58 protein-coding genes (2 of these 58 only partly in view) are annotated in these 57,671 nt (G+C 35.3%); 21 read left to right on the top strand and 37 right to left on the bottom strand.

Features of this window, described 5'->3' with window-relative positions:
* The 5 genes in view from hypF to JST55_12365 are tightly spaced (at most 23 nt apart) and all read left to right on the top strand, a layout consistent with a single transcriptional unit that may run on beyond the window.
* Nucleotides 1–1,232: the 3' portion of a carbamoyltransferase HypF gene (gene hypF, locus JST55_12385; protein ID MBS1494306.1), read on the top strand. The gene continues 1,027 nt to the left of window position 1, outside the view; only the last 1,232 of its 2,259 coding nucleotides appear in the window; its start codon lies off the left edge, out of view; its stop codon occupies nt 1,230–1,232.
* A gap of 3 nt (nt 1,233–1,235) precedes the next feature.
* Nucleotides 1,236–1,493 (top strand): HypC/HybG/HupF family hydrogenase formation chaperone, encoded by a 258-nt coding sequence (locus JST55_12380; GenBank protein ID MBS1494305.1) that lies wholly within the window; start codon nt 1,236–1,238, stop codon nt 1,491–1,493.
* A complete protein-coding gene (hypD, locus tag JST55_12375) occupies nt 1,490–2,584 on the top strand; it encodes a hydrogenase formation protein HypD (protein MBS1494304.1) in 1,095 nt (364 codons plus the stop codon). The genes JST55_12380 and hypD overlap by 4 nt, the downstream gene beginning before the upstream one ends.
* Before the next feature lies 1 nt (nt 2,585).
* Nucleotides 2,586–3,629, top strand: a complete 1,044-nt coding sequence (gene hypE, locus JST55_12370) for a hydrogenase expression/formation protein HypE (GenBank protein ID MBS1494303.1) — start codon at nt 2,586–2,588, stop codon at nt 3,627–3,629.
* A 23-nt stretch (nt 3,630–3,652) separates the two neighbouring features.
* Nucleotides 3,653–4,195, top strand: coding sequence for an RNA methyltransferase (locus tag JST55_12365; GenBank protein ID MBS1494302.1), 543 nt, complete (start codon nt 3,653–3,655; stop codon nt 4,193–4,195).
* 142 nt (nt 4,196–4,337) lie between these two features.
* Here the strand turns inward: JST55_12365 and JST55_12360 are convergent, their stop codons facing one another.
* Together JST55_12360 and JST55_12355 are read right to left on the bottom strand one after the other, a co-directional pair.
* Nucleotides 4,338–6,032 carry a M3 family oligoendopeptidase gene (locus JST55_12360; GenBank protein MBS1494301.1) on the bottom strand — a complete coding sequence of 565 codons (1,695 nt, stop codon included), beginning with the start codon at nt 6,030–6,032 and terminating at the stop codon, nt 4,338–4,340.
* Between the two features lie 30 nt (nt 6,033–6,062).
* Nucleotides 6,063–7,754, bottom strand: coding sequence for a M3 family oligoendopeptidase (locus JST55_12355; protein MBS1494300.1), 1,692 nt, complete (start codon nt 7,752–7,754; stop codon nt 6,063–6,065).
* Nucleotides 7,755–7,879: 125 nt separating this feature from the next.
* Between JST55_12355 and JST55_12350 the strand changes: the two genes are divergently transcribed.
* The 4 genes from JST55_12350 to JST55_12335 are packed head-to-tail and all read left to right on the top strand — an operon-like array spanning nt 7,880 to nt 9,017.
* Complete coding sequence (locus JST55_12350; protein MBS1494299.1) at nt 7,880–8,188, top strand: winged helix-turn-helix transcriptional regulator; 309 nt, start codon at nt 7,880–7,882, stop codon at nt 8,186–8,188.
* Nucleotides 8,189–8,198: 10 nt separating this feature from the next.
* Nucleotides 8,199–8,426, top strand: a complete 228-nt coding sequence (locus JST55_12345; GenBank protein MBS1494298.1) for a hypothetical protein — start codon at nt 8,199–8,201, stop codon at nt 8,424–8,426.
* Nucleotides 8,404–8,817, top strand: coding sequence for an OsmC family protein (locus JST55_12340; protein MBS1494297.1), 414 nt, complete (start codon nt 8,404–8,406; stop codon nt 8,815–8,817). Before JST55_12345 ends, JST55_12340 begins: the two co-directional genes overlap by 23 nt.
* An 11-nt stretch (nt 8,818–8,828) precedes the next feature.
* Nucleotides 8,829–9,017 (top strand): DUF2892 domain-containing protein, encoded by a 189-nt coding sequence (locus tag JST55_12335; protein ID MBS1494296.1) that lies wholly within the window; start codon nt 8,829–8,831, stop codon nt 9,015–9,017.
* A gap of 1 nt (nt 9,018) precedes the next feature.
* Here JST55_12335 and JST55_12330 read toward each other — a convergent pair whose 3' ends face one another.
* From JST55_12330 to JST55_12310, 5 genes are read right to left on the bottom strand one after another with little or no spacing between them, the layout of a single operon-like run.
* On the bottom strand, nt 9,019–9,744 hold the full coding sequence (locus JST55_12330; protein ID MBS1494295.1) for a DUF72 domain-containing protein: 726 nt from the start codon (nt 9,742–9,744) through the stop codon (nt 9,019–9,021).
* A 3-nt stretch (nt 9,745–9,747) separates the two neighbouring features.
* Entirely contained in the window at nt 9,748–10,503 is a 756-nt protein-coding gene (locus tag JST55_12325; GenBank protein MBS1494294.1) for an endonuclease, read from the bottom strand.
* Nucleotides 10,496–10,831 carry a hypothetical protein gene (locus JST55_12320; protein ID MBS1494293.1) on the bottom strand — a complete coding sequence of 112 codons (336 nt, stop codon included), beginning with the start codon at nt 10,829–10,831 and terminating at the stop codon, nt 10,496–10,498. Before JST55_12320 ends, JST55_12325 begins: the two co-directional genes overlap by 8 nt.
* 35 nt (nt 10,832–10,866) lie before the next feature.
* Nucleotides 10,867–11,199 carry a hypothetical protein gene (locus JST55_12315; protein MBS1494292.1) on the bottom strand — a complete coding sequence of 111 codons (333 nt, stop codon included), beginning with the start codon at nt 11,197–11,199 and terminating at the stop codon, nt 10,867–10,869.
* A 29-nt stretch (nt 11,200–11,228) separates the two neighbouring features.
* Nucleotides 11,229–12,359 carry an AI-2E family transporter gene (locus JST55_12310; GenBank protein MBS1494291.1) on the bottom strand — a complete coding sequence of 377 codons (1,131 nt, stop codon included), beginning with the start codon at nt 12,357–12,359 and terminating at the stop codon, nt 11,229–11,231.
* A 152-nt stretch (nt 12,360–12,511) separates the two neighbouring features.
* Between JST55_12310 and JST55_12305 the strand changes: the two genes are divergently transcribed.
* A complete protein-coding gene (locus tag JST55_12305; GenBank protein ID MBS1494290.1) occupies nt 12,512–13,180 on the top strand; it encodes an RNA polymerase sigma factor in 669 nt (222 codons plus the stop codon).
* Between the two features lie 37 nt (nt 13,181–13,217).
* On the top strand, nt 13,218–14,054 hold the full coding sequence (locus tag JST55_12300; protein MBS1494289.1) for a hypothetical protein: 837 nt from the start codon (nt 13,218–13,220) through the stop codon (nt 14,052–14,054).
* A 101-nt stretch (nt 14,055–14,155) separates the two neighbouring features.
* Here JST55_12300 and JST55_12295 read toward each other — a convergent pair whose 3' ends face one another.
* Nucleotides 14,156–16,369 carry a T9SS type A sorting domain-containing protein gene (locus JST55_12295; GenBank protein MBS1494288.1) on the bottom strand — a complete coding sequence of 738 codons (2,214 nt, stop codon included), beginning with the start codon at nt 16,367–16,369 and terminating at the stop codon, nt 14,156–14,158.
* A gap of 261 nt (nt 16,370–16,630) precedes the next feature.
* On the opposite strand from JST55_12295, the gene rsmB reads away from it, so the two are divergent.
* Nucleotides 16,631–18,187, top strand: a complete 1,557-nt coding sequence (rsmB, locus tag JST55_12290) for a 16S rRNA (cytosine(967)-C(5))-methyltransferase RsmB (GenBank protein ID MBS1494287.1) — start codon at nt 16,631–16,633, stop codon at nt 18,185–18,187.
* Between the two features lie 137 nt (nt 18,188–18,324).
* Here the strand turns inward: rsmB and JST55_12285 are convergent, their stop codons facing one another.
* From JST55_12285 to JST55_12240, 10 genes are all read right to left on the bottom strand, one after another.
* The gene (locus JST55_12285; GenBank protein MBS1494286.1) at nt 18,325–19,296 is read right to left on the bottom strand and encodes a PhoH family protein; all 972 of its coding nucleotides are present in this window, start codon (nt 19,294–19,296) and stop codon (nt 18,325–18,327) included.
* Between the two features lie 103 nt (nt 19,297–19,399).
* A complete protein-coding gene (locus JST55_12280) occupies nt 19,400–20,347 on the bottom strand; it encodes a LysM peptidoglycan-binding domain-containing protein (protein MBS1494285.1) in 948 nt (315 codons plus the stop codon).
* A 67-nt stretch (nt 20,348–20,414) separates the two neighbouring features.
* Complete coding sequence (locus JST55_12275) at nt 20,415–20,681, bottom strand: hypothetical protein (GenBank protein ID MBS1494284.1); 267 nt, start codon at nt 20,679–20,681, stop codon at nt 20,415–20,417.
* Nucleotides 20,682–20,920: 239 nt separating this feature from the next.
* Entirely contained in the window at nt 20,921–21,898 is a 978-nt protein-coding gene (locus JST55_12270) for a LysM peptidoglycan-binding domain-containing protein (GenBank protein MBS1494283.1), read from the bottom strand.
* A 48-nt stretch (nt 21,899–21,946) separates the two neighbouring features.
* Nucleotides 21,947–22,195, bottom strand: coding sequence for a hypothetical protein (locus JST55_12265; protein ID MBS1494282.1), 249 nt, complete (start codon nt 22,193–22,195; stop codon nt 21,947–21,949).
* A 221-nt stretch (nt 22,196–22,416) separates the two neighbouring features.
* Complete coding sequence (locus tag JST55_12260) at nt 22,417–23,661, bottom strand: hypothetical protein (protein MBS1494281.1); 1,245 nt, start codon at nt 23,659–23,661, stop codon at nt 22,417–22,419.
* Between the two features lie 90 nt (nt 23,662–23,751).
* Nucleotides 23,752–24,675 (bottom strand): hypothetical protein, encoded by a 924-nt coding sequence (locus tag JST55_12255; protein MBS1494280.1) that lies wholly within the window; start codon nt 24,673–24,675, stop codon nt 23,752–23,754.
* Between the two features lie 30 nt (nt 24,676–24,705).
* Nucleotides 24,706–25,728, bottom strand: a complete 1,023-nt coding sequence (locus JST55_12250) for a hypothetical protein (GenBank protein MBS1494279.1) — start codon at nt 25,726–25,728, stop codon at nt 24,706–24,708.
* Nucleotides 25,729–25,935: 207 nt separating this feature from the next.
* Nucleotides 25,936–27,483: a glutamine-hydrolyzing GMP synthase gene (guaA, locus tag JST55_12245; GenBank protein ID MBS1494278.1), complete on the bottom strand. Its 1,548-nt coding sequence runs from the start codon at nt 27,481–27,483 to the stop codon at nt 25,936–25,938.
* Nucleotides 27,484–27,494: 11 nt separating this feature from the next.
* Nucleotides 27,495–28,418, bottom strand: a complete 924-nt coding sequence (locus JST55_12240; protein ID MBS1494277.1) for a hypothetical protein — start codon at nt 28,416–28,418, stop codon at nt 27,495–27,497.
* A gap of 337 nt (nt 28,419–28,755) precedes the next feature.
* On the opposite strand from JST55_12240, the gene thyX reads away from it, so the two are divergent.
* Complete coding sequence (gene thyX / locus JST55_12235) at nt 28,756–29,451, top strand: FAD-dependent thymidylate synthase (GenBank protein ID MBS1494276.1); 696 nt, start codon at nt 28,756–28,758, stop codon at nt 29,449–29,451.
* An 84-nt stretch (nt 29,452–29,535) separates the two neighbouring features.
* Here the strand turns inward: thyX and JST55_12230 are convergent, their stop codons facing one another.
* From JST55_12230 to JST55_12220, 3 genes are all read right to left on the bottom strand, one after another.
* Nucleotides 29,536–30,432, bottom strand: coding sequence for a proline dehydrogenase family protein (locus tag JST55_12230; GenBank protein MBS1494275.1), 897 nt, complete (start codon nt 30,430–30,432; stop codon nt 29,536–29,538).
* Nucleotides 30,433–31,337: 905 nt separating this feature from the next.
* Entirely contained in the window at nt 31,338–32,144 is an 807-nt protein-coding gene (locus tag JST55_12225) for a T9SS type A sorting domain-containing protein (GenBank protein ID MBS1494274.1), read from the bottom strand.
* A 65-nt stretch (nt 32,145–32,209) separates the two neighbouring features.
* Nucleotides 32,210–33,109 carry a TrmB family transcriptional regulator gene (locus tag JST55_12220; protein MBS1494273.1) on the bottom strand — a complete coding sequence of 300 codons (900 nt, stop codon included), beginning with the start codon at nt 33,107–33,109 and terminating at the stop codon, nt 32,210–32,212.
* Nucleotides 33,110–33,361: 252 nt separating this feature from the next.
* Between JST55_12220 and JST55_12215 the strand changes: the two genes are divergently transcribed.
* Nucleotides 33,362–34,498: a T9SS type A sorting domain-containing protein gene (locus JST55_12215; GenBank protein ID MBS1494272.1), complete on the top strand. Its 1,137-nt coding sequence runs from the start codon at nt 33,362–33,364 to the stop codon at nt 34,496–34,498.
* Between the two features lie 2 nt (nt 34,499–34,500).
* Here JST55_12215 and JST55_12210 read toward each other — a convergent pair whose 3' ends face one another.
* The 13 genes from JST55_12210 to JST55_12150 all read right to left on the bottom strand — a co-directional run bounded on the left by JST55_12210 (nt 34,501) and on the right by JST55_12150 (nt 46,432).
* The gene (locus JST55_12210; protein MBS1494271.1) at nt 34,501–35,328 is read right to left on the bottom strand and encodes a diaminopimelate epimerase; all 828 of its coding nucleotides are present in this window, start codon (nt 35,326–35,328) and stop codon (nt 34,501–34,503) included.
* The gene (locus tag JST55_12205) at nt 35,318–37,819 is read right to left on the bottom strand and encodes an LPS-assembly protein LptD (GenBank protein MBS1494270.1); all 2,502 of its coding nucleotides are present in this window, start codon (nt 37,817–37,819) and stop codon (nt 35,318–35,320) included. Before JST55_12205 ends, JST55_12210 begins: the two co-directional genes overlap by 11 nt.
* Nucleotides 37,820–37,945: 126 nt before the next feature.
* Complete coding sequence (locus JST55_12200) at nt 37,946–38,404, bottom strand: TPM domain-containing protein (GenBank protein ID MBS1494269.1); 459 nt, start codon at nt 38,402–38,404, stop codon at nt 37,946–37,948.
* Nucleotides 38,405–38,474: 70 nt separating this feature from the next.
* Nucleotides 38,475–39,299 carry a TPM domain-containing protein gene (locus tag JST55_12195; protein MBS1494268.1) on the bottom strand — a complete coding sequence of 275 codons (825 nt, stop codon included), beginning with the start codon at nt 39,297–39,299 and terminating at the stop codon, nt 38,475–38,477.
* 83 nt (nt 39,300–39,382) lie between these two features.
* Entirely contained in the window at nt 39,383–39,754 is a 372-nt protein-coding gene (locus JST55_12190) for a hypothetical protein (protein MBS1494267.1), read from the bottom strand.
* Nucleotides 39,755–39,927: 173 nt separating this feature from the next.
* The gene (locus JST55_12185; protein ID MBS1494266.1) at nt 39,928–40,458 is read right to left on the bottom strand and encodes a biopolymer transporter ExbD; all 531 of its coding nucleotides are present in this window, start codon (nt 40,456–40,458) and stop codon (nt 39,928–39,930) included.
* A 265-nt stretch (nt 40,459–40,723) separates the two neighbouring features.
* Nucleotides 40,724–41,251 (bottom strand): biopolymer transporter ExbD, encoded by a 528-nt coding sequence (locus JST55_12180; GenBank protein MBS1494265.1) that lies wholly within the window; start codon nt 41,249–41,251, stop codon nt 40,724–40,726.
* Nucleotides 41,252–41,290: 39 nt separating this feature from the next.
* Nucleotides 41,291–41,881 (bottom strand): biopolymer transporter ExbD, encoded by a 591-nt coding sequence (locus JST55_12175; protein ID MBS1494264.1) that lies wholly within the window; start codon nt 41,879–41,881, stop codon nt 41,291–41,293.
* Between the two features lie 32 nt (nt 41,882–41,913).
* Nucleotides 41,914–42,690 carry a MotA/TolQ/ExbB proton channel family protein gene (locus tag JST55_12170; protein MBS1494263.1) on the bottom strand — a complete coding sequence of 259 codons (777 nt, stop codon included), beginning with the start codon at nt 42,688–42,690 and terminating at the stop codon, nt 41,914–41,916.
* 81 nt (nt 42,691–42,771) lie between these two features.
* Nucleotides 42,772–43,119, bottom strand: coding sequence for an STAS domain-containing protein (locus tag JST55_12165; protein MBS1494262.1), 348 nt, complete (start codon nt 43,117–43,119; stop codon nt 42,772–42,774).
* 168 nt (nt 43,120–43,287) lie between these two features.
* Entirely contained in the window at nt 43,288–43,839 is a 552-nt protein-coding gene (locus JST55_12160) for an adenylate kinase (GenBank protein ID MBS1494261.1), read from the bottom strand.
* 25 nt (nt 43,840–43,864) lie between these two features.
* Entirely contained in the window at nt 43,865–44,989 is a 1,125-nt protein-coding gene (rlmN, locus tag JST55_12155) for a 23S rRNA (adenine(2503)-C(2))-methyltransferase RlmN (GenBank protein ID MBS1494260.1), read from the bottom strand.
* Between the two features lie 102 nt (nt 44,990–45,091).
* Entirely contained in the window at nt 45,092–46,432 is a 1,341-nt protein-coding gene (locus JST55_12150) for a T9SS type A sorting domain-containing protein (GenBank protein ID MBS1494259.1), read from the bottom strand.
* Between the two features lie 530 nt (nt 46,433–46,962).
* Between JST55_12150 and JST55_12145 the strand changes: the two genes are divergently transcribed.
* Complete coding sequence (locus JST55_12145; protein ID MBS1494258.1) at nt 46,963–47,586, top strand: YdeI/OmpD-associated family protein; 624 nt, start codon at nt 46,963–46,965, stop codon at nt 47,584–47,586.
* 967 nt (nt 47,587–48,553) lie between these two features.
* Here JST55_12145 and JST55_12140 read toward each other — a convergent pair.
* Together JST55_12140 and JST55_12135 are read right to left on the bottom strand one after the other, a co-directional pair.
* Complete coding sequence (locus JST55_12140) at nt 48,554–51,361, bottom strand: hypothetical protein (GenBank protein ID MBS1494257.1); 2,808 nt, start codon at nt 51,359–51,361, stop codon at nt 48,554–48,556.
* Nucleotides 51,362–51,372: 11 nt separating this feature from the next.
* Nucleotides 51,373–52,986 (bottom strand): hypothetical protein, encoded by a 1,614-nt coding sequence (locus tag JST55_12135; GenBank protein ID MBS1494256.1) that lies wholly within the window; start codon nt 52,984–52,986, stop codon nt 51,373–51,375.
* A 286-nt stretch (nt 52,987–53,272) separates the two neighbouring features.
* Here JST55_12135 and JST55_12130 point away from each other — a divergent pair, with 286 nt between their 5' ends.
* The 6 genes from JST55_12130 (at nt 53,273) to JST55_12105 (ending at nt 57,560) form a co-directional block, all read left to right on the top strand.
* On the top strand, nt 53,273–54,184 hold the full coding sequence (locus JST55_12130) for a polysaccharide deacetylase family protein (protein ID MBS1494255.1): 912 nt from the start codon (nt 53,273–53,275) through the stop codon (nt 54,182–54,184).
* Nucleotides 54,185–54,192: 8 nt separating this feature from the next.
* A complete protein-coding gene (locus tag JST55_12125) occupies nt 54,193–54,597 on the top strand; it encodes an ester cyclase (GenBank protein ID MBS1494254.1) in 405 nt (134 codons plus the stop codon).
* Nucleotides 54,594–55,769, top strand: coding sequence for a YcaQ family DNA glycosylase (locus JST55_12120; GenBank protein MBS1494253.1), 1,176 nt, complete (start codon nt 54,594–54,596; stop codon nt 55,767–55,769). The genes JST55_12125 and JST55_12120 overlap by 4 nt, the downstream gene beginning before the upstream one ends.
* A complete protein-coding gene (locus JST55_12115) occupies nt 55,766–56,344 on the top strand; it encodes a Crp/Fnr family transcriptional regulator (protein MBS1494252.1) in 579 nt (192 codons plus the stop codon). The genes JST55_12120 and JST55_12115 overlap by 4 nt, the downstream gene beginning before the upstream one ends.
* Nucleotides 56,345–56,456: 112 nt before the next feature.
* Entirely contained in the window at nt 56,457–56,933 is a 477-nt protein-coding gene (locus tag JST55_12110; protein MBS1494251.1) for a DoxX family protein, read from the top strand.
* A 141-nt stretch (nt 56,934–57,074) separates the two neighbouring features.
* Nucleotides 57,075–57,560 (top strand): DoxX family protein, encoded by a 486-nt coding sequence (locus JST55_12105; GenBank protein MBS1494250.1) that lies wholly within the window; start codon nt 57,075–57,077, stop codon nt 57,558–57,560.
* Between the two features lie 78 nt (nt 57,561–57,638).
* Here the strand turns inward: JST55_12105 and JST55_12100 are convergent, their stop codons facing one another.
* Nucleotides 57,639–57,671, bottom strand: the 3' end of a protein-coding gene (locus tag JST55_12100; protein MBS1494249.1) for a hypothetical protein. Its footprint extends 795 nt past the window's final position; the window shows 33 of its 828 coding nt (coding positions 796–828); its start codon lies beyond the right edge, outside the window — the gene reads right to left on this strand; the stop codon is at nt 57,639–57,641.

Below are 57,671 nucleotides of genomic sequence, written 5' to 3'. Positions count from 1 at the left end.
TGGCGTTTGAAAAGCTAAACGGTATAGCTGATTACTTTCTAATTCATAACAGAAAAATAGTAAGGCAGGTTGATGATTCTGTTGTCAGGGTTATAAAAAACAAACCTTTTATGATAAGAAGGGCGCGAGGTTATGCTCCTTATCCGGTAATTTTAAATGACGAGATTCCGCCGGCAATAGCTGTCGGAGGGCAGTTAAAGAATACTGTAGCAATTTCAAAAGGAAAAAATGTTTTTATAAGCCAGCATATAGGAGATTTAGATTCCAAAGAAGCATTTAATGCATTTAAAAAAATAATATCCGATTTTAAAGATTTGTATGACGTAAATCCGGAATATATTATTTCAGATTTACATCCCGATTATATTTCAACAAAGTTTGCGCAGAACACAGGATTAAAACTCATTCAGGTTCAGCATCATTATGCACACATTCTTTCATGCATTGCTGAAAACAAAATTGAAGGCGAAGTTTTAGGAATATCATGGGATGGCACTGGCTATGGAACTGATGGAAACATATGGGGAGGAGAATTTCTAAAAGTAAACCGAGATAAATTTGAGAGGCTTGCACATTTTGATTACTTCCCATTACCCGGAGGAGAAAAAGCAATAAAGGAAGTCCGGAGAATCGGAGCAAGTTTATTATACAAGGCAACTAATGACAAAGAATTAGTCAAGAATCATTATAAAGATTTTGATACAGAAGTAATATTAAATTTAATCGAAAAAAAAATTAATTCACCGTTATGTTCAAGTGTGGGAAGACTTTTTGATGGAATTTCGTCAATTATTAATTTAAAGCAAAACGTTTCTTATGAAGGACAGGCAGCAATGGAATTGGAAAACATTTCAGATGAAAGAATAACTGATGAAAGCTATAAGTTTGAAATTATAAAAACGAAAGAAAATAATTATATTGTTGACTGGAGAAATGTTGTGCTTGATATTTTTCATGACATGAAAAAAAATATTTCAAATCAAATTATTTCAACGAAGTTTCACAATGCATTAGTAGAAGTAATTATTGAAATAAGTAAGATTTCAGGAACAAATCAAATAGCATTATCCGGCGGATGTTTTCAAAACAAGTATTTAATTGAACGAACAATTGACAGACTGAGAGAAGAAGGATTTAAAGTTTTCTGGCAATCTGCAATACCAACGAATGATGCTGGAATAAGTTTAGGTCAGATGAAGTATTTAAGTTTTGTGAATAAAAATAAAAATTAAATTATGTGTTTAGCGATACCCGGTAAAATAATAAGTGTAGATAAAAGTGAAAATCCGATAATGAGAACGGGAAGAGTTAGCTTTGGCGGAATTGTAAAAGAAGTGAATCTATCTTATACTCCTGAAGCAAACCTCAATGATTACGTTATCGTGCATGTTGGTTTTGCTCTAAAAAAATTGGATGAATCGGAAGCGAATAAAGTTTTTGATTATCTGAAAGAAATGGAAGATCTTGACGAATTAAAAGAAGGTGAAGAGTGAAATATCTGGATGAATATAGAGAAGCGGATGCAGTTATGAAGTATGCTGCGATGATAAAAAAAATCACAACTAAGCCATGGAATATAATGGAAGTCTGCGGCGGCCAGACACATTCTATTGTCAAGTTCGGAATTGATGAATTACTGCCAAAAGAAATTACGCTGATTCACGGTCCCGGCTGCCCGGTTTGTGTTACTCCTTTAGAACAAATTGATAAGGCAATAGAGCTTGCATCTAATAAGAATGTTGTATTTTGTTCGTTTGGTGATATGCTCAGAGTACCAGGCTCTAAAAAAGATTTGCTATCGGTAAAAGCAGAAGGAGGTGGTGTAAGAATTTTATACTCTCCTATTGATGCCTTAAAAATTGCTAAAGAAAATCCTGATAAGGAAGTAATATTTTTCGCTGTAGGTTTTGAAACCACTGCACCTGCAAATGCAATGGCTGTATATCAGGCAAAGCAGCAGGGAATAAAAAACTTTTCAATTTTAATTTCTCATGTTCTCGTTCCTCCTGCAATAGAAGCGATATTGTCATCCCCAAATAACAGGGTGAACGGATTTTTAGCTGCAGGACATGTCTGCACAATAATGGGTTATGAAGAATATTATCCGATAGCCGAAAAGTATCATGTTCCAATTGTTGTGACCGGATTTGAACCTGTGGATATTCTCAACGGAATTTATATATGTATTAAGCAGCTTGAAGAAGGAAGAGCAGAAGTTGAGAATCAGTATTCAAGAGTCGTTGATAAAGCTGGTAATCTCCATGCACAAAATATTATTAAAGAAGTTTTTAAAATAAGAAACAGAAAGTGGAGAGGTATAGGGGAGATTTCTCAAAGCGGATTGGGATTAAATGATAATTACTCTGAGTACGATGCAGAAATTAAATTTAATTTAAATGATATTATTGTTGATGAACCTTCAGAGTGTATCAGCGGGTTGATTCTTCAGGGAATAAGAAAACCATTCGAGTGTGAAGTGTTTGGAAAAATCTGCACACCTGAGCATCCGCTTGGAGCTACGATGGTTTCGTCTGAAGGAGCATGTGCTGCATATTATAAATATAGAAATAAAATGAAAGTTTAACATGAACGAACAAGAGTTTTCATTGTCGTGCCCGATTCCAATAACAAACTACCCTAATGTTATGATGGCTCATGGCGGCGGCGGAAAACTTATGCAACAGCTGATAGAAAAGATGTTTATAACTGCTTTTGGAAATTCATTCTTAGAGCAGAGAACCGATTCGGTATTATTAAATCTTGATAAAAATAAAATTGCTTTTACCACTGATTCATATGTAGTAAAGCCGTTGTTTTTTCCCGGAGGTGATATAGGAAGTCTTGCAGTAAACGGAACAGTGAATGATTTATCTATGTCGGGAGCTAAGCCTATGTATATAAGTCTTGGAATGATAATTGAAGAGGGTTTACCAATGGAAACTCTTTGGCAAATTGTTAACTCATTAAAAATAAATTGTGATTTAGCCGGAGTAAATATTGTAACCGGTGATACAAAAGTTGTGGATAAAGGAAAAGGCGACGGAATATTTATTAACACCAGTGGTATAGGGATTATCGAGCACGATTTTACGATTGCTCCTTCATCAATCCATGAAGGGGATTTAATTTTTATCAATGGCGATATAGGCAGGCACGGAATTGCAATAATGGCAACCAGGGAGAATTTAGAATTTGAAACAGTTATAGAAAGTGATTGCGCTCCGTTAAATCATGTTGTTCAAGATTTGCTTAGCAGTGGTATAGAAATTCATTGTATGCGTGATTTAACTCGCGGAGGACTTGTAAGCGGACTTGTAGAACTTTCCAACTCAAGCGGGTATGAATTTGTTGTAAACGAGAAAGATGTTCCTGTCAGAGAGGATGTAAACGGGGCTTGCGAGCTAATGGGCTTTGACCCTATGTTCGTAGCTAATGAAGGCAGATTTATTTCTTTTATACCTGAGAAATATGCTGATGCAGCTTTACAAATTTTAAACAAGCACGGGGAAGGAAAAATTATCGGAAGAGTTGAGAAAAAAAATAATGAAGGGGTTACTTTAATTAGCCGCATAGGTACAAAAAGAATTCTTGATATGATTTCAGGGGAACAGCTTCCCAGAATTTGTTAAAAAATTTTACACACTATTATTAAATGAGAAAACTTTCCCACGAAGAAATTAAAAAAGAGCGTAAAGAACTTTCCAATATTCACGAGTACAAACGCGCGCCAATCTATGTAGTTTGCGATAATATACGAAGCATCTTTAATGTAGGAGCTATATTCAGGACTTCCGACGGCGCCTTCATTGAGAAGCTTTACCTTACAGGATATACTCCTTATCCTCCGAGAAAAGAAATCGAAAAGGTTGCGCTTGGCGCTACGCTTACTGTTCCATGGGAATATCATAAGGACCCTGTTGAAATCGTAAAGAATCTTAAGGCTGAAGGCATTAAGATTGCCGTGCTTGAACTGACCGATTCCAAAAATTATTTCTGGAATGTAAAACTAGATGACTTTCCTCTATGCCTCGTCCTCGGCAATGAGATTACCGGCGTATCCAAAGAGATTATAGATATGGCTGACCTCTCTTTTGAGCTGCCTATGCTCGGAATGAAGCAGAGTCTGAACGTTTCTGTCGCCTATGGTGTAGCCGTTTATGAAATGGTGAAAAAGTGGAATTTTGAGCCGGAATAGCAAAAGTTTCGCGAATATTTTTTACGGCGAAATAAATTTATGTTAATTCTGATACTTATTTCCACATTATGTAAAGTTGATTTTATCTTCTTGTTTTATTATATAATTATTTGAACGCAATCCTGCAATTTTTTTCACCAATTTAAAATTTCGAGTCGTCTATACTATCTATCAATTCTTCCATCTTCTCAGCCATTTCTTTTACTGTCTCTTCTTCGAACGGATTTTTTAATCCGGCAATTTTCAACGATTGCGAAAAATTATACTTCCCTCCAAGCTTACAGAAATCAATATACTTCCTCATTGCGCTTTCATGATTTTCTTTTTTCAAAAATAAAAACTGGTAAGCTACCATCTGCGCCAGCGCATACTCGATAGAATACATAGGATGCGATACAAACAATTCTCTGTTGAGCCAGGACATTCCTTCGTTCAGATATTTATTATCACTTCCTTTAAATTCAGTTCCATATTTTTTTTGTAACATTTTCCATTCGCTGCATCGCTGCTCAAATGTCAATTCAGGATAAGAATAAATCATCTCCTGAAATTCATCTGCCTTCGCAAGATGAGGAAGCATATTCACAGATGACTCAAAATGTCCAAAAATATATTTTTCTGTATCCTCTTCAAAAAATAAATTCATATAATCATGAGTTAAAAATTCCATACTCATGGAATGTATCTCTGATAAATCTGAAGATGTATTTATTTCATCCATCAAAGAAAAATTCCTGCAAAGGTAACTTTGCAATGCATGACCTGCTTCATGTGTAAAAAGATAAACATCAAATGAACTGCCGTTCATATTCCCATTTATAAACGGATACTTGTATTTATAAAAATAAGTTGCATATCCGCCGCTGCCGCCTTTACCTTTCCTTGAATCCAGATCAAACAACTCATATTCCGTCATAAATTCTATAAACTCTTTTGTTTCCGGAGACAGCTCAGAGTACATTTTTACTCCCTGCTGCACAATCCAGTCAGGGTTTCCTTTTGGTTTAGGATTTCCGGATTTGAATTTCAGCGGTGAATCGTAATATAAAACTTCATCAAGGCCAAGTCTTATTCTTTTTCTCTCTTTTAATTTTATTGATAACGGCACAAAGTATTTATGAATATTATCCCTGAACTTTTTTACATCTTCCTGAGAAAATGATTTTTCCATTCTCAGGTAAGCAAGTTCAACAAAATTTTTGAATCCAAGCGCACGTGCCATACTTGTTCTTATTTTTATAACATCATCGAATATTTTATTCACGCGGTCAACTTTACTTTCCTGAAAATTTAAAACTGCTTCGTTGGCTTCTTTTCGTACAGCTCTGTCAGAAGAGATTAAAAATTTATTCATTGAATTGACAGTTCTTTCCTGACCTGCATAATTTAAAGTCCCTTCAGCCTTCATTTTATAATACTCTGTTTCAAGGGCAGCCTCCTGCCTGAATTCTTCTGCGATAGCATCGGAAAAAGTAAGCAGCCCGCGTTTAGCGTTATCAATAATAAAATTGCCGTATTTTTTTGAATACTCTTTAAGAAATTTTGAAGAGGTGAAAAGCTTAGCAAAGCGCATAACCAGCTGTTGAAAATCGGGCCGGATATTATCAAAATATTCTTTAAGTTCTTCGTAATCTTTATTATTTACATCCAGGCTATATCTTACGGCGGCAACATTTTCATCACTATAGAAATCCATAATTATTTTATTGATTTCAAAATATAACTTTTCCTGCTCCTCAAAAGAATCACATGCTGCAAACTTAGTTAAAAGTTCTTCAAACTCAATTTTGATCTCATTGATATCGGGCTTGTTATATGGTATTTCTGAAAACTTCATTTATTAAATTTTTTGTTTAAAATTATCTTATTAAAATTTACTATCGTCAATACTTTCCATAAACTTTTCTACTTCCATGATCATCTCAATTATTGTTTCTTCTTCAAAAGGACTTTTCAATCCGGTAATTTTCAGGCTCTCAGAAAATGTATATCTTCCACCCAGCTTACAAAAATCAAGATACTCCCTGAATGTTTTTTTAAAGTTTAATTTACTCCTGAAAAAAAACTGATATGCACAGAACTGAGCAAGAGCATAATCAATATCATAGAAAGGAATTTCGAAAATCAGGCTTCGGTTTTGCCAGGTGTGGCCGCTCTCAAGATATTCATTTCCGTCGTAATCAATAACAGGATTATATTTTTTCTGAAGATTTCTCCAAAGAATATTTCTCTCATCAATTGTCAGTTCAGGTTTTTCATATATTTCATTCTGAAATTCGTTTACAAGCGCAGTTGTAAGACACCCTCTGACAAAACTTTCCTGGTGGCTGTAAAAATATTTATTGACATCTTCGCCGAAAAAAATATGCATGTAATCATATGTTAAGAACTCCATTGCCATAGAGTGAATTTCGCCGACTTCCGGAGTAATGTTTATGAGTTCAGGAATTGCATAATTTCTGCAGAGATATTTTTGCAATGCATGACCTGCTTCATGTGTAAGCACATCTACATCTCCGTCAGTGCCGTTCATATTTGCAAAAATAAAAGGAGATTTATGTTTTTGCAGATAGGCGCAAAACCCTCCTTCCTCTTTTCCTTTTTGAGGATAGATGTTAAGCAGCTCATTATTAATCATAAAATTTATAAACTCGCCTGTCTCCGGTGATAATTCATGATACATCTTTTTTGCCTGCTCCGTTATCCATTCCGGATTTCCTGCCGGCTTAGCATTACCTGATTTAAATCTTAAAGCAGTATCATAATACTTTAACTTATCTATACCGATTCTTGCAGACTGCCTTTGCAATAATTTGAAAGATAAAGGTACAACGTGTTTATGAAGATATGAAGTAAACTTTAAAGCATCCTGGGGAGAGTACTCCTTATCCAGCCTGGCATAAGCCAGCTCAACAAAATTTTTAAAACCTAATTTTTTTGCTAATCTTGTCCTTACTTTTACAATATCATCAAGCAGTTTACAAAATGAATCATTATTTTCTTCAAAAAATTTCCAGTAAACTTCATTGGCTTTTTTCCTAACTTCTCTATCCGTAGAACTTAAATATTCATCAAGCTCACTGAATGTTATTTCTTTCCCGTCAAATTTCACCATTGCCTTACCTCTTAATTCCGAGTAAGCTATTTCAATCCTACTTTCTTCTTTTATATCTTCAGCAACATCATCGGTGTAAAGTTTGAAATCATTCTCCATAGTCCGGGATAAGTTGCTTCCGTATATTTTATCATATTCAGAACGAAATTGTGATTGTAAAAAAAGACCGTCAAACTCTTTTTCAATTGCTGAATACTGCGGTTCTGAATTATCAAAATGAAGATTATTTTTTTTATTTTCCTCACTGTTCATATCCAGGCTATATCTTATCCGTGCAATTCCCCAGAGCGTGCTGTAATCTTTAAAACCTTCGTTGATTTCCAGAAAATATTTATGCTGCTCTTCAAAAGAATTGCTTTCAGAAAATCTTCTAAAGAGTGTCCTGAAGTTTTGTCTGACTATGTTTATATCGGGTATATAAAAAGGAAATTCGGAAAATTTCACGGGATGTTTTTTGGGGTTAAATGATTAATTTCCATAATTTTAACTTAAATATAAAGGGGGTTTATCTGCACCGGGGAAATAATAATGCCTTTTTATAATACATAGTAATATCTATATTTGTTTATATGAAAACATTGATAGAGAGAACTTCATCCGAAAAACTTACCCGCGCATCTGAAATGCTGAAGACGATGGCGCATCCGGTAAGGCTTTCCATAATTGACCTTATCAGAAATAACTCTAAGCTTAGTAATACGGATATTCAAAACAAACTGAACATAGAGCAGCCGATTTTATCACAGCATTTAACATTAATGAGAGATAAAGGAATAATTGATTTTGAGAAAAGCGGAAAGTTCAGCTACTACTATTTAAAGCAAAATGATTTTATGAAAATAATTGACTGCGTTGAAAACTGCTGCAAAAAAATTTAGCAAAACAAAAATGAATTTTGTAAAGAAATATTTTTTAACTATTACAGGTATTGCTGCCGGAGCAATAGGCGGATACCTGTATTACTTTTATATAGGATGCGCATCGGGCACTTGCGCAATAACTTCCAACCCTGTAAACAGTACAATATACGGGGCAGTAATGGGCGGGCTATTATTCAGTATGTTTAAAACAAGCAAAGAAAGGACATCACAAAATGAAAATGGAAATATTTTATGAAGGCAACAAAAAAGTTAACGCAAGCTTTAACGGCTATATAATAAAAACTGACCAGCCGGAGAAATCAGGCGGGGACGGGACGGCTCCTTCACCATTCGATTTATTTTTATCTTCCATCGGCACATGTGCAGGATTTTATGTAAAATCATTCTGCGACCAGAGAAATATTCCTGCTGATAATATAAAAATAGTACAGACGATGGATTTCAACGTTGATACCCATCTGATAAGCAAAATTAATGTAGATATTCAGCTTCCGCCGGAATTCCCTGAAAAATACAGAAGCGCAGTGATTGCATCAGCAAATCTTTGTACAGTTAAAAAGCACCTGGCAAATCCTCCAACATTGGAAGTAACATCTTCAGTAAATGAAAATATTTTAGTAAACTAAAAATTTATTTTATGGAAGCAAACGTAGGCGGTATAGATAAAATTTTAAGAATTAGTTTAGGATTAATTGTCATTCTTACAGGCTGGCTGGTTTTTCATAGCTGGTGGGCTCTTATCGGAATACTTTTTCTTTTTTCAGGCATGGCATCAAAGTGTTTCGTTTATAATTTTTTTGGCTTCAGTACAAAAAAGAAAAAATAAATTAAGCGGTTAAAGTTTTCATTTCCAAAGCATTTAGAACTCCGGCAGTACTTGCAGTATTGTTGAAGAAAATATAAATAGTTTTTACTTTCCGTTTTTTGTTAACAGCTGCGTAGAGTTTCTGAAGCTCTTCATAAGAGTACTTTGAATAAAATATATCCGGATTTCCGTGCAGCCTTATGTACGCTGTATCTGAGTTTATAACAATATCTTCAGGAAGCTTCGGATGGTTAACAGTGCAGAAGATAATTTTATTTTCAGCAAGAGTATCGTAAACTTTTTTATTCCACCACCCTGCATCTCTGAATTCAATTACATTTTTAAATTCGGATCTGAGACTTTTTATCACCTGTTCAAGTCTTTCCTCAGTATATTTATAACTCGGCGGAAACTGAAACAGCGTGCATCCTAATTTCTCTTTTAGTCCATCTTCACAAGCTGAATAAAAATCATCCAGTAATCTATCGCAATCATTTAGCTTTTTCATGTGAGTAATAAGCTTGGGAGCTTTTACGGCGAAGTCAAAACCGCCGGGACTTTTATCATGCCACTTCTTCAGCGTTTCTGTTTTCGGGAAGCGATAGAAAGTTACATTCAACTCCAGTGAATTAAATTTTTCCGAATAATAATTGAAAAATTTGCTTTGCGGGAAATCTTCAGGATAAAAAACCCCTTTCCAATTCCTGTTGTAAAATCCCGAGCAGCCGATTCTCCATTCTTTACTCATAATTTATTTATATAACACCTGGCAGTTATCACAGTAGAAAGTTCTTCGTTTAGTTTTGCCGAGATATTTTTTTATGATAGGAAGATTACATCTAAGGCAGGTCTTTTTTGTATGTACAAGCCAGTGCTTTTTAAGCTCATACTTTCTTTTCCATTCAAGAAACTGAAAGCTATAATTTCTCGCTTCTTTAATTATCTCAGAAATTTTCCTTGCGGGGATCTCACCTATTTTACTTTGCGGATGCACCTTCACCCTATATAAAACTTCGTTCTTTATTATATTTCCAACTCCGGCAAAAATATTCTGGTCAAGTAATCCATCGGTTATTAAAGTATCGGGTATTTCCTTCAGCTTTTTCTTTGCTTGTTTGGCATCCCAATCATCGTTCATTACATCTCCGCTCCAGTCATAAATATCGTCTACATCTCCTTCCAGCATCTTAACTGCGCAAGAGTAAAAATTAATTTCCCCCTTGGAAAATTCTAATCCTAACCGTACGGGCCTTTCTTTACCTTGTTCAATTTTACTGAGCTTTCTTTCATTGATGGTATACGAGCCGAACATCAGCAAATGAATTCTTACAGTAAAGCCCTTAAAACAAATAAGGAAATGCTTTCCCCAGGTTTTAAACTCCAAAACCTTTTTATTCAAAAGCCTTTCCTTATCTATTTTTGTATCTCCGTAAACAGAAATAATTTTTTTGCCTTCAAAAGGTTTAACCGCTTCCTTCAGTAAAACTATTGAAGGACCCTCAGGCATTTTCCTCGTTATCTAAAGTTGCCTGGTCACTCTTATCATTTGCATCATTTTTTACTTCATTCATTGCATTATCCTTAGTCAATTCGTTCTCATCGATATATCTGTCGCTTTTCATAACGTCTTCCATTGTTGTAGGATAGTTATCGCTTTCTTCAAGGTGTCTGTCACTCGTCATGTTTTCTTCCATTGTATCATCGGCTTTTTCTTTCTCAATGAAGCGGTCTGATTTCATGTTATCCTGCATGGTGTCAGGTGCATTTTCGTCTTCAAAAGTTCTATCTGATTTTAATATATCTTCCATAGGAGGATTTCTTTTTTTCTCGTCCATAATAATTAACTTTATTTAATATATAATAAAAATTTTTAGTCTCCCTTATCTTCTTCAAGGTCGTTATGATTATCGCCCCCAAGACTATAATAATTATTTTCTTCATCTTCATCGCCTACGTTTTCAAGGTCGTCATCCAGTTCTGAGCCCGGTACGTCTAAATCACTTCCGGAAACATCTTCGTTGAAGTCCTTTGCATTTCTTTCATTGGGTTTAAGGTTCGGTTCTTTACCTGAAGTTAAATCATCCGGATCAAGTTCTTCCTCTTCTTTAAACTGTTTGTATATATCTTCATCTTTTGGATATGCAGGGTATCCCGGTAAAGCATCTTCATCAGTGGTTACTGTTTTTTTCTTTTCGTCCTTCATAATATTATAATTTAAATGTTAATAAATTACTAAGCAGTTTTTGCTTTAGTTTCAACTTTTTTATCTTTTGATTTTTTCTTAAGCAGTCTTAAAAAACTGTTCTGATTTTTCGGCATCGAATCTCCCAATAAAAATCCAAACGGCTCAAGCGAATCTACTCTGTCAAAAATTACTTTTACCAGAGCTGTAAGCGGAATAGCAAGGAACATACCTGCAATTCCCCATAGGGCTCCTCCTATTAAAACAACTATTACTGAAAAAAGTGCATTAATTTTTACGCGTGATGCCACAATTACCGGCATCAGATAATTATTATCTATAAACTGAACAAGCAGATAAACACCAAGTACAAGTAATGCAGTTGTTGGTGACTTTGTAGCCAGTGCAAGAAGCATAGGAATAGCTGTCGCAATAATACCCCCCAGATAAGGAATAATATTTAATATTCCACCGATAATTCCGATTAGCAGAGCATAATCTACTCCAAGCACAAAAAGTCCCAGAGCATTTAACGCAGAAACAATAACTGCTTCAAGCAAAAGTCCGCTAAGATAACTTTGAACTAACAATCTGGTTTCCACCAAAACCTCACCAACGGATTCCCTGTTTTCGGGGGGAGAAAGCTTTGAAATGAATTCAAGCAGGAGAGGTTTATAATACAAGAACATAAAAATATAAACAGGCAATAATGTGATAACAAGTACGACATCTGTAAAAGTGCTGAGTGTCTGACCTATCAGTACTGATGAACTCGAGCCTAGTTCTGTTTTACCTTTATCAATCCATCCATTAATTGTTTTGTGATCAACATGGAAAGTCCTTGAAATAAAATCAGTTGATTGACCAACCAGCATATTGAATTTTGATTTCAGCTGTGGCAGTACTTCTCCGAAGCTTACTATCTGAGCAGAAATAAAATAAATCAATGCAAGCAGTAACAGTGTTGTTACAAGAAGTACAATTGAAATAGCAACTATCTTATTTACTTTTTTACTTAAAAGATAATTCACTGCCGGGTTCATCAGGATTGCAAGTATAAGAGAATAAATAAGAGGCAGAATTATTGCCTGACCTATGTACAATACAAATATAAAAGCGATTATTCCCAGAATAATCTGAGATATTTTCAGGTAAAAAGGAATTTGTAAGGGTTTGTTCATACCTTCTCTATTCCAATTTTTATACCGCTGTAAATTTTATAATTCCACAATTACAGTTCAATTTTACACTAAAAATAGATTAACTATTTTCTCCTCACGGCTTTACTGTACAAAATACGACAAAGATGTCGGAAAATTTGTCATACTATTTAATGAATACGTTAACTTATCAAAGCATTTCATTACCTTTTAAAATCATAAAATTATTTTGTATTTTATGTAATTATAAACCTCTAGGAAATTTAATCCCCGATTTGACAGAGTCCGAGCTAATAAAAGGTCTTCTTGATAAAAATGAATCTGCTTTCAGATTTCTTATAGATACTTACGGAGACCGTGTCCATAACACCATCCTTTCAATAATACAAAGTAAGGAAGATGCTGAAGATCTGACTCAGGAAGTATTTGTGGAAATTTATAATTCCATTTCAAAGTTCAAAGGCGACTCACAGTTATACACCTGGATTTATAGAATAGCAACAACTAAAGCTCTTGACTTACTCCGTAAACGCAAAGCTAAAAAGCGTTTTGCATTTGTCACATCAATTTTTTCCAATGAAGATGAGGAAATGGAGATAAGTGACTTTAATCATCCGGGAGTAATAATTGAAAATGAAGAAAGAGCAAAAATTTTGTTTAAGGCATTGAACAAACTTTCAGAGAACCAGAGAATCGCATTTACACTAAGCCAGATAGAAAACTTAAGCTACAAAGAAATTTCCGAAGTAATGAAGCTTTCTGTCTCATCAGTTGAATCATTGATCTTCCGAGCGAAGACCAGTCTTAAAAAAATTTTGAAAGATTATTACACTAAAGAATAATCCGTAACAATTTTCTTTTCCCTTCGTTTTAATATTTATGAATAAACGTTCAAAGTACCTTATCTCCCTCGCAAAAAAAGTTTCTGATAGTTATAAATCAAATCCTGATTTTGCAGCTTCAATGGTAACAGGCTCTTCTGCAAAAGGAATTTCCGATATGAATTCCGATGTTGACATGAGCATCTTTTATAAAAAACCTATTTCAAAAAAACATTTTGAAGAAATAAAAAAGAGCGCGATTGATTCCGGCGGCGGATTTTATCACGGTGACCACAAAAACGGTTTCGCAGTTTACCATATTATCGATGGTGTAAAAGTTGATACCGGACACGGTACAATAACAAACCATGAAAAAATGATAAAGGCTTTTTTAAAAAATCCTACACTTGATTACAACCATCAGATAATTGCATCAGGGACTTTATTTGCAATTCCGCTTTATGGAAAACAGTTTATAAACAAATGGAAGAAATGGTATTCAAACTATCCGGAGAAACTTGAAGACCTGATGATAAAAGAAAATTTAAGATTTCATTCTAAATGGGTGTTGGAAAAAATGGGACTTGAAAGGAATGAATCTGTTTTTGTAACAGAGACAATTCTAAAATCGCTTGAAAATTCTGTGAAAGTTTTGTGCGGACTTAACAATGAATATCATCCCGGAAAATTGAAAGGGATGAATTATACAATTAAAAATTTAAAGCATAAGCCGAAAAATTTAAAATATTGCGTTAATAGTATTTTTAAAATCCCGCAGGAAAAAGCAGTTAAAGAAGTTAATAAACTGGTTAAAGAAACTGTAAAATTGGTTGAGAAGTACAGACCTGACGTGGATACTAAAAGGGTTAACTGGCTTTACAACTGGGAAGGATAGGGATGAGTTATAAATTATGAATTATGAATTATGAATTATGAATTATGAAAAAATAATCATATTCCCCCTTATTCATTATAAGGGAGAATATGATTTAAAAATTATTTTACTAAAATCATTTTCTTTGTTTCAACAAAATCATCAGTAATTAATTTATAGAAATATATTCCGCTTGAAAGCGATGCTCCGTTGAATGAAACATTATAACTTCCCTGCTGCTTAAATTCATTTACTAATTCTTTTACTTCTCTGCCAAGCATATCATATACTACAATTTTTACAAGTCCGTTTTTAGGAATTGAGAACTGAATTTTTGTTTCAGGATTGAACGGGTTAGGGTAATTTTGAGAGAGAAAATATTTATCGGCTGTTAATGAATTATTATTACCTATTAAGACTGTTCCGCCGGTTGTGGTTTTTAAAATTGTGCCGTCTCTTCCAATAATATATCCAATATCGGAATTCAAGAAAGAAATTTTATTATAGCCGGATGTCATATTAATTCCCGGATTTTGAACCTCCCAGGTAATTCCTCCGTTTCTCGTTCTATAAAATTTCTCGACTGATACATTATATATATTCATCTCATCAATCATGTAAATTTGTTCCGGAGAACTGCTCAGATAATTTTTTAGTATCCATGTTGCACCGCCGTCTATTGTTTTCATAAACCTGTTAGAGTCTATGGATGCATATCCGGTATTATCGTTAATAAAATCTATATGGTATATCTTTTGTGTATTTATATTTGTGTTCAAGCTTATCCAGTTATTTCCGCCGTTTGATGTTTTTCTTAATTCATAACTATAAGTAGTTTGTCCGAATTGTGAGCTGGTTGATGCGGCCAAAATATAATAACCTGTACTTTGTGATGTCATTTTAAAATCGACAATGCTTTGAGAACTATAATATGTGCCCGAGCCTGAACTATAGGATGAAACTCCCGAAGAATGCCAGTTATATCCTCCATCTGTTGTGAACAAAATTTGTCTGCTGCTCCACTGCATTCCGGAATTAGCTATAGTTAAATATGCAAAATTATCAGTAAGAAAATGCATATTTGAAATTTCAAAATATTGTCCCTGATAGTAAGGAGATAAATTACTGATTGTATCCCAGGAAGCTCCTGCATTTTGTGTTCTGCATATTTTTTTTCCAATAGCTGCATAACCGTTATTCATATCTTTAAAATAGACGGCTGCTGTAGAAGCTCCCCAGTTTTCTTTTGATAAACTTACTCCTCCATTAGTGCTTTTTATTACATAATTACTGTCTGCAAAAATATAAAAGTTATTATAATCAAATATTTTTATATCGGTAAGATTTTGTCTTATAGAGTTTTTGAATACATCCTCTATTTGATTCCAGTTATTGTTTATTTTGTAAAGCCCTCTTTGAAAATCGCCGGCTGAAAAAATAATATCTCCTGATGTATTGGTAAAAATATTACCATTTGCAGGAAGGTCTTTTTCAGACCAAGTCAAACCGCCATCAGTTGTATATTTTGCTTTATTTCCGTAATGAGTAACTATAAAATTATTTTGATTTATTACCGAAAGATTTCCGGCAGAAGCATTTGCATCTAAAAGTGTAACCCATGTGCTGCCAAAATCTGTTGATTTTATTAATCCGGCAGAATATGTCATTGCAAGAATACTTCCATCGTTCAATTTTTCAAATTGTTTTATATCAAAAGGAACGGAGTATGAATAAGTCCATGAAGCTCCGCCGTCAGTCGTCTTCAGAATCTGGCTGGACTGGTTATTTCCCATGTAATCATTTCTAAATCCTGTTTCAGCATTAATAAAAAAGATTTTATTAGTCATAGAGGAAAAGGAATAAATTTCGTTCCAGCTCTCTCCTGCGTCAGTTGTTTTTAAAAGTTTTGTCTGACCTTTCGTTAGCAAAAAACCGGTGTTTGCATTTATAAAAGAAACTGAACCTACATAACTTTGATCGCCGGTCGAATAGATTTTTTGCCATGTATCGCCCGCATTAGAAGTTTTATAAACTCCAATATATTCACCGCACATAACACCGTTTTGTTCATTGAAAAACTGTAAATCTGAGAAACCGTTGTATGTATCAACAATATTAGATTTCCAAACCCAGCTGACACCTTTATCGGTACTTTTAGCTATACCATTAAATCCGCCGCATAAATATATAGTATTATTATTGACGAATTGACCATCCAAATAATAATATGACCGGTAATCATTTATTGATACCCATCCCGTCTGGGGATAGGAAAGATTTGTAAGTAGTAGAGATAAAAAAAGAATTAAAACCGGGGTAAGTTTTAGAGGTTTCATGAGCAGAATATTTGTTATTTAAAGTTAATAAAATAATAATTAAAACAAAATAACCTTCAAAATCATAGTGCAATTACTATGCCTAATTAAAAGTCGTAATTATGGCTTATTTATGATGTCTGTAAAAATATATGGAAGTTAAATGACTATCTTATCAACTCTGAATATAGTTTTGAGGATGCATATATTGGCATTTGGATATTTTTTCAATAAGGGTTTAGTTAATTTATATTTTTAAAAGTTACCGATAGCACCTAAAATATGAACAAAGAAAAACATCCGAACGGTAAGGCTTCTGCCGAACCGAAGCAAAACAATCACGGAAAGGCACCTGCCGAGCCGAAAGCAAACAATTCTGAAAACTCAAATCCCGAAGAAACACATCAGGAAGCTGCGCACGGCTTTGAAGTTCTTCCTTACGATTTCAACGAGCAATTTAAAGAGAAGCATAAAAAACCTTTATACGCTGATGCCCGTTCACTTGCTGTAAAAATTGTTACACGTTGTGAAAGAACTGATTCATATCTTGATAAACTTATTGATACAGAATTAAAACACGATACCCTTAACGATTTCGATAAAGCTTTACTGAACGAACTTACTCACGGAGTTATAAGATGGATGAGAAGGCTTGACTGGTTCCTTAATGGATTCTACAGAGGAAGCTATGAAAAATGTCAGCCTGAAGTCCGAAATGCAATGAGAGTTGCGCTGTATCAGATAATGTTCCTCAATAAAATTCCTTACTCTGCTGCAGTAAACGAAGCTGTTGAGTTTGTAAAAAGACTTCACGGAGACAAGCATGCCGGAGTAGTAAACGGATTGCTGAGAACGATTATAAGAACACTAGAAAATTTAGTCTGGCCGACAAGAGATGTTGATGAAGTGAATTACCTTGGAATGGTTCAGTCACATCCTAACTGGATGGTAAAAAGATGGATTCAAAGACTTGGATTTGATGATGCGGAAAAATTCTGCGAGTTTAATAACAAACGACCTATCCTTGGGCTTCGCATCAATAAATTAAAATCTAATATTGACGAAGTTGAAACATATCTTAACAATAAAGGCATTGCAACTCGCCGCGGTGCAAACCTTGATTACTTCCTGACAATAAAATCCATGGGAAGAATTTATACTGATGAGTATTTTAAGAACGGATATTTTTCTGTTCAGGATGAAAGCGCAGGACTTGTCTCTACCTTGCTTGATCCGAAGCCGGGTGATATAGTAATGGACTTATGCGCAGCACCCGGAGGTAAAACCATGCATATGGCAGAGCTGATGAACAACGAAGGCAGAATAATTGCGATTGAAAAATACTCATCGAGGGCAAAAGCGCTTGAAGTGAATATCAAAAGAACTAATGTAACAAATACTGAAGTTGTTTATGACAGCATCTTAAGTCCTGAAACAGAATTATTAAAAACAGAGTTGCTTGGCAAAGCCGATAAGATTTTACTTGATGCTCCTTGTTCAGGACTTGGTGTAATTACAAAGAAGCCTGATATAAAAATGAAGAGAGAGCTTGAAGATATTCAAAAGCTTCAGAAGCTTCAGATGGAACTGATAAATGAATCAGCAAAGTATTTAAAGCCGGGCGGAGTATTGGTTTACTCTACATGTACAACTGAACCGGAAGAAAATTTTGATGTTGTAAAAGATTTTCTCGAAAAAAATCCTGACTTTAAAATTGATTCAGCCGAAAGATTTGTAAAGAATAAAAAAATTGTAACGAAGGAAGGTTATATAGAAACGTATCCGTTCAGAAATTATATTGACGGCTCGTTTTCGATAAGATTAGTCAAGAATAGCTAACATCAGAGTTCTTATAAACGCAGAGATCGCAAAGATTTTCGCAAAACACGCAAAGATAATAATTATTATTTTATCTTAGCGAACTTAGCGTATGACTTTGCGCTCTTTGCATTTAATAAGTTATAAGTAAAATGACATTATTTCTTATCATTCATTTTCTCATATGCATCAATAATATCCATCACCAGCTTGTGTCTTACAACATCTGTTTTATTAAAGTAAACAAATCCAATACCATCTATTCCCTGAAGGATTTCATTAATCTGTATTAATCCCGACATATCTTTTCTTGGCAAGTCAATCTGCGTAACGTCTCCGTTTACAATAGCCTTTGAATTAGCACCAATACGTGTCAGGAACATCTTCATCTGTGTTGTAGTGGCGTTCTGAGCCTCATCAAGGATGATGAAGGCATTATTTAAGGTTCTCCCTCTCATATAGGCTAATGGCACAACTTCTATTGTTCCCTTTTCCATGTAGCTTTTTAATTTATCGGTAGGCAGCATATCGTCAAGGGCATCATATAATGGCCGAAGATATGGATCTATTTTCTCTGATAAATCTCCCGGAAGAAATCCTAAACTTTCACCAGCTTCAACTGCCGGCCTTGCAAGAACAATTTTATTAATCTCTTTGCTTTTCAATGCGGCAACTGCAAAGGCAACAGAAAGATATGTCTTCCCTGTTCCAGCAGGACCTATAGCAAATACTATATCGTTCTCTTTTATTTTCTTAACATATTCAAGCTGAGTAGCCGTTCTGGGCTTTATGAAATCATTTTTCTTAAATAAAATAATTTCCTGAAGCTCATTAGTACCCGGCTTAACTTTGTTTCTGACTTCAAACTCTTTGGTGTTATCCAGCAAATCAAGAACCAGCTCAACATCGTGAGGTGTAATATGTCCCTGTCTCTTCTGAAGAAATTTTAATTCTTCAACAGCTCTCTCTATATTTTCAATTTCGTTTTTCTCGCCTTTTAGAAATATGGAATCGCCTCTTACAACTATGGTAGAATCGAACGCTTCTTTTATCAGTTCGATATTTTTATCATTCACTCCGCAAAAATTGAGCAGGTCAATTCCGGATAAATCAATTTTTTTTTCTATAATATCCAAATTTAATAATATGTTTTAAATTAAAACAAAAAACCCTTATGCTAAATTCCAGCATAAGGGTTTAAAAAAATATGATTCAAATAATTGATTTAATCAATTATTTTTTCTTTTCATCTTTTTTAACGTCTTTAGGTGCATCTTTTTTTACATCTTTAGGTGCATCTTTTTTAACGTCTTTCTTTTCATCTTTCTTCATATCTTTCTTTTCATCTTTCTTTGTGTCTTTCTTCATATCTTTCTTTTCATCTTTCTTCATATCTTTCTTTTCATCTTTCTTTGTATCTGTGGTTGTGTCAGATTTTTTTGTTCTCTTCTTCATCCATTTGTTCTTCATCATCATTGCATCTTTTTTCATCTTGTCAGTTAATGTAGGAACTACTAACTGTTGTCCAGGATAAATAAGATTTGGGTTGGTGATTTTTGTCTTTGTATTTTTAGGAGCTTTAGGATCTAAAGTAACTGTTTTGTTAGCATCCCATAATACAGGCCACATTCTTGGGTTACCATAGATTTCTTTTTTACCGGCAATTTTCCATAAACAATCACCTTTTACAACTGTGTATTTGTTTGATTTTGGTGGCTCAACTGGTTTTTCCCAATCAAGAAGTTTCTTTTCCATTGCGTTGAATCTATCCCAGAATTCTGGTAAGCAACGTACTTTTGAAGCTTTTAAAGCATCGAATTTTTTACGAGCATCAGCAACGTTACCTGATTTGCTGTTGATCATTTTTTCTGTTGCTTCAAAATCTTTTCTGTAATCAGCAACACCTGATTTTGTAGAACCAACTGCAGCATATAAATCTGATTCAGCTTTTGTTAAAGCTGCATCTTTATCTGCATTTGATTTCTTTAAACCGTCTATTTCTGTGTTTAAGTTGTTAAGTTGGATCGTTAACTGATCTTTCTTAGCTGTGTATTCGTCCATCATTTTTTGCCAGTCTTCCATGGTCATCTCAGTTGGTTCATCCTGAGCAAAGACTTTGTGTGATGTCATTACAGCTAAGGAGAAAACTAACATAAATACTAATAATTTATGTAATTTCATTTTTGAATGTCTCCTTTAATAAAATTTTTAAAATTTTGTGTAAAAATAATTTTTAAACTGTGTTGAATTACGGACATCTCTTTTTAACGGCGTCCATGTCATTCATGTAACCTTTAATTTTTGAGTCTTTGTCTGCAATTTGTCTTTGTAAGGATGATTTTTCATCATTCTTTGAGCTTACTTGTGAATTCAATGATTCTACTTCAGCTTTTAAATCGTTGAGCTGTTGCATTTGCTCTTCGCTTGGTCCTGAGCTACAACCTGTAATAATAACTGAACCAGTCATCATTAAAGCTGCCAATAGGACAAACAAAAGATTTTTTGTTTTTGCCATTTTTAAAATTCCTCCTGTAATTGGATTTTGGCTGTTAAAAAATAAGTTAATTCGCTTACAAATATACAATGCCTGTTTGCTACTGTCAAGTCATAATTCTCAAAAAGTAGACACATAAAAGCTTTAAAATTTGTCTATTTTGCAGACAAATACCTGTTGTATAAAAAAAGCAACATAAAACAAAAAAGCCCGCCGGATTTCTCTGACGGGCTTCTTTTTATTATCTATATTAAACGATATTACTTCTTTTTATCGTCTTTCTTTACGTCTTTAGGGGCATCCTTTTTTACATCTTTAGGAGCATCTTTTTTTACGTCTTTCTTAGTATCTTTTGGTGCGTCTTTTTTTGTATCCTTAGGCGCATCTTTTTTTGTATCTTTTGAATCTTTAGGTGTCTCTTTCTTTACATCTGTTTCATCCTTCTTCGTATCTTTTTTCTTGTGGTCAAAATTCCAGTCACCTTTGTATTTTTTCTTTCTTGTCTTCATCATTCCCTTTGACTTGTTCAGCATCATTTGCTTTTCAGCATCTGTCATTGGAGGAATGCACAATACCTGACCCGGATAAATTCTGTTCGGGTTTGGAATTGTAGAAGGTGTTCCTGAAATTATACCGTTTTTATTTGCGTCCCAAATCTTAGGCCACAATCTCGGATTTCCATAAATGCTGCTCTTGCCTGCAATTTTCCATAAGCAATCGCCTTTAACTACTTTATATTCCTGGTCACATTTCTTTGCAACAGGTCCGCCTAAGCACCAGTCTGCATATTTCTTGACCATTGCATTATATCTGTCCCAGAATTCATTGAGACATCTTGCTTTGGAAGAAGTTATTGCATCCAGTTTTTTCTTTGCGTCTTCACAATTTCCTGATCTTGAATTTATCTGGCTTTCAACATCGGCGAATCTTTTTCTGAATCCGTCTAAGTCTCCGCCGGCCCAGCTATCGAATTCACCTTTCAATTTATCATAAGCAGATTGCTTTGATGATTTTTGAGAGGTTAAGTCATTAAGCATGGCTTGTTTGGAATTCATTGCTGCTGTTAATGAATCTTTCATTTTGGAATACTTCGCCCACTCACTCATATAAGTGGCGCATTCGTCGTCCAGATCATCGCAGCAATCCTCATCATCCTGTGCACGCACCGGAAGAGGAGTATGTAGCAAAGCAATTATAGATAACAACAAAATTGCTAAAAAAAGTTTGTTTGATTTCATATTAAATTTAAACTCCTATAACTTTTTAATTAATAAGTTTTAAAATTATTAAGGACATCTTTTGCGAGCAGCATCCATATCAGATTGCAGCTTTGACATTGAATTGTCGATTGAACTTATATCACCCTGTAAGGAGCTGATTTGTGCATCCATTTTGGAATTTCCATCCATCAGTGATGATACTTCTGCTTTTAAACTTTCTAACTGAGCTAATTGCTCATCTGTCGGACATGAACTGCATCCGGCAAGCAATGCTGAGGTAGTCAAAATCAAAAAAGCTAAAAGAGTAAAAATCAAACTTTTAATTTTGAGCATATTTAAAAAATCCTCCGATTTTAAATTAAAATTTTTTTCAAAATACCTTAATATAAATGAGATGTCAAGTCAGTTTATGTAAAAACACGATAATTTTTCGTATTTTAGCTTACTTAACTTATAAACCCGGAATAAGGTATGCAACATTTATATAACAAAAAAAGCCGGTCAGACCGGCTTTTTTTTAGAGAGTACAATATAAATTATTTATTTACTTCGTCAAAGAAGTCACCGAGTTTAAATCTTATGTTTGCGGCAACTGTCAATACTCCGAAGCTGTCATCTGTCAGCTTAGAAAGCCGTATCGATGGTCCGATTGCAAACGAACTTAATGCAAATCCTTCACCAATCTGCGATATCATTATATCCATCGCAATCTGGAAGTTTCTGACTCCTGCAAGTGTTGCATCAATTCTTGTATCAAATACTGAACCTGCTAATCTCATTTCTCTGCCGGTGAATCCGATGTGTGTTTCACCTAAGTATTTTCCTGCATAAACTTTAGCTCTTGTGGAACCGAAAGTTCTGAAAGGATATGAGAACATAAAGTCAAAGTAGCTTCCTAAAAGCACGTTGTTTTTCATTACTTCACCTGTAACTTCGTTAATATAATTTTTAGGAAGGTCAGGTGTTCCTGTATCGATTGTTGTATGATATCCGATTTCGAAGAAATTACCGAAAGGAATATGATAACCAACGTTCAACATAACGTTAGGAGCATAAATATTATTGAAGCTGTTTCCGCTTAATGAAGAGCTTTCACCTGCTTTTTGTCTTGTTGTTAATTCTTTAATTCTTGTGTTAATACCTACGTAAGCACCTAAGATATGAAAATCAGCACCAACTAAATCTGTTTCCAACGGGAATGAATATGGTGTACCTGTTCCGAATGAGAATCCTAAAGAACCTTTTAGGGGAATACCTACAGGGTCGCCTCCGAAGAACTGGAAGTAAGGATTGATATAAGCTGTTGTACCTCTGATATCTCTGCTTCTTCTAGGCGGAGCAATTACGTCTTTTACTTTTATGCTTTTAAATACATCAAGAAATACAGAACCGTAGTTAAGTTTTTTCTGATTTAAATTTTCTTTATTACTTCCTGTCCATCCTAATAATTTAGCCTGAACATCTTTTGTAATCTGTGACCATGATGCACGAACTGCAGAAGGATCTGTCTCATCACCGATAACAACATATTGGTTGTTAGGGTTAGGATCCATTACGTTAACAATTAAGTTATAAGACTCAAGTAACGGGCTGATACCCATCTGGTCCTGAACTTTTATAAATACACTATCATCCTGAGCTCTAGCCAGAATTCTGAAGTATTTCCAGGTTGCAGGATTATCGGATTCCTCCTGAGCATTAGCGCTTTGTAAGCCCGTCAAAGAGAAAACGCATAATCCAAAAATCAGTAAAAAAATTTTTACCATAAAGTTTTGTTTCATAATTTTAATTTTGTTTGTATAAAATTTAAGTTACATCGGGGAAAACTTGAAGACCTCTCCGGAAGGAGAGATCTTCATATAATTATAATTTTACCAATCGCCGAAAATAAAACTCTGCTGACCTGTAACAGTGTGACCTGCGATTTTATCTTTAACTGTTACTGTAAACCCGACAGAATATGGTGAATCTTTACCTGAAGAGAAATTATCAAAAGCTGACTTACTTCCGAATGCCTTCATTGTAATATCGTAAGTGTTTTGTCCTGCATTTTTAACTTCAACAGGTCCGCTGAATTTTACATCAAGCTGTCCCGGGAAGTCATCACTGATAACAACTCTGAAGCCGGTAACACTTTGAAGCGTTCTGATAGAAACATCTTCACCCATGTTTGTAACACGGGAGATACTTATCTTCGGCTTCTCATTTGGTTTCAGTTCAACAGTTTTGGATGAGCTTCCTACTTTAATTGTTACAGAACTCTGTCCCCCTGTTGTAAATGATTTTGTGCTTTTAGCAGGGATAGTTGTTATACCCACTATTTCAAGTGGTGTGTCGTAAGGATTATTTAAACTGTTCTCAGTGTACTGATACAATACAATATTTCCAATCCTGATTTCCTGCATTTCACCCGGATCTTTTTTAACTTCATCGGGTTTTTTCTGCTGTTCAACCAATGGATTCTGCTGAGTTATAGTAGAAGTATTAGTATTGACTGATGTAACCTGTGTCTGCATCACTTGAATTTTTTGCTGCAGCTGGGCTATCAGATTTGGATCTATCTTGCTTATGTTTGTGGTGTCGAATTGAATCTTAGGAACTAAACCTAATGCTATTAACGAATCGAGATAAGCCTTCAAAGAATCTGCATAAGATTTTTCTACTACTTTATCCTTATTTATTACTTCCGTTAAATCGAGATTAGCGCCTTTAAGAGCAACAATACAAATCACAAATATGTAAAGCACCTGATAGATAATAAATTTTACGTCTCTATTTTTTTTGCGCTGTGCCATTTTAAAAAAATTTTTGTGTTTGTTAAATTGTTATCTCTTACCAGCGAGATATACTAAGTTATCTAATCCTTTTAATGCATTGGTATCTTTAATTCCTTTTATTGTTTCATTTAAGTATGAAGCTGTTGACTGTAACTGGTTCAGTACTTTTTCATCTGTAAGTTTTGAGTTGCCGAGGTCTTTTAATATTGCATCAAGAGTTGCCATGTTTTTAGCAAATGTTTCAGAAATCTTATTGGTGATTTCCATAACTTTGTAAATCTGTTCAACATCTTCTTTCTTCATATCAAAGCCTTTCAGCTGTTGTACTGCAGGAACTTCAGGAGCTTTTGCTCTTGTCAGCTCAGCTAAAATTGCTCTTTGTAATCTTTCTTCCTTTTCATAAAAATATTCTGTCTCTACCTGTTTTATTTCATCCTGAATCTCATTGTATTTTACTGCCTGAGCATCAAATACAGATTCAAATAATTTACCTATAGCAAGAATAAGAATTGATTTAATTTCGAACGGAACGGAAAATCCTAAGAAAATTGTGGGACCTTCTTTAATAGAGACAAGTAAGAACGCTGCACCTAACAACGGTAAAGCTGTTGCCACAGCATCAACTGTTCCCGAATATTTATCAATAACTCTTGATATACTTCCTTCGGTCAAACCTTTTTCTGTAATCTCTTTTCTTAAAGCAATGTTACAAAGTATTGCCGTTAAGATGAAGATAACATATACTAAGATCGGAAGCCACCAGAACTGATATGGCTCAACACCGCTATTTAATAATTGTGACCCGGGGAATAAAGAGTTTGCAAAATTAACTGCAACCTTACCCAGGAACGGGACGTTAGCAACGTCAATGAAAAAAGATAAAACTAAAAGAATAAACGACGGTATCGCTGCCGATAAAATCGCTTTGCTCCCCTCCGATTTCATCCTGCTGATATTCTTCTCTATCAGGTGTTCCCTAATTTGAGTCAGTTCCTTGTCATAATTCTGAAGCGTATTGATTCGCTCCTCAACGCTCATTGACTCTCCGGAATAGATTTGTGTTGATTCCATTACTGCTTTCGTTTTAATTAATGAATTGATTTAATATTTTAGTATTTTTTATAATATAGATAAAATAGAATTTTTATTAAATAATAATAATAAAAATTATTCAATATTTATTTTGCGAAATAAGACTACAAATTATGTCGTAGTTCGAGCTACAACAAATTAATTTATTTGCTTTTTATTGTCAAGCAAATATTTTTTACTTTTGCATTACTCCCACTCAATAGTTGCAGGAGGCTTCGTGCTGATATCGTACACAACTCTGTTCACGCCTTTCACTTCGTTTATTATTCTGTTAGATAAACCTCTTAAAAAATTATGTTCAAAATGATAAAAGTCTGCTGTCATACCATCGGATGAAGTTACTGCTCTTACCCCTATAACGTTCTCATAGCTTCTTTCATCTCCCATCACACCAACCGTCTGCACCGGCATAAGCACTGAAAATGCCTGCCATATTTTTGAATACAAATTATTTTTTCTTAACTCATCCATATAAATTTCATCTACATCTCTTAGCAGCTCAAGCTTTGCTTTACTTACATCACTTAAAATTCTTATCGCTAATCCGGGTCCCGGGAACGGATGACGGTTAATAAAATATTCCGGCAGTCCAAGCTTCAATCCTATTTCTCTCACTTCATCTTTGAATAATTCTCTGAACGGTTCGATCAATTTCAGATTCATATTCTTCGGAAGACCTCCTACATTGTGATGCGTTTTAATTACGGCAGAAGGACCTTTAAACGAAACCGATTCTATCACATCAGGATACAAAGTTCCCTGCACCAGGTACTTTGCATTTTTTATTTTCTTAGCTTCTTTTTCAAATATGTCAATGAACGTTTTACCTATGATTTTTCTCTTCTTCTCGGGGTCTTTAACATTTTTTAACCTCTGAAGAAATAATGCTGAAGCATTAACTAATTTTATTTTTATTTTAAAATTCTTTTCAAATATTTCAACAACTTTTCTGCTTTCATCTTTGCGCATCAAGCCGTTATCTATGTGAATGCAATGTAACTGTTTTCCAATCGCTTTACTAACTAAAACGGCAGCGACTGAGGAATCAACTCCTCCGCTTAATGCGCATATTACATTATCCTTCTGTACTGTACTTTTTATTTCTTTTATCTTATCCTCAACAAATGAACTTGCAGTAAATTTATTTCTGACATTGCAGATACTGAAAATAAAATTCTTCAATATCTTCTTTCCTTCTACAGTATGATTTACTTCCGGATGAAACTGCACGCAGAAAATATTTTTCTTCGCATTTTCTATGCTGCTTATTATTCCGTTCTTACTTTTTGATGTAACTGTAAATCCATTGGGGATTTTATCGAGTGAATCACCATGGCTCATCCACACAACAGAATTTTTTTTCACATTCTGAAATAGCGGAGATTTTTTTGCGAGAACTATTTGGGAGTGTCCGTATTCCCTGTGGCTGCTTTTTTGAATCTTTCCCCCTTCAAGATAGCTTATTAACTGCAAGCCATAGCAGACACCAAGGACAGGAATTTCATTATTCGTAAAATATTCTAATAAAGTTTCACTTATTTTTGGAGCAGCTTTATCAAGTACGCTTGATGGTCCGCCCGAAAGAATAATTCCTTTTAAATTAAATTTACTTTTAATTATAAAATCAACAACGTCAATATTGAACGGATGGATTTCACAATAAACTTTTTGTTCGCGGATTCTTCTTGCGATTAACTGAGTGTATTGCGAACCGAAATCCAGAATGAGAATCATTTCTAATTTTTTCACGAGGCCTCTCCCATAGCAATCTGTATTGCTCCCATCGTAGGCTCATTCTTTTTCCTGACTACTACAACGTTCTTCAGTTTCTTTTTTATTCCGCTTCTTAATGCACGTGATAAAATATTATCGTTCTCAATTACGCTTCCTATAAACGCAATTTCGATTTTTTCTTTTACCTTAGAAATTTTAAGGTACAGCTCTATATTTCCCAATAAATCTTGTGCCCCTTGTTTTACAATTTTCAGACAGGCTTTATCTTTTTTCTCGGCTGCCTCAATTACAGTTTCACAAACTCTCTGCAGTTCAAAATGTTTTGCAAAAACTTTATCCACTATATTCTTAGACGTAATTCCAAATCTTTTACTTACTAATTTTGAAAAAATACTTTCTTTTTTTCCAAGAGCTCTTTCATCATATTCTTTAACAAGTTCTCTTAGTCCTTCTCTTCCGATTATAAATCCGCTGCCCTGGTCACCTAAAATTCTTCCCCAGCCGCCGACTCTGTTTAGCTTGCCTTTATATTTTCCGTAAAGTACTGAACCTGTTCCGGCTATTAATATAATTCCGTCACCTCCATCAAACGCTCCGGTTATTGCGTTCTTAGCATCCGTTACAACAGTTACGTTTTTAACTTTCAGCCTGGATTTGAACAGTCTTTCAAGCTTTTTTCTGTCGAATTCTTCCCTTGCCCCTGCAATTCCGAAACAGATACCGGCGCAATTCTCAAGTTTTAATTTTTGTTTTCTGATTGATTTAACAACATAGCCGCTAAGGACTTCAGATGTTTTTTCTGCTCCGAAAACTGAGTAGTGACAGGACGGATACTTAGCTTTGTAAAGGACTTTCTTTCGGGCATCAGTTAGTACAATATCAAATTTCGTGCCACCGGAGTCAATTCCGATGAAATATTTTTTGTTTATTTCCATTTTTTATTGTAAATTTTTCTTCACCTCTCGTTGCGAAGCCGGAACTTAGTAGGTAATCCCTTAATCTCCAAAAAATACGTTAACTCCACCCTTTAGGTGGGGACTAACACTCGACTATATACCCCCTCCTTACTAAGGAGGGGGAGGGGGTGGTTAATATATAAAGTTTAACCCTAAAGAGTTTTTCTTTTATGTCTATAACCCCATCCTAAAGTATGGGGTTACTTAGAAATTTTTTTTATACTAAATTCGAAACGAGAATAATATTTTTTTAATATTAATACAAAATTAATTTCGTTAAATTAACCATAAATCACTTAAGAACGGAGTCAAAAAATTGAAAGAAGAAGTCCTCGACCAGGGTTTTCTCGAGATTCTCGATAAACTCGGTAACGATTTAACCGTAGTAAATTCTGCGCGCGTTTCATTCGGAAAAAGAAAGACCGAATACACAGACGGCGACAGAAAACTTGTTAAGTTTCTTGTAAAGAACAAACACTGGTCTCCATTCAGACACATCATCGTACAGTTTCATATAAAAGCACCTGAGTTTGTAATGCGTCAATGGTATAAGCATGTAGTCGGTATTGAAACAACTTCAAGCTCGATGACTAAAGACCATGCGTGGAATGAAATCAGCGGCAGATACGTACCTGTTTCTGATTTCTATAAACCATCTAACTGGAGAGCGCAATCAGAAAACAATAAGCAGGCATCCGAAGGCAGCATTGAAAAACAGGATGAAGCCACAAAAATTTTCGACGGCATCATGCAGTCAATAGTTGATTCCTACGAAAAACTTATGGAGTTAGGTGTTGCCAAAGAACAAGCAAGATTAATTCTTCCTCTTAATCAGTACACGGAAGTCTACTGGACAGCTTCTTTCCAGGCTATTATGAATTTTATTGAGCTGCGTGACGAATCCACTGCTCAGTGGGAGATAAGGCAATACGCAATCGCCATGAAAAAAATGATGATGGAACTTTATCCTGAAACAACTAAAATCTGGTTTGAGAATAATTCACACAATTAACAATTATCAATTAGTAATTAACAGTTAAAGCGTTTGTTTTCGGTTTGCTATCAGGTAATTCTGTTAATTGTTAATTACTAATTGTTAATTGGAAAAAATACTTTTAAGCACCTGGCCTGCAACGTTTGGGTTTTCCTGAAATCTTCTTATTGAATATTCATACCATCTCTGACCGAACGGAACATAGATTCTCATTCTATGACCGTGGCTTAAAACTTCATCGCGCAGATTTTCTCTTACACCAAGCAGCATCTGAAATTCATATTGCTCTCTTGTAAGTTTTAAATCTTTAACAATTTTTTCCGCACCGGTTATTAAGTAATCATCGTGTGTTGCAATACCTACGTATGCGCCGCGCTCAAGAGCAAGGCGTAATACTTTAAGATAATTCTGTCTTACTTCATCGTATCCTTTGAATGCAATTTCCTCAGGCTCAATATATATACCTTTACAGATTCTGAAGTTTACTTTTTCTTCGGTAAGTTTTATAATATCGCTTTCAGTCCTTCTTAAATATGCCTGCAGTACAATTCCGACGTTATCAAATTTCTTACGCATTTCATTGAACAATTTGATAGTTATATCCGTCACTGCAGATTCTTCCATATCAATTCTTACAAATGTATTAAGGCTTTTTGCATGCTCAAGAATTTCAGTAAACAAACTTCTGCATAAATCATAATCATTTTTTAAACCAAGCATTGTAAGCTTTACCGATAAATTGGAATCAAGATTATTTTTCTTTATTGCATCCAGTACTTCAATCGATTCATCTTTTGATTTTATTGCTTCTTCTTTTGAACTGATACTTTCACCAAGTACATCCATCGTAGCCATGAATTTTTTTTCGTTAAGATGCTTAACGGTATTCACTGCTTCGTTTATATTATCGCCTGCGATGTATTTGTTTGCAAAAAATCTGACTAAGCCTCTGGGTAGAACGGGAATGGTGTTTACTAAAGCTTTATTGAGTAGGTTCATTAAAATTGTTTTAATGTGTTAAACAAAATTAATGTTTATAAATTATCTTATAAAGGAAAAACGAAATGGAAGTTTACAAAATAAAAACTTTGCTTCCCCCTCCTTTACAAGGAGGGGGACTGAGGGGGCGGTATAGTAGAATCGATTAAGGTTTACGTTCCGACGCTGGAGCATCGGAACGAGTTCTTACTCTAATTATTATACTACTGAATTTTTATACAAATAAAAAAAGCATCCCGACAAGGTCAGGATGCTTAAGGAGAAAGGAAACAAAGTTTAAAACACATTATTTTTACAACTAAACTTATCCCGGAGATTTGGAAATTCTCCGGGTGGGTTAGGCAGACGAGAATTTAACAAAGTCTGCATCAAACTCGTGGGAGAATCTTCGATTCTCCCAACCCGTAACATATCAACTCCCCTCACAGCTGATACGCAGGTGCAGAAGCTTTCGCTTCTTAGCTGATTTCTACAAAGCCCCTCAACTCCGTGAAATCAAAACTTAATAAAACTCTTGGGAGAACAGCCGCTAACTGTTCGGATATTTCAACTTCCCTCAAAGTCGAAATTCCTTTTAATGGAAAACTACAAAGCCCCTCAACCCGTGAATTCCGGTAAAACTTGTTAGCTTTATTCTCCCTGTAGAATCGCAGCCCCCTCATAAGCTGCAATCCAAAAACTTTTAAAGAACTCTTTATCTTGTATTGTAAAGAACTGAGTGTCCTGGTTTTGTCCTTTACATTTTCAAATATTTTTGTCTATTTTGCTATTAAGAGAAAATAGGATGCCTCATCATCTTAAAAGATTTAACCTTGCCGGGTTAGAATTTTTTGTTCTCTTAATAATTGCCGGATGCCCTCATCCGGCTTTTCTTTTTTGTACTCTTTTCTTTTAGCTTAGTTTCATTACTTAATCAAGCTCATCTTCTTAATTGTAGTATAGTCGCCTGCTGTTAATCTGTACAGATAGAATCCTGAAGCTAATTTACTTCCGTCAAACTTTATGGTGTAATATCCTTGTTCTTTTATTTCATTTACTAAGTCAGCTACCAGCTTGCCTGACATATCATAAACTTTTAATGTTACAAATGCCTGCTGCGGAATGCCGTATTTAATATTTGTAGTAGGATTAAAAGGATTCGGATAATTCTGATTTAATATCGGCTCTCTTGGATATGTACCTATTCCGCCGCCATCCATAAAATCGTTAGTGCTTTCAATAACATTTCCGTTGAGGTATAAATTGAATTTTGAATTTGCTGCGGCTGCATTTAAATCAACAAGAATGGTTGAACCGTAAATCTCACTTAATGGATTAATTCTATCCATTATAATATCGTTTGCATATGCACCGAGTTCTACAATTTCGTCTGTGTTGTTCTGGTTTGTATTAATTATAATTCTGTCATTCTGAATGATATCATTTACATATGCGCCTATTCTTACTTTATCTCCGCTGCCGATCTGGGCACTGTTGAACATGTACTCACCCTTATCATTCACAGTAACGGATTCCAGGACCTTATAAGTAACCTCATCGGAGTTTACCAGATAAAGCTTCACAACTGCATTCTGAACAGGTGTTGTTGTATTCTTGTACAATACTTTGCCTGTAATAATAAGATTATTACTTTCAACTCCTGCTTTTAATAGCCCGTTAAACAAAACGAGATTGACTATCAGAAGCGCTAAAATTGTGAACGATTTTTTCATAAATCCTCCGAGAGAAATAAAATTAATTTTATAACTTTGACACTGTTTTATCTGCACAGTGACAACTATTTTACTAAAACTTCTTTAATACTTTCTTTAAGGTCGAAACTTTTATGAATTTTCTTAAATTCTTTCGTTGTGTAGGCTTGGCTCCAATAATAATTAAATAAGTCCATCATTCGCATTGCAAAATCTTTGTTTCTTATTATTATATCGGCTCTGCTGTGTCTGGGAATGTCTTTGGGGTCGATGTTTATGAATACAATCTCTCTGTCAAAAATTGTGATGTTTGGTAACTCTAACTGAGAAATTTTTAATTTCTCACCGTTCTTTTCGTAATACTCGCAAAGGTCAATAAAACCTTCAACTGTTGCTATTGATACGTTCTCGTTTCTGTCAACTATTTTAAAATTGTAACTTGCTTCGTAAATTGATTTTATAGAACCGCCGCCTTTTATAAAATTCATCGCAGTCTGGTCAAGTTCTTTTGATACGAACATCTCAAATCTTACCATGAAAAGAATTTCCTGCTTAGCGCTGTTGAGCAGTTCAATAAATTTTGCTGTTCTATGCTTGTTAAAACCTCTGATTAATTCTATGTTAACAGAATTATCACTTTCATCAGTTTCAGATTTGTATAGTGGAACTAAATTTTTAAAAGTATCCTTCAGATTTCCTAAACGCTGCTCGTTTTCAATATTGAAGTCTGCCTGTATTTTATCTAAAATAATTCTTGGATTTATAATCTCATATTTAAGAATAGTATTTGTTTCAATAACGTTGCAATAACCTTTTTCAGCGAAAGTTTTCAGAATTTCATAAACAGCAGTTCTTCTTATCTTAGCCTTCTCTGCGATTTCAGATGCGCTAAGTGAGGAGTTTATCAGAAGCACCATGAAGACTTTGGATTCATATTCCTTGAATCCTAAGCTCTGAAGTTTTTCTATTAATTGTTCCTGTTGCAAATCTGTTGTCTTTTTGATTTAGTACATTTTTTCCTTAACAGCAATTTGAGTTTTTTTCATCTTTTTGTCAAGTCCTTTTTTTGGTAAAAGTGTTGTTTTCTTAAAAAGAACAATTTTTCATGTATTGCATAAGCCCTTATGTAAATCTGTAATACGGAAGCTTTTCAAAAAAGTTAGGCTTGCAAAAAATATTTTTATCTTTTTTATATACAGCCTTATCCATATTTTTCGTTTCAATCAGAACCCGCAACAATGAAAATAAAATTCTTGTTTATATTTATTACATTGATGTACTCTTCATTTTCTTTCAGTGCTCAAATTACCCGGCCCGCTCATATAGTAATCTGCATGATGGAAAATAGAGGATATAATCAGATTATCGGCAGCTCTCAGGCTCCTTTTATAAATTCTTTAACAGCAGATAGTAAAGGTGCACTGCTTACAAACTCACACGGGCTTACACATCCAAGCCAGCCGAATTATTTAATGCTCTATTCAGGTTCTAATCAGGGAGTAATAGATGATGCCACTCCGTCAAACTTTCCATTTCTTACACCTAATCTCGGAGCGTACTTAATTAACGCCGGCTTTAAGTTCAAAGGTTACTGCGAAGACCAGCCGTCAGTCGGTTACAACGGAACTGTTTCAGGCAGCTATTACCGCAAGCACAACCCATGGAGTAACTGGCAGACTGCACCTACAAATGGATACCCTATAACAGTTAATCAGCCTTTTACAGCTTATCCGTCAAACTTCGACAGCTTACCTACTGTATGTTTTGTTGTTCCTAATATTATAAATGATATGCACGATGGTACAATCCCGCAGGGCGATGCATGGATACAGAATAACTTAGGACCATATATAACCTGGTGCAAAACTCATAACAGTCTTTTTATTTTAACGTGGGATGAAGATAACGGAACAACTCCCAATCAGATTCCTACAATTTTCGTCGGACAAAAAGTCATTCACGGAACTTACAATCAATATCTTTCTCATTATTCTATTCTGAGAACAATTGAAGACATGTACGGTATTCCCTATGCAGGGCATTCAGATACTGCTCATGCAATTACATCATGCTTTGATAATACTACTGCTGTTCAATCAACAGGAGAAGCATTGAATTATTCGCTATCGCAAAATTTTCCGAATCCTTTTAATCCCAGTACAAAGATTGATTTTGAAATTCCTAAATCAGGATTGGTAACATTAAAAGTGTATAACGAGCTTGGCGAGGAAAAAGAAGAGCTTGTAAATAAAAATTTACAGGAAGGTAAATATGAAGTGGAACTTGATGCGAAAAATTTATCGTCGGGTGTTTACTTCTATACTCTTGAAGAAGGTGATTTCAGAGAAACGAAATCAATGCTTCTAATAAAATAATTCTATATTCTGTTAGCAGGACCTGTCATTGAAAGGTTTGTTATCCTTCCATTATCTTCACTGAAATTTATTGTTATATACTCCCCGTACTTGGGTAAAACCTTTACGGGAGTATTAACATTTCTTTTTATATAAGAAATAATTGCATTTGAAATTGAGCCTGTTCCGCTGGAAAGCGTCTCACGTTCTACTCCCCTTTCAAACGTCCTCGCATGGATTTCATTTTCATTCACAACTTTAACAAAATTTACATTCGCACCTTCAGGCATCAGGTCGCGGTGCATTCTTATGTTCCTTCCCCACTCATCTATATTTACTTCATCTAAATTATTTACAACAGGTTTTTGAATGTCATCAATAAAAACCACTATGTGCGGCGAGCCGCAATCAACATACGCGCATTCCAGCTCTTCCCACCACTCATCAAAATTAACTTTTAGTTTTATGGATGGATTTATTATTGCAGGGTCAGGCATTTCAACCTTAATGTTTTTTTCATCAACAACTTCGCAGTTATAAATTTTATCAACTGCTTCAACAGTAAGCTTAGTCTTCTTAATTAATTTTTCATCAAGTGAATATTTCACAGTGCATCTTAATCCGTTGCCGCATAACGAACCGCTGCTGCCGTCTCTGTTATAATAATTCATTTTCAGATCCGCCTTCATGGTTGTCTCTACAAATATCACTCCGTCAACATCCTGATTTTCCGGTTTAGAGCATAAGTCAGTAACAATATGTTCATTGTTGCTAATCTTCAGGTCAAGATTATTAATCATTATAAAATTATTACCTGCGCCTGTGTATTTCATTATTATTCTAGAATCCAAACGGACCTCCCGGATTTGTAGTCTTTGTTATTTTTATATCTTTCAATTGCGGTGCTTTTATTTTTATTTCCAGATTAAATCCTTTATAAACTCCCAGTGGATACCAGTTAAAATTCATCTCCCACGAATTTAAGTCCCTGTATGCAGTTACGTACGGAGCAGTTATTTGTTGATTCGTAAAATCGTAATTAGCTGATACATTGAATCTCCATTTTTCCGTAGGACTGAATCCCAGACTTCCCGAAATTCCCGAAGTGCGGAATATCTGTGTAGGATTAGCTCTGCTTTCCGAATAATTATAATTCAGACTTCCCGTGAATGGAATGTTATAATTCAAAACATCAGTTGTATCTCTCAATAATTTTTTTGTTGTGTCTTTCTTTGCATCGGTATCCTGATTGGACAAAAGAAAATTATAACTTGTCGATAAATTGATATTGAAGTTTGTTAAATCTGCAAGCTTGCCTTCGCTCCATAAAAATTTATTAATTCTAGTTCCAGTGAGACCATCGAACTGATAAAGATTGAATGATGCACCGCCGGAAATATTCAGGATACTTCCTATCTGCGTTCGGAAACTTGTAGATATATCTGTAAACCTTAATGAGTCAGCGGCAAAATTATAACCTACCGACGCGTCTAAATTTAAAAGCTGGAATTTATTATCTGTAGAATCCGTCTCTCTTGTCTTCATTTCAAAAACGTTGCCGATTGAAAGTCCGATTGACTGCTGTTCTCCTTGTGAAGGTCCGCCGAAAATTCCGTTCTCAAAAAAAGAATATTTCTGTGGTTTGCCCGTTGCATCTATGTAAGTTCCGTAGTATCCCCAGAAATCTTTGGAGAAATCCGGAGTGTAGTTATAAGTAATGTTCGGAGTAATAGTGTGGCGTATTCCTTTTATACCTAATATGTTCGGAGTAAAAATTCCTATGAGTTTCGTTCCGAATGTAACTCCCATATTGAATGACCGGGCAGTCTTAAATCCATTTTGATTATCCGATACAACTGTGTTTGTAACAGGGTCGTATCTTTTGGTAATCGTCTTATCATACCAGTATTCATTATAATTAAAATAAGGATTGACTGAAATGAATTGTGACTGCGGAGATAAATTTAAAACCACATTGTGATAAGCTCCCATTCTGTCATTGCGGAATTCCAGACTGTCATTCCCGCTTACTCCCTGCACAACTGTTTTTGAACGGTTATTCAGATACGAACCACGATAACTGTAAGAAAAATATTCCATCAGACCTCTGTTATCATTCGTAGAAGTCTCCGACTGAAACGGAAATGTCTGCGATATTGAAAAATTCAACGAAGGTATATTTTCATTAATACTTCCTGTTATTAAATTCTGGTCCCTATGATAATTTGCATTAAAAATAAACGGCGTTCCTTCCCATGACTTTGAGTAAGTAAAATCCGAAATAATATTCTGCCTCAGCAATGTATTCAGATTGTTTGACGTATTATTGTAATATGCTTTGCCGCTTGCAAAAGTTAAATTTCCGTTTAAACTTGAAGTGGGGCTGAATTGCTGCGCATGATTCACGGTCAACGCCCATTCATCTGAACTGAATTTATCAAGGTCAGTTGCTTCACCTAATCTTATTCGTGAGTAGCCGCCTTCAACCTGTCCCGTAAAATTATATTTTAATGCGTAACGGAATCTTCCGTTAAAGTCATATCTTCCGCGTGAAAAAATACTTCCTGTAAGAGCTAAGTCATAATAATCACTCATTGCCCAAAAGTAGCCGAGCCGCGATACATAAGTACCGTAAGTACCGTCATCTCCGTAAGTGGGAGGAATTAATCCCGACGATCTTCCCGATTTATTAGGAAACACTCCAAACGGAATCCAGAAAACAGGTACCCCTTCAATGTACATAAACACTGACTGAGCTATTACCCTGTCATTTTTAATCACCTTCATTTTTGGTGATAGGAAATAATATTCGGGATCTTTTCTGTCAGTAGAAGTGGTGTACAATCCGTCTTTTATAAAAAATATTTCATCGGTAACTTTTTTTATTTTATCTCCGAAGTAATATCCAACATCTGCCTCAGAGAATCCCATCGAAATGTTTCCCTGTTTAGTTGTAAAATTGTAAAGCAGCTTAGTGCCTTCAAGTTTTTCTCCACCCTGCACCATTATAGGAGTCTGGACTAACGTGCCTGTATTCATCGAGTCGGGTATTCCATATGCTTCAAGCGTCTCGTCTTCTTTATCCAATAAAATTATACCGGAGTTTAATTTCAAATCCTGATATGTAAGCTCGGCATCATTGAAGAGATAAAGTTTTTTTCCTTTTACATCGAATATAGCAGAGTCGCGTGCCGAATAATTTATTGGCGCAGTTATATCCGATTTTATCTGTTTAAGGGTATCAATAGAAGATTTAGTTGAATCAATTTTCAGGCTATCTGTTTGTGCCGCTGCCTGTGATATAATGACAAGAAATAATATGTATGGGAAAAATTTTTTCAAAAAGGTGTTTACAAACTTTTTTTTTCTTCGTTTACTTTTGGTACTTAAAAGTAACCCCATCTTTTTAGATGGGGTCTAAAGTTACATATGAAAAATTCTAAAAGATTATTTCAAAATCAGAATATTTTATTTTATTACAACATCATTGGAAAGCTCATCAGTATCATCGCTTTGCCTCGGGAAATGCTGCTTTAATTTTGCTCCGATATGATTTACACAATGGAGCACTCCCTGCAGATAATTGCCTGCTTTGAACTCATTACTTATTCCGGTTGTAATTTCATTCCATGCATTTGTTTCAATCAGTTTGTTTATTCCTTCATCGGCAAGGATTTCAAATTTCTTTTCATCGAGTAATATGTATAGAAGTACGCCTGTTCTGTTTTTTGTTTTATGCATTCCCAGTTTTAAAAATTGCTGAACTGCAATTTCTCTGGGTGATTTATTCTTGTCAAAAAATCCTTTCTTAATATGAACGCACAACCGTATTTCACCTGAAGTATTACTTTCAACTTCACTGATACCTTTGGAGATTTCTTTTAAATCCGCATCACTGAAATATTGTTCTATTATCTTCTTACTCATAAATTTAATTTTATTAACTCACTCAAACCGGAATTATTAATTATTCATTACTAATTATTAATTGAGAGAATTACCAGCTACCGCTTGAGCCGCCACCGCCAAAATCACCGCCGCCGCCGGAAAAGCTTCCGAAGTCACTGCCGCTGCTGCTGCCGCTATCAGAACCTGAGCTCCCCCAGTCGCTTCCGCTGAATAATGAGCCTGCCATAAATCCCGTGCCGAATCCGCCGAACCTGCTGCCTCTTCTTCCTGTTATCATTCCTCTTCCGAATCCGAAAATTCTTCTGATGATACTTATTATTATCATCAGAAAAATGAAAAGAAAAATGACAACAACAAAAATTATTTTAACTGTAGACTTGCTTGATTTTTGGTCTGCTTTATATTCACCTTTTGTAACTGCTATAATATCATCTACTGCTTTGTTCAGTCCTTCATAATAACGTCCTGCTTTAAATTCAGGCTGCATATCGTTGCGGATTATCTGTGATGATATTGCATCTGTAAGCGCGCCTTCTAGTCCGTAACCGACTTCAATCCGCATCTTCCTGTCCTTTAACGCTACAAGAATCAATACTCCGTTATTCTTATCCTTCTTTCCTATTTTATTTTTGCGCGCAATTTCTACAGATACATTTTCAATCGGTTCACCATTAAGACTGTTGATGATGTAAACAATTATCTGATTTGAAGTTGTCTTTTCAAATTCAACAAGCTTTGTCATCAGAGAATTTATCTGCGATGAGCTTAACGTTCCCGTTTCATCTACAACGTATTTTTTTATTGTAGGTGGTGCATCGGTAAGTGATTTAGACGGACCGTCATCTTGGGCATAACTCAATCTGGTTAATGAACCAATGAATAATAACGTTAATATTAAAAATAATTTTTTCATTTATTACTGTCTGCTTTAATCTTAAATCATTTAATAAAAATATATCCTGTTAATTACAAATTGTAAATTTTTAATTGAAAAAACTACCAGCCGCCCATAAATGCTCCGCCAACAGGTCCGCTTCCTCTTTTTTTACGTTTGCTGTATATACTTGAACTGCTTATGTAATGCCTGCGTATCGAACCTCTTGGAAATCCTCCGACAATAACAGTACTGCCATATCCTTTTGATTTTCTGATAACAAGAATTATCAGACCGATAATAATTGCGCTTAATATTGACACAATAAATATTGTCATACCCGGACTTTGTTCAGGCCATATACCTTCATATTCATATTGTTTGTATCTGCTAAATGAAGGTGAAGTTTCATTAAGAGATTTTGTAACGCTGTCACTCTGCGCATAACAAATTCCGCTTACTAAAAGAACTAATATTAAAAATATTTTTCTCAATTTCTGTATTTATACATAACAAATATACTTAAAATATACGTTATATTCGGTTTAAAACAAAAAAGCGAATCCTGTGGTTTCGGACTCGCTTTGAATTATATGTTTGAGAAGAATAAAATCAGAATAAGAAAACGGAATAAGAAAATCAGTATAAGAAAATCAGAATAAGAAAATTATGAACCTTCTGCTTCTTTTACTATCTCCAAATCAGCAGCTTCCATTTTTTTAATAGAAAATCTTCTATTATCTTTTTCAACTGACATGTTTATTTCATCAAGAATATCCACCATGGTTTTATATTTCATATTCCTGTCAAACTTCAAAAACAAAAGTAAGTTACTGTTAGATTTTGAAAGCTGCGTTAACCTGCTGCCGATATCTGCAAAGCTCACTTTCTCGGGAGGAAGCTCCCTTCCGCTTTCAAGTCCTTGCGATAAAAAAATATTTCCTTTCTCAGATACTCTTATAGTTGCAATGTTTCCCATATTTACTGCAACATGTTCATCTCCCTTCGGAAGATTTATCTGCATTGCCTGAGGCATTGCAAGTGTTGTCGTTAACATAAAAAATGTGAGGAGAAGCATAATTACATCTACCATGGGAGTCATGTCAATTTTTACTCCGGCATTTAGTAAACTGTCTGAATGAGGGTTTTTGTGGCGGGAGTTTCCCGATACAGCAGAGCTGCTATCGAAGTCTGCCATAAAGTTTTGGTTTGGTTAAAACTTTATACTGAGAACATTTTGATTTGGTTCCTTTGTTATTTTTAAACGCAAAAAGCGCAGAGTATATCGCGAAGAGCGCAAAGATGTTATAGTAAAAAAATCCATTCTTTGCGGACTCTGCGTTACCTTTGTGTTCTTTGCGTTTAGATCAAATAAAACAAAAAAGCGAACCAACTTTTCGTGAATTCGCTTTTTGAAAATCTTGCGTTACGAAGCCGGAGCATCGTAACGAGTAAAAATTTATTTAGCCTTCGGCGCGCTTTACGATTTCTTTATCGATATCTTCCATTTTCATGAATGAATATCTCTTTTCAATCTTAGCTTTATTTATTTCGTCGAGGATATCAACCATTGTATTATACTTCATCTTTCTGTCGAATTTAAGAAGTATAAGAAGATTATTATTGGCAGCATAAAGCTGTTCTAATTTGCTCTTCATGTTTGCGAAGCTCACATTTTCAGGTGGCGCTTCAGTGCCGTTTGATATACCTTGAGAGAAATAGATATTGCCTTTTTCAGATACTCTGATATAAAGCACATTACCCATATCAACTTTAACCTTATCGGTTTCATCACCTTTCGGTAAGTTGATCTGCATTACCTGAGGCATTGCAAGTGTTGTGGTAAGCATGAAGAATGTTAATAATAACATAATCACGTCCACCATCGGAGTCATATCAATACGAACACCGACTTTCTTGCCTTTTTTCCATTTGGGTTGTTTCTTCCGACTATTCCCGGAATCCCCGGCGTCAAAATCTCCGCCTGCCATAAGGTATTCTCCTTATATAAAATTTAGAAAATTATTTTGTTATTTTTTTCCGGGCTCTCCGGCATCTATATCAGTTACCAGCGAGAACCTCGTATTACGGGTGCTTTTTAATGAAGCCATTAAATCTTCTACCACTGCAAAATCAACATCCTTATCGCCTTTAAGCACAATTTTAAAATCAGATTTATTCTGTGTCATATTTTTTAATGACAACCGTAAATCACTAAGAGTCTTTTCAAACTTATCTTTATTCATAATGATCGGCTTTCTCTTTACGTCTTTTCCGCCGATTTTCTGTGTCATTTCTACTTCAGTTTTTCCTGTGCTGTCAGGATGATATACACCGATACCGAACTCATCTCCGAATACTTCTTTTCTGACTTTGAAGTTATCTACGTCAACGTAAATATCGCCAACCTTTGTGAGGGAGAGTGTCATTACGTCTTTTTCGGGAAGTTTTGTAGTATCGACATTTAAAGATTTGGGGAGCTTAACTTCAATGTTTTCGCTCATCTCAGCTTTAAAGGTAGCTGTCAACATGAAAAATGTTAACAGAAGCATAATCACGTCCACAAGGGGAGTCATATCTATCTTTACACCCGGCTTTTTTATTGACCTGCTTTTGCCCATTGTTGCGTTTTAAAATTTTCTTGTTTAGTTAATTATTTCTTACCTTTTACTGCTAAAATCTGAAGCATATTATAAGTAGCTTCGTCAATCATATATGTAATGTTACCAACTTTTGTTACAAAGAAGTTGTAAGAAATTGTTCCGATGATAGCGCCAAGAAGACCGCCTGCTGTATTTACAAGAGCTTCAGAGATACCTGCTGAAAGTTCTGCAGCATTAGGTGTACCTGCTGTTGCAAGCGCCTGGAACGATTTGATCATACCAACTACTGTTCCGAAAAGACCTACCAACACTGATACAGAAGCGATTGTTGACAAAGCAACAAGGTTTCTTTCAAGTAGAGGTACTTCAAGCATCATAGCTTCTTCAATAGCTGCTGTTACTTCAGCAAGCTTTTGCTCGGCTTCAAGTCTGTTATCACCAACAAGTGTCTGATATCTGTCCAGCCCTTGCTTGATGATATTTGCTATGGAGCCCCGCTGCTGGTTACAAGCAGCAATAGCCCCTTCCACATCTCCGTCAAGGAGTGAAGCCTGCACTTTCTTTAAGAAGGTTTCAATCGGGCCGCGGCCTTTTGCTTTGCTTAATGAAAGAAGTCTTTCAACAGTGAAAGTTATTACCATAATGATAAGGGTCAAGAGTAACGGTACGATGGCACCGCCGAGGTAAACTGCGCCCATTAAATTTGTTGGAACGGTTTTTTCAGGATTTTTAAAATTTCCCGGTGAACCGAATCCAAATTGGAAAATCACGATTGAAGCAACTAATGCGACTATAAGAAGCACAGTAATAAAGACTGACTGTTTCATTGTTAAAGTTTAACCTCCATTAACCCTTATTCAAAGGTCTTTGATTGTTTAAATTAATTAATTTTGTAATTTTACATTTTATTAAGAAAAACTTGTAATCGCCTCTTCCTGTGTAGGATATGAGTCGAATATTAACGCCAATTTTGTGATGACAAATAAATTTTCAAGATTTTTATTCAGCTGGCAAAGCTTAATCTTTCCTTCACGCTTTGAATAATTTGCGTGAGCAGAAATTAAAACTCCCAGCGCTGTTGAATTGAGATAAAGTACTTCACCCAAATCTATTACTAATTTTTTATTACCTTCATCAGAGATTTTTTTAATTGTATCTCTTAGCTCATCGGTTTCATCTCCGCCTACAAAGTTGCCTTTGGGAGCGATAACGATAATGTCCTTATCTTTGATTTCAGTAATTTTAATTGATGACATAAGCAAATATTAAAATTTTGTTACAAAATATGAGATTATATTTAAAATTGCAATAAATTAAAAACTCTTTACAAATATATAATCCATTTTATTTCCGTCTGAGGTGGAATAAAAGAGAGGGCAATTAAGTTAAGGGAAAAATTATTTTTCTAAATTAAAGCTCGCGCTTTACTCTAAAATTTCCAGAATCTTTTTATTAATGTCTTCTTTACTTCCAAGTCCGTTTACATCTGTTACCATGTTCAGTTTATCATATACTCCTTTTACGGGAGCAGTAGAACTATAATAAACCTCTAATCTATGCTTAATAGTTTCCTCAGTGTCATCACTTCTTCCTCTTTTTAATAATCTCGATATCAGTTCACCGTCATCAGCCGTAAGATTCAATACTCTTACATTATTGTAGCCCATTTCACCGAACAATACATTCAGAGCTTCTGCCTGAGCAATTGTTCTGGGAAAGCCGTCTAAAATAAATCCGCCGCTCTTATCATTTGCATTAAGCGCGTCCTTTACAATCCCTATCATAATATCATCAGAGACCAGTGCCCCCGAGTCCATAATCACCTTTGCCTGTTTACCTAAATCCGTTCCGTCCGATACTGCTTTTCGTAAAACTTCACCTGTGGATAAATGAAACAGGTTTAATTTTAACGCTATCATCTCCGCCTGAGTTCCTTTGCCTACTCCGGGAGGTCCAAATAAAATTAATTGATACAAATTTTTCGTTAAGTTATTTCTTTAATTATTTTGTGAGAGTGCCTTGGTTTGAGATTGAAAGTTGTCCGCACGCCGCGTTTATATCAACTCCTGCGCTTGACCTTAAATTCACCACAACCTTTTCATCTTTCAACTTACCAATAAACTCAAATAATTTTTTATTTGAAAGTGAAATATCAATATCCGAACCATTATAAATATTTAAGGGTGTTTTGAGTTCGAAGTGAATCGGGTGAAAAGGAATTATGTTAATATTACTCGGAATCATCCGTGAAATTCTTGCAAGTCTCTTTACATCATCATCGGTATCATTCAAATCAGGGAAGTGAATATACTCATAGGTAACTTTATTTTTTGTTTTAGAATAAAAATAACTCAGCTCATCGTAAATCATTCCTAATTTATTTTTCTTTGATGTAGGAATAATTGATTCGCGTATTCCGTTATCAGTGGAGTGCAGCGAGAGCGCAAGCTTTACGTTTTTAATTTCTTTGTTCTCCTCTGCCATTAAATCATCTGCGAACTTTTTTATCTTATCTACAAATCCCACTGTAGAAACTGTAATTCTCTTTGAAGATAAATCCATGCCTTTAGGGTGAGTAAGGATTTTTAAGGACTTCAGCATGCTGTTATAATTCAAAAACGGCTCGCCCATTCCCATGAAAACTATGTTAGTAATTTCTTCGCCCGATAATTTTTTAACCTGATACACTTGAGAAACAATTTCCGCTGCTGAAAGATTTTTCAAAAATCCCATCTTGCCCGTTGCGCAGAATTCACATCCTACATTGCATCCGACCTGAGTAGAAACGCATACAGTGTTCCTTCCCTCTTCACGGATTAACACAGTTTCAATTAAATATGACTTCCCTTTATTATCCGGCTCTATCTCAAATAAAAATTTCTGAGTCTTATCTGAATTTGAATTTGTAATTAACTGATTCTTATCTTTACCTATGAAATAATGCTCGGCAAGTTTTTCCTGTAAAGGAACTCCGATAGATTTTATTTCCGATATCTCATCAACGTTTCTTTTGTGCAGCGCTTCGAATATCTGCTCGCCCCGGAATGCCTTATCGCCAAGCGCCTTTGCAATATCTTTCAGCTCCTCTAAGGAATAGTTCAATAAGTTCTTTTTTCTTGTATCCATATATGCAAGTTAAACAAATAGAAGGGCAGAAGCAGTTCATAATGAATTCTGTCCCGCTAAAGCTGGACAAGTCTCCTTCGTAAGGAGAGGGGAAATATTGTTTTATTTCACCAATAGCATTTTTTTAGTTTCCTTAAAATTATCTGTCTGAAGTGAATAGAAATATATTCCGCTTGAAAGATTGCTGCCGTTAAACTCTATTGAATAAACTCCAATATTTTGTTTCTTATTTACTAAAGTCTGTATTTCTTTTCCTTGCAGATTAAATACTTTGAGAGCTACAAAATTAGACGCTCGTAGTTCGTAATTGATTGTTGTTGTCGGATTAAAAGGATTCGGGAAATTCTGGTAGAGTTTATATTGTTTTGCTAATTCGCTTGGTGATTCTTTAATAGTGGTTAACACATTATGGGTTGTATCACCTCCAACTTTCGTATGTACTCCCCCTCTTGTAGATGAAACAGTATAAGCCCATCCTTGTTTACTTCCGACAAATCTTGTGTAAAAATATTTAGCAGGGATATGTATACTTGTATCAGGTATCTGATAAGTCCAATTTATACCTCCGTTTGTTGTCCGGTATATTATTCCCCTGGTTTGATTATTCTTAGGATAATATATCAATCCTCCTGATGCCCAGATTGTATCAGCATTTATAACGGAAAAGCTGAGAACCTCAGTCGAAAGATTTCCAAAGCTAAGATTTAAAAGTCTTGACCAGTTCAAGCCGCCATTTGTAGTCTTTTCAAAATTACCGCTTGCGCATTTCCACCCTGTTAAATCATTTTGAAAATATATGTCTCCAAATCCTCCGGCTCCTGCAATAGTAGTCCAGTTGGAACCCCCATTAGTTGTTTTCTTTAAATAGTCATTTGATGCATTACTTCCTGCTATAAATCCTGTATTATAGTTTAGCATATATATTCTTGCTGGATTCCCCCCAAAAACGTTATATTTATTTATCCAGTTCACTCCGCCATTTGTCGTTACAAATACCCCCCCCCCGAAATCTATATCAGAACAAATCCAAATTGTGTCTTTATTTAATACAGTCATATCACGAGTATATGTTCCGTTTAAATAAATTGTCTGCCACGATGTGCCACCATTTGTAGTTTTATAAAGTGTATCAGGATTAGCAGCAGCATATCCAAAATTATTATCTAAAAACTTTAAAACTTTAAATGTTGTATTAGCTCTTTCCAATACAATATTCCAGTTATCCCCTCCATTAGTAGTTTTAAGAATGTATGCATGGTCTGATGTAGTTCCGTCAGTACATGCAAACCCGACTAACGAATCAACAAATTTCAAATCAGTCAATTGCCTTCCATTCAAATCAGGCATTGTCTGCTGATACCAATATTGAGTCGATGAAATATAATAAGTAAACCCTGCGAGGAGTAGAAGTGTAGAAATGAAGAGTAGAATATGCTTTCTCATAGCAGTGGGATTCTTAATCTGAACTTATTTTTAACTTCTTCAAAAATAAAGGCAGATAATACGTGAGGGAATTGATACCACGCCCTGCCCCTCTCCACCTTTGCGGGACGAGCTTCATTGTAATTCATAATTCTACATACATCCCGCTAAAGACGGGACTGCTATAGCAGTAATACATAATTAAAAACCTATTCCTACTAATAGGTAACAATTTCTTTAATTAAAATTTTATTCTTATTATATTAGCAGAGGTGGTTGAAAGTTTATAAAGTTTGTAAAGTTTGTAAAGGGAATATTAGTATTTCTTAATTTGCGGAATCCGCCAAAGCGGATGAAAACAAAACCCGACCAAAACCCGACTTTTTCCCGACTAATTCTGATAATTAATAATTAGTAATTAATAATGAATAATAAAATGCGACTATTTTGCTACTATCTGCGCAATCATATATATTAAATGAATCTGTGTTCAGAAACCCGACAAAAACCCGACTTTTATAAAAATATTTCTTAAATCTTAAATAGAAAACATGGGCAAAAAAGATCCACGCATTGACGCCTACATAGAAAAATCAAAGGACTTTGCAAAACCAATCCTTAAACACGTCCGCGAACTTGTTCACAAAGCTGTTCCGGAAACTCAGGAAACTATTAAGTGGGGCTTTCCGCACTTTGATTATCTCAACGAAATGATGTTCGGCATGGCTGCATTTAAGGAGCACATGGCAATCGGCTTCTGGAAAGGTTCAATCATGGCTGACCCGGATAAAATTCTTGACGTTGGACGCGAGCAGGCGATGGGTCACTTCGGCAGAATAACAAGCATGAAGGACCTGCCGGCAGATAAAATAATGATAAAGTATATTAAGGAAGCTGCGCGATTGAATAAGGAAGGGATTAAATTACCGCCGAAGAAGAAGGCATCTGCTACAGATAAAAAAGAACTGGTAGTGCCCGATTATTTTACAAAGGCATTAAGTAAAAACAAAGCTGCGAAAAAAGTGTTTGATGAGTTCAGCTACTCGAAGAAAAAGGAATATGTGGAATGGCTTACTGAAGCTAAAACCGAAGCTACCCGTGATAAAAGAATGGAGCAGGCAGTGGAATGGATTGCCGAAGGAAAGTCCCGGCATTGGAAGTATCAAAACTGCTAATTTCTGAAAAAGAAAGGGCGCTTACTCTTTCAAAATTAAGCGCCCTTTATTGTACCCCCAATGAACTAAACTATATCAAAAAGTCCAAAAATCACGTAAACTATTAATAAACTAATAACTACAACTGAAAAACCTTTGAGAAGATTTTTCATAAAACCGTTAGAAATGAGAAGGAAAATATTACCCACTTGTATCCCCCATGAGTTTTAATTATGACAAAAACTATAAAATTGGCAATTTTAGTGCCATAAAACAAACTTTTTTCGTCAGTCTTTACATAAAAAAAGCGCTTCATCTTTATAAATGAAACGCTTATCTGCACATATAGAAAGTTAATAAAATTAAATTAACCCGAGTAAAAAATAAAAAATAATTCCTGCAACAAGTACTGCTGAAAAGCCCTGGAGAAGACCCTTCATAAATCCTTTGGATATGAGAAGATAAATATTACCCAAATTTCCCCCCTGTAATATTTTTTTATGTTAAAAAAAAATTATGTTTGAATTTCAAAATTTATACTTTACTTACGATAAGAAGTTTCCGGTGGATTTAGTTTCAAGCCCAGGTAAGTATATCTAAAACTGCAAAAAAAACTGCAAGTATCACCAGAAAGATAAAAACTCCTTTTAATATATCTTTGTAGATTTTTTTCTTTAATATTTTTTTTAGCTTTTCCAATTTCCACTGTATTTAAAAAACTTTCCGCTCTGCATAAAAAAGCAGAAAGTTAAAATGGTATTTATTTTTTCCAAAATTTTACCAGTTCCCCAGATAAATTTCTAAAGCATAGATGAGTGAAAGCGCTATGATTAACATTACACAGCATTTGATTATTTCCATTAAAACTTCATATGTTGTTAAATTTTTTGAAGCAAAATTTTTTAAGCGGAGCATTTTTAGAATAGGTTAGGTTTTTAAAATCTGCCCGTCCCCGATAAGGAGCAGGAACGGACAGCTTATGTAATTATCAGAGTGCTGTTCTTCTGATATTATAGAATGATTCACCCCAGACTAATTTCGTTCTGAAGTCGTTGTATTCAATTTCATACTGCAGGTTGCCGACTTTCTGTCCGCCTGCTCTCAGATAAGGATTGTTTCCTCTTGGATAAGGATACGGGTCGTTTACTCTTATCTTAAAACAAGTACCGCCTGTGGTATTGAGAGTGCCGTCTGCATAGCCAATGATTAATGCGACGTGCTCAGATACAGCCCGTACATTTCCTGACGGAGATATACCTGCAATGATTGGTCTGGATGCATCGATTTCAGTTTTTATCTGCGCTGTGGTTAACGCTCTTGCAAGGTAATCGACATCAAGCTGTGCTGCATTGTTCCATCTGAACTTTGAATATTTTGTTATCATGTCTCTCAATACTGCCTGACCGTTCGCACCGATTACACATGCTGCGCAATTGGCTGCACATGCAGGATAATAGAAGCTGATGATGCTGCACTGATAAGACACGTTGCGCGGAGCTGCTATTCCAAAATGAGTGAATACCATCTGACCGCATGTAAGCCAGCACCACATTTCAGTTCTTTGCTGCACTGCTGCAATGTTTAATGCAGTCCAGTCGCCTGCTGCTGTTACGCACTGTGGATTTCGGTAAACGATGAACTGGTAAGTTGCTACGCATCCGCCGTTATGAGTTACAACTGCAGTGTATCCGCCTTCAGGGAAGTTACCTCTTAATGTATAATTTCTTGTAACTGATGCTTGTCCTGTGGAATTATAAGTGAATGGTCCGTATTGAGTCTGGTTGTTTGCCTTTACAAATTTGACTGTATAAGAACCGTTCGGAACGTTGTTAAGCGTTAATCTCAATGTCTGAGTTCTGAAGTAATATGCAGTGCTGTCTGTTTCAGTTGTGAAATTTGCATCGCATGAAGCAACATTAAATGTAACTGTCTTGGGACATGTGTTAGCTGCGCCGAAGTAAAGCGTCATTGTATATGCGCCGGCTTTCAGTCCTGTTGCATTGTATACAAATATTGTAGCTGTGGTTTCATCATTCAGCGGATTTACGTTGGCAGAGAAATCAGTACCGTCCTGATGACGCAAGCCGATGCTGACCGGATTTTTTCTGAGCTTTATATAATACTCGCCGTCATCCATTCCGGCAGTTGCATTTGAAACTCTGCGTTCAACAATTATTGTGTTTACTTCCTGAACTGAAACTGCTATCTGACCTGACTTTGTGCATCCTGTAGTTGTATCAGTGGCAGAATAACTGTATGTACCAGGCTGCAATCCGGTGATAGAATCTCTTCCGGCAGTTACATTTCTTGAGTAGTTGTTTGGTCCTGTCCACGCCCATTTAAGAATAGGGAATGGAGAAACTGTAGCGCTTCTGAAATGTATCTTTCCTTCGCCGGCGCAGAATACTGTCGGCGCGCTTACATAAACGTTCGGTCCGCCTGTATCTGAGATAGTAACATTTCTTGTAACTGCACATCCTTTGCTGTCTGTAATTTTTACTGTGTAAGTTCCTGCCTTCAGTCCGGTTCTGATTGTACGTCCTCCTGTCTGAGGAACAACAGTTCCTCTCCATGAAGCAGTATCAGGAGCAGTTCTTTTTAATTCATAGTTATATGTGTTGCCTGATGCAGCGGTTCCGCCTGATAAAGAATTTATAACAACCGTACCTGTGCTTCCGCCGCAGGATGAATTAGTTGAAGTCGGATAAAACGAAATTGTGTAAACATAAACTCTGAATCTTGCTGAAGCTGTATCACCTTCTGCATCTGTTACCAGCACTGAATAATTTCCGTTTGCTATGTTTGATATTGTAGCGGAAGTCTGGGCAAATGGCACACTGCCAAGCTTCCATGCATAAGTATAAGGTGCAGTTCCGCCTGCTACGGTTAATGCAATGCTCGCTGCATTTTGTTCGCATCCGCTTATTGTTCCGGTTACACTTAAAGGATTAGGCGGAGGATTGTTATTATTAAATGCGAAACAAAATACATCGCTCTTACCGTCATTAGCCGTAACAGGATTTCCGAACTGGTTTGTTGCCCGTACCTGCCATGCAAACTTAATTGCAGTAGGATATAATTCAAACGAAGGGTCTGAGGGTGTGTATTGATAATTTGTTGTAGTTAAATCTTTATTGAGTATTATTGGATTAGTATTGATTGCATCGTATGGCTGCTGTCCCTGAAATACAGGAACAATTCTTAATCTGTATGAAACAGGAACACCCTGAGTGTATGCAGGAGTCCACAGGAACATAGGATATGTACCAACACCCTGTACATGCTGATACTCAATTCCGTTATATGGCTGAAGCAATGAAATCGGCTGAGGAATTATAACCTGAAAATATGCGCACTGGCTTCCTGTAAGAGTAATAAGCGTACCGGCAGGATCAAGAACATACAGACAAAATTCGTATTGGCCCTCGGGCAGACTGTTTGTAGTTGCAGCTGTATTATAAAAATCCGGATTGATATCTACAGTCGGAAAAGAAAAAATTGACTGCCCGGGAAATACATTCGCTCCCATATTAAATACCTGAGACGGAAGCATTCCGTCTTTAGTAGTAATTATGTTTACGCCTTTGGATAAGTCACGGATTTTGTATCCGATTCTTAAGTTTGTTAACGGCGCGCCCATGTTATTAAAAATAACAGTAACCAATGAAGGATTATCTCTCCATTGAGTTAACTCTGATGGCATTACGGCAGGGAGATTTACAATTACGTTTACCTGTGCTGAAGCAAGATTGTAAACGAATAAAAGTATCAGGAGAATTTTAGTAAACAGTTTCATAATCTTAGAGTTTAAAAATTATAATAATATTGTAATACTGCCTGTGTTTCTTTGTAATTTGTATTGAGGTCAGAATTAAATTCATTTCTTAAAATGTATAAGCTTACACTTCCGTATTTTTCTATTGTGTATGCAAAACTCAGTCTGAGATTTAACTGATTGTTATCTGCAATAGAGCTGAACAAAGAATAATTTGCCCCCAATGAAGTATTTAACTTTCTGTTGAAGAAAGCGTAACCTGTTGATACTCCAAGGGAAGTAAGTTTGAAATTGCCTGTACTGAACTCCGAGTTCTGATAGTTAACCGATGTTGAGAAATTCAAAGATGATATGAAAGCTAAGCTCCAGACTGCTGTTGCGGAGTGAGAGCTGCTTTTATTGTTGTAAGCAAAAATTATATTGTTGTCGTCAAACTTCTGGAATGAGTATGTGAAGAATAAATTATTGAATCCGCCAAGTCCCTGAAAATTAAATCTTGGTGTCACTGTGAAATAATTAAGCACGTTGTTAATTCTAGCAGTATCGCTTATTGCATTTGAACGGATTGAATAATTCATAAATGAAACATCTATGCCTGCATTCTGATTGTATTGGTAAGTTGCATTCATAGAACCGATGAATCTGCTTGTTGTTGCAGCGCGTGTATCTCTTACGTTGTTGTATCTTACTCCGAATGAGCTTCTTAAAATTAACTTATTGTTCATAAGTCTTACATTCGGTGCAAACTCAACTTCAAGCGCATCGCCCTGTATTTCTGTGATGCCTGTTGTAACAAAACCGGGACCGTACCATCTGCCTTTCAATGAAAAACTGTATTCAGGTTTTGGTATATAGCTTAAATTCAGAAACGTTCCGAAGTCAAATCTTGTGCTGTATTTTATATTGTAAAGCCAGTCAGGAAATCCTTCGACGGGATGCTCTTCAAATCTTGTGTCGCTTGTATATGCGCTTCCGCCAATCTCTCCGTTAACTTTAAATTTATCGTTGAAGAGCGGGAAGGCAAAATCGTAACTCATTACCATATTTTCAGTGGGAGCAAGCGGATAATTATAATCTCCGATTGATGCAACAATATCTTTTGCTTTGTACATATTGAAATCTACATGCGCTTCTTCGCTGCCTAAGCCAAGCTTAAATCCGAAACCTTCTCTTCTGAATCCGCCCAGGATATTATTTGCAGCATCGGGCTGAATTGCATCGCGGACGTTACCGTAAAAGAATGATGCGCGCAGCAATTTGTAACGTACATCAAAGCCGCCGCCCATTACTCCTGTTTCGCCGTAAGTCAGATCGGAGAGCTTTGCATTATAATATCCGCCGTGAAGAGTCAGCCAGTTTCCGATTTTTGGATTAATCCCTACACGGTTTATTGACTGCTGAAAAGTAGTCTGGTCTGTAGATATATAAGCGGAGAGCGGAATATCAACTTCATCTGCAAGTCTGATGTTTGTTGAAATGATTGCAGTTGAAAGTCCGTTAGGATATCTTTTATCAATACCTGAAGCTGAGTAATAGGAAGTTGAAAGATTGATGCTTCCGTTCAGGTTGATTAACGGAGTTGAGCTCTGGGAGTGAACCGAAATCAGGGGGACAATGAACAGGAAAATAAGTATGGCAGTTTTCATATTTGGTGTATTTAGATTCGCCAAAAACTAAATCTGTTACAAAAGTAATTTCGGTTTATTGATTTTCAAAAGAAAAATTCTGAATGTAATCAGACCAAAATCAGCGAAAAATATTTTGACGGTTCTCCTCTTTTCTTTAATTTTAATTAAATTTAAAGGAATATTGCGGAATTGTTTTTCCCAAAATCGGCAGGATATTAACGAAGATTAGTGTTTAAAGCTAAAGAAATAGTCAACAGAAGAATTTTTTACTGTCATATTCTTATCAAAAATTATAAGTTATTGCATGAAAAAAATTACTCTCATTATATTATTGTTAATAAGCAATTTTGCATTTTCTCAAAAGAAAATTGCAATAACCTTTGATGATTTGCCATCGCCCCATTTAAATATTGATGATTGCATTTATACCACTGACCATCTTTTAAAAATTTTAAAAGATAATAATATTAAGGTGACTGCTTTTGTAAATGAAGGCAAGACTGACGTTGACAGCAACACAGAGTTAAGAGTTGCCCAATTAAAAAAATGGCTGGCAGATGGTCATGATTTGGGTAACCACACTTATGCTCATTCAGATATAGGCAAAGTCGGTTTACAAAAATATGAAGAAGATGTGATTAAAGGTGAGCCGCTTGTAAAACAACTAATGGAAAATGCAGGGAAACAAATGATATATTATCGCCATCCGTTTTTATACACCGGCAAAACTGTTGAGCAGAAAGATTCTCTTGATAAGTTTTTAAAAGATAGAGGTTATATCGTTGCTCCGGTTACATTAGATAACAGTGACTGGATGTTTGCAGCATGTTATTTGCCTGCAGTGAAGAATAACGATAAAACTCTGCAGGATTCTATCGTTTCTTCCTATGTAAATTACATGGGAATGATGACAGATTTCTTTGAAGGAATTTCACAGGAATTTCTTGGAAGGCAGATACCGCAGGTATTGTTAGTCCATGCAAATATGCTAAATGCCGACCACTTCGATAAAATAATTGATATGTTTAAATCACGCGGGTATGAGTTTGTTTCCTTAGATGAAGCAATGACTGACCCTGCATACTCAATGCCGGACGGGCAAATGAAATGGGGACGCTCATGGCTTCACAGATGGATACTTGCACAGGGGAAGAAACCAAAACCCGATCCCGATGAACCACAGTGGATAATCGACCTCTCAAATAAAAAATATTAATTCAATCTATGTCTGTAAATTCTGATATCGTTAAAAATTTTTATGATGTTGTTATCAATCAGAAAAATCTTGATGCCATAGGAAGTTTTTTATCCAAGAATTTCATACATAATGGAGAATCGCGCGGACTTGAAGGTCAGAAGCAGATAATTCAGCGGAATTTTTTCAATGCCTTTCCTGATATTAAAGTTAACTGTGAATTTTTTGTAAATGAGAATGATTTAGTGACAGTTCATAATATATGGAGCGGAACTCATAAAGGAAATTTTCTGGGAGTTTCTCCAACAGGCAAACATGTTGAGTGGCGCGCTAACGCAATCTTACAAATTAAAGATGACAAGATAATTAAAGCATGGGACGAAAATGATTTCCTAAGTTTATTTATGCAGTTAGGAGAATTTCCGAAGATATGAAGTTACCGATCGAAATCTCATTACAGGATGCCCGCTTCTTAGCTCTTAAAAATCAGAAACTGCTGGAAAGAGACAATCATTATACAAAAAAAGATTTACACAAGATAATAGAAAAAATCGGATACGTTCAGATTGATACAATTTCAATAGTGGAGCGCGCGCATCATCATATTCTTTGGACTAGACTGCCTGTTTATAAAAAAACAATGCTTGATGAACTGATGAAAGAGAAGAAAGTATTTGAATACTGGAGCCACGCTGCTGCGTTTCTTCCTATGAAAGATTATAGATATTCGTTAAGAAGGAAAGAAAATTATAAAGAAAGATATAAAGCATGGTCTAAGAAAAATAAAAAGATAATCGATTTTGCAAGAGATAGAATCACTGCAGAAGGTCCGCTTCAATCAAAGGATTTTGAACATCCGCCCAGAGTAAAATCAGGATGGTGGGACTGGAAGCCTGCTAAAGAAGCGCTTGAGTATTTATTCCATGCAGGAGAATTAATGGTTGCTGAAAGAAAAAACTTTCAGAAAGTTTATGATTTAACTGAAAGAGTTCTTCCTAAGAAAATTGACACAACTGTTCCAACTTATGAAGAACATTGCCAGCATTTGATAATGAATACAGTTAATGCCAACGGCTTCGCGTCGCAGAAAGAAATGTTTTATTTAAGAGGCGGTGATTCAAAAATTCCGATGAGTGTGATAAACAGAATGATTGAAGAGAAGAAAATTTTACCTGTAAATATTTCAGGAATTACAAAAGAGTTAACAAATGAAAAATACTATACAACAAAAGAAAATTTAAAGCAGTTAAAGAATACTGAGTTTGAAAAAGATGTTCATATTTTATCTCCGTTCGATAATCTTGTTATACAGCGAAAGAGATTGAAAACACTTTTTAATTTTGATTATGTTATTGAATGCTACGTCCCCGCTCCCAAAAGAAAGTTCGGATATTATGTCCTTCCCATTGTTTACGGCGATAAATTCATAGGAAGATTAGATGCAAAAGCAGACAGGCAGAATGATTTATTCAAAATTATAAATCTCTGGTGGGAAAATAAAGCAAAGCCTGATAAAAATTTTAAAAAGATTTTTAAGAAAAGAATTGATGAACTGACAGCATTTTCAGGATGCGGAGAAAATAATCTTGATAAATTTATTAAATGAATAAAAACTATAAACAAATATTAACTCACGTTGCAAAATACATTCAGCTTACTAAAGATGAAGAGGAATATTTCTGTTCGCTCTTAAAATATAAAAAGCTGAAACGAAAACAGTTTCTTGTTGAGCAAGGCGAACCATGTCTTTATGATAACTATGTTGTTTCGGGATGCCTGCGTTCTTACTATACAGATAATGCAGGTACGGAGCATATTTCACAGTTTGCAATTGAGGACTGGTGGATATCAGACCCGTATGCATTTGTTACAGGTGAACCTGCTATCTTAAATGTAGATGCTCTTGAAGAATCAGAACTGCTGCAAATAGATAAGACTTCTTTAGAATTACTCTATGAAAAAATTCCAAAGTTTGAAAAACTCTTCCGTATACTTTTTCAGAAATCTTTTATATCTCTTCAGCAGCGAGTTGTTTCCAATCTAAGCAGGACGGCTAAGGAAAGATATTTAGATTTCATCAATAAATATCCTACACTTGAACAGCGCATCCCGCAAATTCAAATCGCATCTTACATAGGTGTCACACCAGAATTCCTCAGCAAAATGAAAAAAGAACTATAACTCTTATTCCACATTCTTAATCTACATTAAGAAAATTTCTTAATCTGCTTTATTTGTGATTTAAATCATTACGCATAATTTTGAAGCATCTATTAAATTAAACTTCAAAATTATGTTTAACAAACTTATCGAAACTGATTCAAAAGATTACATCTCATTAATCGTCCGTGTTGTTCTCGGACTTGTTATGCTTCCTCACGGAGCGCAAAAATTATTCGGCTGGTTTGGCGGCTATGGATATACGGGAACTATGGGTTACTTTACCGATACTGTCGGCATTCCATACATCATAGGCTTTCTTGTTATTCTTGGCGAAACACTTGGCGCTCTATTACTTATTTTTGGACTTACAGGTAGAATAAGCGGATTAAGTATTATTGCAAATATGCTTGGCGCTGCAATAATGGTTCATCTTCCGAATGGATTTTTTATGAACTGGTTCGGAAATCTTAAGGGAGAAGGATATGAATACCAGATTTTAGCAATTACACTTGCTCTTATAATTGTAATAAAAGGGAGCGGAATGTTTTCACTCGATGCCTTTCTTCAAACAAAAAACCCTTACAATACTCAGCTGAAAGCCGCTTAAAAAAAATCAGGGAGGAGCAATCCTCCCTAAACTTTTTACATAAACTTTTGTTACATTTTTCAGACCCATCTCACTTTAATAAATGTAAATTTATTAATCTAAAAATTTTGCTAAAAATTTCTGATAAACTAACAAAAGCTTATGTTCAGCGCGCTAATAAAAACAGACTCAAAAGATTATACACTTCTCATTTCAAGATTAGTTCTCGGCTTAGTAATGCTGCCTCACGGACTGCAGAAAACACTCGGCTTGTTTGGAGGGCACGGCTTCAATGATTCAATTAACGGACTCACATCAGGCGGCATACCATACATAGTTGCACTCTTAGTTATCCTCGGTGAAAGTATCGGCTCAACACTCTTAGTGCTGGGATTTTTAGGAAGAATATGGTCGTTCCTTACAATCTCAACAATGATTGGAGCAGTGATGACAGTTCACTTGCATAACGGATTTTTTATGAACTGGATGGGAAATCAGCCGGGTGAAGGATTTGAATATCATCTGCTTGCAATTGCATTGGGATTGGTTATTCTTATAAAAGGATGCGGAGCACTTTCGATTGATTCAATAATACAGAGACATCATATAGTTTCGAATCAGCAGGCTCCCACAGTAAAAGTTGCCTGAAATAGCGTCATCTATTTCTCCTTAAAAATGTTCCTCAATTTTGGTTGGGGAACATTGATTTTATTTTCATTGTTGTGTTCAGCATATATAATTTTTAATTGTATCATCAAG

The organism is Bacteroidota bacterium, from assembly GCA_018266835.1.
Lineage (GTDB): Bacteria > Bacteroidota > Ignavibacteria > Tepidaquicellales > Tepidaquicellaceae > JAFDZO01.
This window is presented reverse-complemented; position numbering and strand designations above follow the sequence as displayed.

Coding starts and splice junctions, on each gene's coding strand:
- JST55_12380 (MBS1494305.1), top strand. CDS start 1,236: ATGTGTTTAGCGATACCCGGTAAAATAATAAGTGTAGATAAAAGTGAA.
- hypE (MBS1494303.1), top strand. CDS start 2,586: ATGAACGAACAAGAGTTTTCATTGTCGTGCCCGATTCCAATAACAAAC.
- JST55_12365 (MBS1494302.1), top strand. CDS start 3,653: ATGAGAAAACTTTCCCACGAAGAAATTAAAAAAGAGCGTAAAGAACTT.
- JST55_12360 (MBS1494301.1), bottom strand. CDS start 6,032: ATGAAGTTTTCAGAAATACCATATAACAAGCCCGATATCAATGAGATC.
- JST55_12350 (MBS1494299.1), top strand. CDS start 7,880: ATGAAAACATTGATAGAGAGAACTTCATCCGAAAAACTTACCCGCGCA.
- JST55_12345 (MBS1494298.1), top strand. CDS start 8,199: ATGAATTTTGTAAAGAAATATTTTTTAACTATTACAGGTATTGCTGCC.
- JST55_12340 (MBS1494297.1), top strand. CDS start 8,404: ATGAAAATGGAAATATTTTATGAAGGCAACAAAAAAGTTAACGCAAGC.
- JST55_12335 (MBS1494296.1), top strand. CDS start 8,829: ATGGAAGCAAACGTAGGCGGTATAGATAAAATTTTAAGAATTAGTTTA.
- JST55_12330 (MBS1494295.1), bottom strand. CDS start 9,744: ATGAGTAAAGAATGGAGAATCGGCTGCTCGGGATTTTACAACAGGAAT.
- JST55_12325 (MBS1494294.1), bottom strand. CDS start 10,503: ATGCCTGAGGGTCCTTCAATAGTTTTACTGAAGGAAGCGGTTAAACCT.
- JST55_12320 (MBS1494293.1), bottom strand. CDS start 10,831: ATGGACGAGAAAAAAAGAAATCCTCCTATGGAAGATATATTAAAATCA.
- JST55_12315 (MBS1494292.1), bottom strand. CDS start 11,199: ATGAAGGACGAAAAGAAAAAAACAGTAACCACTGATGAAGATGCTTTA.
- JST55_12310 (MBS1494291.1), bottom strand. CDS start 12,359: ATGAACAAACCCTTACAAATTCCTTTTTACCTGAAAATATCTCAGATT.
- JST55_12305 (MBS1494290.1), top strand. CDS start 12,512: ATGAATACGTTAACTTATCAAAGCATTTCATTACCTTTTAAAATCATA.
- JST55_12300 (MBS1494289.1), top strand. CDS start 13,218: ATGAATAAACGTTCAAAGTACCTTATCTCCCTCGCAAAAAAAGTTTCT.
- JST55_12295 (MBS1494288.1), bottom strand. CDS start 16,369: ATGAAACCTCTAAAACTTACCCCGGTTTTAATTCTTTTTTTATCTCTA.
- rsmB (MBS1494287.1), top strand. CDS start 16,631: ATGAACAAAGAAAAACATCCGAACGGTAAGGCTTCTGCCGAACCGAAG.
- JST55_12280 (MBS1494285.1), bottom strand. CDS start 20,347: ATGAAATTACATAAATTATTAGTATTTATGTTAGTTTTCTCCTTAGCT.
- JST55_12275 (MBS1494284.1), bottom strand. CDS start 20,681: ATGGCAAAAACAAAAAATCTTTTGTTTGTCCTATTGGCAGCTTTAATG.
- JST55_12270 (MBS1494283.1), bottom strand. CDS start 21,898: ATGAAATCAAACAAACTTTTTTTAGCAATTTTGTTGTTATCTATAATT.
- JST55_12260 (MBS1494281.1), bottom strand. CDS start 23,661: ATGAAACAAAACTTTATGGTAAAAATTTTTTTACTGATTTTTGGATTA.
- JST55_12255 (MBS1494280.1), bottom strand. CDS start 24,675: ATGGCACAGCGCAAAAAAAATAGAGACGTAAAATTTATTATCTATCAG.
- JST55_12250 (MBS1494279.1), bottom strand. CDS start 25,728: ATGGAATCAACACAAATCTATTCCGGAGAGTCAATGAGCGTTGAGGAG.
- guaA (MBS1494278.1), bottom strand. CDS start 27,483: ATGATTCTCATTCTGGATTTCGGTTCGCAATACACTCAGTTAATCGCA.
- JST55_12240 (MBS1494277.1), bottom strand. CDS start 28,418: ATGGAAATAAACAAAAAATATTTCATCGGAATTGACTCCGGTGGCACG.
- JST55_12230 (MBS1494275.1), bottom strand. CDS start 30,432: ATGAACCTACTCAATAAAGCTTTAGTAAACACCATTCCCGTTCTACCC.
- JST55_12225 (MBS1494274.1), bottom strand. CDS start 32,144: ATGAAAAAATCGTTCACAATTTTAGCGCTTCTGATAGTCAATCTCGTT.
- JST55_12215 (MBS1494272.1), top strand. CDS start 33,362: ATGAAAATAAAATTCTTGTTTATATTTATTACATTGATGTACTCTTCA.
- JST55_12200 (MBS1494269.1), bottom strand. CDS start 38,404: ATGAGTAAGAAGATAATAGAACAATATTTCAGTGATGCGGATTTAAAA.
- JST55_12195 (MBS1494268.1), bottom strand. CDS start 39,299: ATGAAAAAATTATTTTTAATATTAACGTTATTATTCATTGGTTCATTA.
- JST55_12185 (MBS1494266.1), bottom strand. CDS start 40,458: ATGGCAGACTTCGATAGCAGCTCTGCTGTATCGGGAAACTCCCGCCAC.
- JST55_12180 (MBS1494265.1), bottom strand. CDS start 41,251: ATGGCAGGCGGAGATTTTGACGCCGGGGATTCCGGGAATAGTCGGAAG.
- JST55_12175 (MBS1494264.1), bottom strand. CDS start 41,881: ATGGGCAAAAGCAGGTCAATAAAAAAGCCGGGTGTAAAGATAGATATG.
- JST55_12170 (MBS1494263.1), bottom strand. CDS start 42,690: ATGAAACAGTCAGTCTTTATTACTGTGCTTCTTATAGTCGCATTAGTT.
- JST55_12165 (MBS1494262.1), bottom strand. CDS start 43,119: ATGTCATCAATTAAAATTACTGAAATCAAAGATAAGGACATTATCGTT.
- rlmN (MBS1494260.1), bottom strand. CDS start 44,989: ATGGATACAAGAAAAAAGAACTTATTGAACTATTCCTTAGAGGAGCTG.
- JST55_12150 (MBS1494259.1), bottom strand. CDS start 46,432: ATGAGAAAGCATATTCTACTCTTCATTTCTACACTTCTACTCCTCGCA.
- JST55_12145 (MBS1494258.1), top strand. CDS start 46,963: ATGGGCAAAAAAGATCCACGCATTGACGCCTACATAGAAAAATCAAAG.
- JST55_12140 (MBS1494257.1), bottom strand. CDS start 51,361: ATGAAACTGTTTACTAAAATTCTCCTGATACTTTTATTCGTTTACAAT.
- JST55_12135 (MBS1494256.1), bottom strand. CDS start 52,986: ATGAAAACTGCCATACTTATTTTCCTGTTCATTGTCCCCCTGATTTCG.
- JST55_12130 (MBS1494255.1), top strand. CDS start 53,273: ATGAAAAAAATTACTCTCATTATATTATTGTTAATAAGCAATTTTGCA.
- JST55_12125 (MBS1494254.1), top strand. CDS start 54,193: ATGTCTGTAAATTCTGATATCGTTAAAAATTTTTATGATGTTGTTATC.
- JST55_12120 (MBS1494253.1), top strand. CDS start 54,594: ATGAAGTTACCGATCGAAATCTCATTACAGGATGCCCGCTTCTTAGCT.
- JST55_12115 (MBS1494252.1), top strand. CDS start 55,766: ATGAATAAAAACTATAAACAAATATTAACTCACGTTGCAAAATACATT.
- JST55_12110 (MBS1494251.1), top strand. CDS start 56,457: ATGTTTAACAAACTTATCGAAACTGATTCAAAAGATTACATCTCATTA.
- JST55_12105 (MBS1494250.1), top strand. CDS start 57,075: ATGTTCAGCGCGCTAATAAAAACAGACTCAAAAGATTATACACTTCTC.